Consider the following 54,794-nt stretch of genomic DNA (forward strand, 5'->3'; position numbering starts at 1 on the left):
AGGTCACGCAGGAAAGCCTGCGCCGCCAGATCGGCATGGTCACGCAGGAAACCGCGATGTTCAACCGCTCGGCCCGGGACAATATCCGCTACGGCTCTCCCGAGGCGTCGGAACGCGATATTGCCGAGGCGGCTGCGGCAGCAGAGGCGGATGAATTCATCACCGCCATGCAGGACCATGACGGGCAACAGGGCTATGACGCGCATCTGGGCGAACGGGGCGTGAAACTGTCGGGCGGGCAGCGTCAGCGCATCGCCCTTGCCCGCGCCTTCCTGAAGAACGCGCCGATCCTGATCCTGGACGAGGCGACGAGCGCACTGGACAGCGAAGTCGAGGCGGCGATCCAGTCCTCGCTCGACCGGGTGATGGAGGGCAAGACCGTGCTGGCCATCGCGCACCGCCTGTCGACCATCGCCGAGATGGACCGCATCGTCGTGCTGGAGGAGGGCCGCATCGTCGAGGAAGGCAGCCATGACGCGCTTCTGGCCCGTGGCGGCACCTATGCGCGTTACTGGAACCGGCAATCGGGCGGATTCCTCGGCACCGATGAGGTGGCCGGGCTTCCAGAGACCGCCGCAAAGGCCTAGATTGGCGGGCGACCCGAAAAGGAAGCCGCCATGACGCGCCTCGCAACCGTATTGCTATTCGCCATCACCGCCCTTGGCGGCTGCGCCGGCACGCCAGAGCGCCATGCGCTCGACAGTTTCAACGATACGGTCGGCACGGCGAACCGGACGGCATCGAACATCCGCACCATCGACCGGCTGATCAACTGACCCGCATGAGTGTTTTGCAGATCGAACGTCTTGGCCGGCGCGGCGACGGCATCGCCCGCGACGCCGAGGGCCGGCAGGTGCTGGCCGCGCTGACCCTGCCCGGAGAGGAAATCGAGGGCGACATCGTGGATGGCCGCATCGACCGGCCTCGCATCCTGACCCCCTCGCCCGACCGGGTGCGCCCGGCCTGCCCGCATTACGCGAGTTGCGGCGGCTGCGCGCTGATGCATGGCAGCGACGGTTTCGTCGCCCGCTGGAAGGCGCAAAGCGTCACCTCGGCCCTTGCCGCGCATGGGATTGCGGCAAGGATCGGCGGCGTCGCAACCTCACCCGAGCGCTCGCGCCGGCGGGCGGTGCTGTCGGGACGGCGGACGAAGAAGGGGGCGACGGTCGGGTTTCATGCCCGTGCCTCGGACCAGATCACCGATCTGCGGGAGTGCCTTGTGCTGCGGCCCGGCATCGTCGAGGCCCTGCCGGTGCTGCGCGATCTGGTGGCGGCAGGGGCCTCGCGCGGGGCGGAGCTGTCGCTGAGCGTGACCGAGACCGCCGCCGGGCTGGATATCGCCGTGACCGGCGGCAAGGCACTGGATGCGGGCCTGACCGAGCGGTTGGGCGACATCATGCGGCAAGGCGATTTCGCCCGGCTGGACTGGGACGGCACGCCGATGACGCGCCGTGCGCCGCTGCTTCGGATGGGCACGGCCCGGGTCACGCCCCCGCCCGGTGTCTTTCTGCAGGCCACGGCAGAGGGCGAGGCCGCGCTACTGGCCGTCACCCGCAAGGCGCTGGAGGGCGCGGGTCGTATCGTCGATCTTTTCGCCGGTTGCGGCACATTTGCCTTGCCGCTGGCGGCCTCGGCAGAGGTTCACGCGGTCGAAGGCCTTGCCGCGCCGCTGAAGGCGCTCGATGCCGCATGGCGCGCCACGCCCGGCCTGCACCGCGTCACCACCGAGACCCGCGACCTGTCCGCCCGTCCGCTGATGCCGGATGAACTGGCGCGTTTCGACGCCGCCGTCATCGACCCGCCGCGCACAGGTGCTGCGGCACAGGCGGAACAGCTTTCCGCATCCGCGCTGACGCGCGTGGTCTGGATCAGCTGCGATCCGGTCACATTCGCCCGCGACGCCGCGACCATGCTGGCCGGCGGCTGGCGCATGGGGTCGGTCTATGTGATCGACCAGTTCCGCTGGTCCCCGCATGTGGAAACCGCGACCGTCTTCACCCGGGACTGACCTGACCCTGTGTCATGTTTCAGACGAAGAGTTCGACCCGCTCCTGCTCGCCGACGCCGAAGACGCGCTTGTAACGCTCGATCTCGCCCTTCGGACCCATCGCCTTGGCCGGGTTGTCGGAGAGCTTCACCGTCGGGCGCCCCTCGGCTGCGACCGCCTTGCAGACGAGGCTGAGCGGGTTCAGCCCGTCGCCATCGACCAGCCCCCGGAAATCATTGGTCAGAAGCGTGCCCCAGCCGAAGCTGACCTTCACCCGACCGTGGAAGCGATTGTAAAGATCCTCGATCTCGGCCACGTCCAGCCCGTCCGAGAAGATGACAAGCTTCTTGCTCGGATCCTCGCCGCGATCCTTCCACCATTGAATCGCGATCTCGGTATTCTCGACCGGATCGCCGGAATCGACACGGATCCCGGTCCAGCCGGCCAGCCAGTCCGGCGCGCCCGCCAGAAAGCCCTTGGTGCCATAGGTATCGGGCAGGATCATGCGCAGATTGCCGTCATGTTCCTCGTGCCAGTCGGCGAGGACGCGGTAAGGGGCCTGTTTCAACTCCTCGTCGCTATTGGCGAGCGCGGCATAGACCATCGGCAACTCATGGGCATTCGTCCCGATGGCCTCCAGATCGCGGCGCATGGCGATCAGGCAGTTCGAAGTGCCGGTGAACTTGCCGCCCGGCGCATTGCCCAGGCCCTCGCCCATGGCCTGAACGCACCAGTCCTGCCACAGATAGGAATGCCGCCGTCTCGTGCCGAAATCGGCGATCTTGAGATCGGGCAACTGGTTCAGCCGGGTGATCTTTTCCCAGACCCGGGTCATGGCGCGGGCATAAAGAACCTGCAACTCGAACCGTCCCATATCCTTGGTCACCGCGCGCGAGCGCAGCTCCATGATGATCGCCAATGCCGGGATTTCCCACAGCATCACCTCGGGCCACTTGCCTTCGAAGCGCAGCTCGTACTGGCCGTCGCGGGTCGACAGCTCGTAGTCCGGCAGTTGCACGTTTTCCAGCCATTCCATGAAATCGGGCCGGAACATCTGCCGCTTGCCATAGAAGGTATTGCCGCGCAGCCAGGTTGATTCCCCCCGCGTCAGCCGCAGCGCGCGGACCTGATCGAGCTGCTCGCGCAACTCGACCTCGTCCACCACCTCGGCCAGGCGGACGGACTTGGTGCGGTTGATCAGCTGGAAGGTGACATTGGTGTCGCGCTTGTTGCGAAACACCGACTGGCACATCAGCAGCTTGTAGAAATCGGTGTCCAGCAGCGAGCGCACGATCGGGTCGATCTTCCAGCGGTGATTATAGACGCGCGCGGCGATATCGACATTGGGCATCATCATTTCAGCGTCACTCCTGCCGCGCGCATGTTTTCCTGCGCTGCCCGTTTCGAGCCGTTCAGGTCGATGGCGCGGGTCGCATCCTCGATCACGCCGGTGTTGAAGCCCAGCTTCGCCGCGTCGATGGCCGACCAGGCGACGCAGAAATCATGGGCGAGGCCGACGAAATCGAGCGTCATCAGCCCGCGTTCGCGCAGATAGCCTGCCAGCCCGGTGCGGGTCTGGTGGTCATTCTCGAAGAAGGCCGAATAGCTGTCGATCTCGGGGCGATAGCCCTTGCGGATGATCACATCGGCCACATCCACCGCCAGCGCCGGATGAAACCCCGCCCCGGGAGAGCTGATCACGCAATGGCGCGGCCAAAGGACCTGGGTTCCGTAAGCCATCTCGACCGTCGAAAAAGGCGCGGCACCGGGATGGTTATCGGCGAAGCTGGAATGGTTGTCGGGATGCCAGTCCTGGGTCAGCACCACGGCGTCGTAATCGGCCATCAAGTCGTTGATGGGGCCGATGATCTGGTCGCCACCCTCGACCGCGAGCCGGCCGCCGGGGCAGAAATCGACCTGCGCGTCGATGACAATCAGGGCCTTGGGCATCAGCAGATCCTCCGTTACCCTTTCGTAGCAGGTGCGTCCGGGGCGTCAATGCCGCCCCGTTTCGCCCTGCTTCGCCAGCCTTCACGGGTTGGGCTGTCACCCGCAGCGATGCCGCCGGCGCCGACCTGTCCTTTTGGATAGTCTTCGCTTGCGATCTGCCCGTAATCCGCGCAACCTGACCCGAGAGAGAACGAGGGGGAGGGACAAGACATGGCCGATAACGAGCTTCCGGAAGAGCTCCATCAACAGGGGCAATATGACGAATATGACGAGGGGCCAAGCCGGTCTGCCGGCATGGTCTGGGGGATGCGCGCCGCAGGGCTGATCGCCGCCGGGCTGGTCTGGCTGTTGCTTGGCGGCTCCGAAGGGCTGTCGCCCGATGCCCGCAACGTCGCCGCCATCGGCACGCTGATGGCGATCTGGTGGATGTCCGAGGCGATTCCGCTTTCGGCCACCTCGCTTCTGCCCATCGTGCTGATCCCGATGCTGACCGAGCGCACGGTGAACGAGGCCACCGCGCCCTATGCCAGTTCCATCGTCTTCCTGTTCCTCGGCGGTTTCCTGATCGCCATCGCCATGGAGAAATGGAACCTGCATCGCCGCATCGCGCTGCTGACCCTGCGCCAGGTGGGGGTGCAGCCGAAACGCATCATCCTCGGCATGATGCTGGCCACCGGATTCCTGTCCATGTGGGTGTCGAACACCGCCACCACGCTGATGATGCTGCCCATCGGGTTGTCGATCCTGACCCTGGTGATCGAGCGCAGCCACCATACCGATCAGGGTGCCGAGGCGGGCGAGGCGATTGCCGCCGGCAACACCATCTCGGATGTCGTGGACGACCCGAACATCCGGGCCTTCGGCATCTGCCTGGTGCTGTCCATCGCCTGGGCGGCGACCATCGGCGGGCTTGGCACGCTTCTGGGCAGCCCGCCCAATGCCATCGTCGCCGGCTATGTCGCCGACGAATTGGGGCGCAAGATCGGCTTCCTGCAATGGATGATGATCGGCCTGCCGCTGGCGCTTGTCTTCATCTTCATCGCCTGGGTGCTGATGACCAATGTGCTGTTCCGCTTCACCCTGTCCGAGGTTCCGGGCGGGCGCGCCATGATCGACGACGAAATCTCGCATCTCGGCCCGGTCGGGCAGGGAGAGCGTATGGTCATGATCGTCTTCGGGTCGGCAGCGTTTCTCTGGGTGGTGCCGGGGTTGATCGGCAGCCTGACCGGGCTCAGCCTCGGGCCGCTCGATGATCTGAACGATACCGCCGTGGCCATTGCCGCCGGGATCGCGCTGTTCATCCTGCCGGGCAAGGGGCGCACCACCATGGTGCTGAACTGGAAGGATGCCGAGGACGGATTGCCCTGGGGCGTGCTGCTGCTGTTCGGCGGCGGGCTGTCGCTGGCCGGTGCGGTCGCGGCCAGCGGTCTCGACCAGTGGTTCGGCCAGCAGGTGCAGGGCCTTGGTGCATTGACGCCGATCATGCTGATCGTGGCCGTTACCACGCTGATCCTGTTCCTGACCGAGGTGACATCGAACACCGCCACGGCGGCGACCTTCATCCCGATCCTCGGCGGGGTTGCCGTGGGCATCGGCGTCGATCCGATGGCGCTGCTGATCCCGGCGGCCTTCGCGGCCACCTGCGCCTTCATGCTGCCGGTCGGCACCCCGCCCAATGCCATCGTCTTCGGCACCGGCGCGGTGACCATCCGGCAGATGGCGCGGGGCGGCTTCGTGCTGAACATCGTCGGCATTATCCTGATCACCATGTTCATCTATCTGCTGGGCGGCTTCGCCCTGAACATCACCTTCGGATGATGAGTTGACGCCAGAGGTTTGACGACGGAGGTTTGACGACTCGGGGCGCGGCGGCTATGGCCAGCACATGCTGACCGTCGCCGCGCTTTACCATTTTACCCGCTTCCCCGACCCCAAGGCCCTGCAAGGCCCGCTGGCGAAGCTTGCCTGTGGCGAAGGCGTCAAGGGCACGCTGCTGCTCGCGCCCGAGGGGATCAACGGCACCATCGCCGGCCCTCGCGCTGGCATCGACGCGGTGCTGGCCCATATCCGCGCCCTGCCGGGCTGCGCAGGTCTGGTCTGGAAGGAAAGCACCGCAACCGAGATGCCCTTCGGCCGGATGAAAGTCCGCCTGAAACGCGAGATCGTGACCATGGGCCAGCCCGATGTCGACCCGCTGGCCGCCGTCGGCCATTACGTCGCCCCCGCCGATTGGAACGACCTGATCTCGGCCCCCGATGTCGCCGTGATCGACACCCGCAACGATTACGAGGTCGAGATCGGCACCTTCGACGGCGCCGTCGATCCGGGCACGAAATCCTTCCGCGACTTCCCTGCCTGGTGGCAAGACAATGCCCATCGCTTCCACAACAAGCGCATCGCCATGTTCTGCACCGGCGGTATCCGCTGCGAGAAATCGACCAATTACCTGATCTCGCAAGGCGTGGAGGAAGTTTTCCACCTTCAGGGCGGCATCCTGAAATATCTGGAAGAAATCCCCGAGGCCGACAGCAGATGGCAGGGCGAGTGCTTTGTCTTCGACAAGCGCGTCAGCCTCGGTCACGGGCTGAAACATGGCAGCTACGACCTCTGCCATGCCTGCCGCCGGCCACTCTCGGCCAGGGACAAGGCCCGCCCGGAATATGAGGAAGGCGTCAGTTGTCACCGCTGCCTGTCGGAATACTCCGATACCGACCGTGCCCGCTTCCGCGAGCGCCAGCATCAGGTCGAACTGGCCGAGGAACGGGGCGAGGCGCATATCGGCAGGGAGCCGGCCTCGCGGGCTTGAAACTCGCCGCCACGGATGATCTTGTCGGCGCGAGCGGGGCCAGACCCCAGAGCGGGACCGAGCAATGCTGGCGATTTTCCTGAAAACCCTGCCCTTCTTCGCCCTGATCGGGCTGGGCTGGTTCGCCGCGCGCAGTCGTATCTTCCCGCCCGAGGGTGCCGCCTGGCTGACCCGCTTCGTCTTCTATTTCGCGCTGTCGGCCATGCTGTTCCGCTTTGCCGCAACGCTCGACATCAACGAGATCTGGGACCCGGCCTTCGCCGCCGCCTATCTGACCGGCTCGCTCATCCTCTGGGCCATCGGCATGGCCATAGGTCGCGCCCGCAATCTTGGCCTTGCCGAAGCGGCGATGGAGGCGCATTGCTATGTCATCGGCAATACCGGCTTTCTCGGCGTGCCGATGCTGATCGTGCTGCTGGGAGAGGCCGCCGCCGGCCCGGTCCTGTTGATCCTGATCATCGACCTCGTGGTCTTCTCGACCCTCATCACCGTTATCGTCACGGGGACGCGGCAGGGCCGCATCCGGCTGGCGACGCTCTGGGTGCTGTTGCGCGGGCTGCTGGCGAACCCGATGATCGTCTCGATGCTGGCCGGTCTCGGCTGGTCGGCACTGAGCCTGCCGCTGCCCGGCCCGGCGATGGAGTTCCTGACCCTGCTTTCGGCTGCCGCCACGCCGGGCGCGCTTTTCGCCATCGGCGCCAGCCTTGTCGGTCGCCGCGCCGAGCGCCCGGTCATCGCGCTCTGGCTGTCCTTCGCCAAGCTGGTCCTGCACCCGGCCGCCGTCGCCGCTGCCTGCTATGTCTTCGGCGTCGCCCCTTTCGCCGCCGGCGTCATGATCGCCGCCGCCGCCCTGCCGGTCGCGGGCAATGTCTTCATGCTGGCCGAATATTTCGGCATCGCCGTGCAGCGCGTCTCCTCGGCCATCCTGATCTCGACCGCCGCCAGCGTCGCCACCATTCCCGTCGTCATCCATCTGATCGGCGGTTGAACGCGACGCAGTGTCCCGCTTCACAGCGGGCCTCGCGCCGCCTAAGCTGTCACCACATTCTGTTAGGGAGAGATCACCATGGCCGATTCCGATATCGTCATTCTGTCCGGCGCGCGCACCGCGATCGGCACTTTCGGCGGCAGCCTTGCCGCGATCCCGCCGATCCAGCTGGCCGCGACCGCGACCAAGGCCGCCATCGAGCGCGCCGGCATCTCGCCCGACCAGATCGGCACCGTGGTCTTCGGCCATGTCCTCAATACCGAGCCGCGCGACATGTACCTGTCCCGCGTCGCCATGCTGGATGCGGGCGTGCCGAACACCACCCCGGCGATGAACGTGAACCGGCTTTGCGGGTCGGGCGCGCAGGCCATCGTCTCGGCGGTGCAGATGCTGGCGCTCGGCGATGCCGATTTCGCCGTCGCGGGCGGTGCCGAATCGATGTCGCGCGCGCCCTATGCGGTGCCGGCGGCGCGTTTCGGCGCCAAGATGGGCGATGTGCAGATGCTCGACATGATGGTCGGCGCGCTGACCTGTCCGATGGGGACCGGCCATATGGGGGTGACCGCCGAAAACGTCGCCGCCGAGCATGACATCACCCGCGAGGCCCAGGACGCCTTCGCGCTGGAAAGCCAGAACCGCGCCGCCCGCGCCATCGCCGAGGGCCGCTTCAAGGACCAGATCGTCCCCATCGAGGTCAAGACCCGCAAGGGCGTCGTGGCCTTCGACACCGACGAGCATCCGAAGGAAACCTCGCTCGACAAGCTCGCGGGCCTCAAGACCGTGTTCAAGAAGGACGGCACGGTGACGGCGGGCAATGCCTCGGGCATCAATGACGGCGCTGCCGCCGTGGTGCTGGCCCGCGCCGATGCCGCCAAGGCCGCCGGCCTGACCCCGCGCTTCAAGGTGCTGGGCTATGCCATCGCCGGCGTCCGGCCCGAGGTGATGGGCATCGGCCCGATCCCCGCCGTGCAGAAGCTGCTGGAGAAAACCGGCCTGAAAGCCAGCGATTTCGACGTGATCGAATCGAACGAGGCCTTCGCGGCGCAGGCGCTGGCGGTGAACAAGGGGCTCGGCCTCGACCCGGCGAAGGTGAACCCGAATGGCGGCGCCATCGCGCTTGGCCACCCGGTCGGCGCGACCGGCGCGATCCTTACCGTGAAGTCGATGTACGAGCTGGACCGCATCGGCGGCAAGCGCGCGCTGATCACCATGTGCATCGGCGGCGGTCAGGGGATTGCCCTGGCGATCGAGCGGATCTGAAGAACCCTATCCGGGCCGGCTGTATAGCCTGCGCTTGATCGCGAATTGAGGGGCTGCATTCTGTCTTTCCTGAAAACGAGACCCAAGAAGCGACGGGTCTCGTTTTGGGGGACAGGAGGGCTCGGATCAGATAGCTGAAGCGGATTGGGGCTGCCTTTCGCCACGGCAGCCCCACGACCCGCTCTGAGTGCAAACGCTACAAAATATCAGACGCCCCGACTATTGCTCGAAACTGCTGGCGAGAATGGCCAGATTGTCCAGCGCGGCAGACCAGCCAGTGTTGTAATCCTTGAACATGTCCGGCCCGGCCAGGCTGGTGATCTGCAAGGTAACGCGCAAATGGCTGCCACCAGGGCTTTCGCTGATTTCGTGGCTGCACAGGCTGATCGAGATGGTTTGCCCACCGACCATCAGCGTTTCGGTGAAGCAAAGAAAATCCGGCGATACCACATGAAAATCGCCGATGGTGTTGAACTCGGGGGCCTCTTTCGGGCCGCAACGTATCACCTCTCGCCCGCCGGGGCGGCAATCGAACTGGTCGATGATGATCACGCTGTCATTGTCCGGCGCGCTCCATTTCTGGCGAAGGTCGCGGTCGGTCATGGTGTGGAACAACCGCGCGGGAGAACAGGCGATATCGCGGGTCAGGACCAGGGTTTCAAAATCAGCCATCGTGAGAATCCTTTTCGATGTTTTCGGCAAGTGCGGAGAGTCTGTCGAGGCGGCCTTCCCAGAGACGGCGTTGCCGCTTCAGCCATTCTTCGGCCTCGGCGATGGGAAGCGCCTCGATATGAACCATGCGGACCCGGCCAACCTTCTCCGAGCGGACCAGACCGGCAGCTTCGAGCTTGCCCAGATGCTTGAGGAAGGAGGGCAGCGCCATTTCATGGGGGGCGTATAGCTCCGAGACCGGAGCGGACCCGGTTGTCAGTCGCTCAATCACCGCCCGTCGGGTTGGGTCGGACAAGGCGGCAAAGAGAGCGTCAAGATGATTAGCCATATGGCTAAGTATTAAGGTCTATGTGTTTCGGCAAGAGAAACCTAGCCGAATGGCTATGTTTTTAAGATCAAGCTGAAAACGCGGTCAAATTTGTGACCCTCGTTGGCAAGTCAGAGCGTCCAGCGTCAGAAAAGCAAATGTAGAGGGTTCGTCGAAAAGGGCTGAAAGCCGCCATGCCGCCGAGAGATCCGGCGCATTGACCCGCTGGTTGCCCTAACTTCCCCGATACGTCGAATAGCCATAGGGCGAGAGCAGCAGCGGAACGTGATAATGGCTCGCCTCGGACGTGGTGAAGCGCAGCGGGATCACGTCCAGGAAATCGCGCTGACCCAGATAATCACCGGCATGGAAGACCAACTCATAGGTGCCCTTCACGAATTCGGTCTCTGGCAGGATCTGGGCGTCGGTGCGGCCGTCGGCATTGGTGGTCACGGTTTTCAGGTGCTTCCGCGCATCGCCCTCGATCCGGTAAAGCTCGATCCTCAGGCCCGCGGCCGGGATGCCCTTCGCGGTGTCCAGAACATGCGTCGTCAGATAGCCTGCCATATCCGTTCCCTTCCGTGTCGCGCCCTGATCGTTTCACGCATTTCACCCGAAGGAAAGCGGCGATAGACTGGCCCGAGACAGCGATGGAGACAGGCGATGACACGTTACCCTCGGGACATGCGCGGATATGGAGCGAACCCGCCGGATGCGAAATGGCCGGGTGGCGCGAAAGTCGCGGTGCAGTTCGTGCTGAACTATGAGGAGGGTGGCGAGAATTGCGTGCTGCATGGCGATGCGGCGTCCGAAGCCTTCCTGTCGGATATCGCGGGCGCGGCGATGTGGCCGGGGCAGCGGCATTGGAACATGGAATCCATCTATGAATATGGCGCGCGGGCCGGGTTCTGGCGGCTGCACCGCCTGTTCACGGGCGCAGGCATTCCGGTGACCATCTATGGCGTCGCCACGGCACTGGCGCGCAGCCCGGAACAGGTCGCGGCGATGAAGGCTGCCGATTGGGAAATCGCCAGCCACGGTCTGAAATGGGTCGAGCACAAGGACATGCCCGAGGATCAGGAACGCGCCGCCATCGCCGAGGCGATCCGGCTGCATACCGAGGTCGTCGGCACCCCGCCCGAGGGCTGGTATACTGGCCGCTGCAGCGCCAATACCGTGCGGCTGACGGCGGAAACCGGGCAATTCGCCTATGTCTCGGACACTTATGACGATGATCTTCCCTATTGGCTGCGGGTGGGCGACCGTGACCAGCTGGTCATCCCCTATACGCTGGAAGCCAATGACATGCGCTTCGCCACTGCGCCCGGCTATATCACCGGCGAGCAGTTCTATCAGTATCTGAAGGACGCATTCGACGTGCTCTATGCCGAAGGCCAGGCGGGGGCGCCGAAGATGATGAGCATCGGCCTGCATTGCCGGCTGATCGGAAGGCCGGGCAAGCTAGCCGGCTTGAAGCGTTTCATCGACTATATTCAGGGCTTCGAGGGCGTCTGGACCCCGCGCCGCATCGACATCGCCCGGCACTGGGCCGAAACCCATCCGCCGGTCCGTTTCGAGCGTCCCTCGGAAATGGACCGCGAGACATTCGTTGCCCGCTACGGCGGCATCTTCGAACATTCGCCCTGGATCGCGGAACGCGCCTTCGGGATGGAGCTTGGCCCCGCCCATGACAGCGCCGTGGGGCTGCATAATGCGCTTTGCCGCATGTTCCGCTCGGCCTCCGAAGCGGAACGGCTGGGCGTCTTGACCGCGCATCCGGATCTGGCCGGCAAGCTGGCGCAGGCGAAGTGGCTGACGGCGGAATCGACGCATGAGCAGGCAAGCGCCGGGCTGGACGCGCTGACCGATGCCGAACGCGCCGAGTTCACGGCGCTGAACGAGGCCTATGTTGCCAGGCACGGCTTTCCCTTCATCATCGCCGTGCGCGACCATGACAAGGCGGGCATCCTTGCCGCCTTCCGCCGTCGCATCGACAATGACCGACCGACGGAATTCGCCGAGGCCTGCGCCCAGGTCGAACGCATCGCGGCGCTGCGCCTGCAGGACATGCTGCCATGACCACGCTGCGCGCCGAGCCGCTGAGCGCCGAAGCCTTCGCCCCCTTCGGCGAGGTGCTGGAAGTGACCGGCACACCTGACAAGATCATCAATCAGGGCAAGTGCGGGCGGTATCACGACATCGCCGGGCTGGATTTCGGGTCCGATACAGGCGGGGGCCGGGCCGGGATCAGCCTGTTTCACGCCGAACTGCGCGAGATGCCCTACAGGCTCGACCTGCTGGAGCGCCATCCGCTGGGATCGCAGGCCTTCATCCCGATGTCGCAATCGCGCTTTCTGGTGACGGTGGCCGATGATGCGGGGGGCGTGCCCGCCGCGCCGCGTGCATTCATCGCCCGCGCCGGGCAGGGCGTGAACCTGCGCCGCAATACCTGGCATGGGGTCCTGTGCCCGCTGGACGGATCGGGGCTTTACGGCGTCATCGACCGGATCGGCGACGGCAACAATCTGGAAGAGCACTGGCTTGAGGTGCCGGTGATCGTGACAATCTGATAAGCGCCGTAGCTTTCCCCGTCCGGTTCTGTTTGCCGCGACCGGGCGCGATCCGTCGACACCCTGCGCCGACCGACCCGAACCAGCAGATCGAGGTTGCGAAACCGCGTGGCGTCAGGCGGCCTTGTCCTGCAAATCCATCGCGGCTGTCATCGTCATTGCGTGCCAAGGGCACCGAGATGCCGGCGCAACTCGCGTGCACTGCGCAGGATCTCGCGGGTGACGAGCGCGCTGACGAGGTCGAAACGGTGGCTCGGGACCGGGATCGAAATGGCGTAGATCTCGCCCAGATGGCTGCGCAGCGCGAAGCCCACGGCTGAAATCCCCTCGGTATGTTCGTCGCAATCGCGGGCGAAGCCGGACTTTCGGATTTCGGTCAGGGTCCGGCGCAGGTTGTCCCAGTCGGTCTTGATGCCGCTTCCGGACCATTCCACCTCGGCCATGCGGCGTGCCTCGTCATCGGGAAACAGTGCCAGGGCGGCGCGACCGTTCGCCGTGGTGGTCAGGGGAAAACGCTCTCCGACCGAGGAGACGGCGCGCAGGCGGTGGGTGCCGGGAACCTGATCAAGAAAGACCATGCGACCGTCGCGCAGGACCGAAAGGTCTGCGGTCTCGCCGGTCTTTTCCACGATGCGGGTCAGGTAGGGGTGGCAGACCGGGACCGGATCGAAGCGGGCCGCGGCGGCCAGAAGGGCCAGTTCCGGCCCCAGGCGGATCCCGGCATTGCCGATCGTGGTGACCAGCCGCTCTTCCTGCAAGGCGGAAACGATCCGCTGCACGGTTGATCGCGCCAGCCCGACGCGACTGGCGATCTGGCCAAGCGATAACCCTTCGGGATCGTCGCGCAATACCCGAAGGATCGCGGCCGCGCGCCCAATGACCTGTATCCCGTTTCGCGGCGGATGATTCGCGCCATCGTCATGTGCCATGCGTCACCCATCAGCCGTTTGGTTCACTTCTACATCTCACGATGCGGATATCCAATCCAAAAAGCCCACAATGCGATACAATTTGCCAATTCCGAAATTATTCCGTTGACCGCGATGCAGGTCATATGGCCCGCTATATGGGACGGATGGGAGGACATCCAGATCACTCGACCTACATCACGCACGGGCCTTTTGCGGCTCGCGGCGAACAGAGGAGGACTGCTTATGGTCAAGATTCGCGGCATTGAATTCGAGGGTAACACCGACAACAGCATGGGGCTGGAATTCTACAACCTCAGCCACCGCTTCGGTTTCCAGAACCCGAACTGGCCCTATTTCGAGGATACCAAGATCGAGCGTATCCACTATATGGCCAAGTCCGGCGTGCTGTCGCAGCGCATCACCACCACCATGCACGCGACCACCCATATCGACGCGCCGGCCCATGTCGTTCAGGGCACGCCCTTCATCGACGAGGTGCCGCTGCCGCATTTCTTCGGTTCCGGCATCGTGGTGTCGCTGCCCAAGAAGAAATGGGAATTCATCACCGGCGACGATCTGGAAAAGGCCTGCGGCAAGTCGATCCGCAAGGGCGACGTGCTGATCATCAATACCGGCTGGCACAAGCAATACGAGGATGGCGATTACTTCGCCTATTGCCCCGGCTTCGTGAAATCGGCAGGCGAATGGATGGTCGAGAAGGGCATCAAGGTCGTCGGCCACGACACCCAGGCCAATGACCACCCGCTGGCCACCGCGATCGGCCCGCAGCGCAATGGCCCGCTGCTGCCGCACCTGGCCGAGGAATACAAGGAATGGTCCGGCGGCAATGACTGGAAAGACGACTTCCCGGAATGGGAGCCGGTTCATAACATCCTGTTCAGGAACGGCATCATGGGGATCGAGAATGTCGGCGGCGATCTGGATGCGGTCACCGGCAAGCGCTGCACCTTTGCCTTCTTCCCCTGGAACTGGGATCGCGGCGACGGCTGCATCGTCCGCCTCGTGGCGATGATCGACAAGGATCAGAAGTTCCGCATCGAGGCGGGCGAGAGGATCTGAGCCAAGGCTTCGTCCCCGCCGGCGGAGGAGCCGGCGGGGGCGGTCAGACCAGACCACGACCGCAAGGGGAGCTGCGCAATGGGCTTTCGTATCTGCACGATTCTGGCCGGCCTCGGGCTGGCATGGACGCTGCCCGCTTCGGCGCAGGTCGCCGACATGCCCGAGATCGCCCAGAAGCTGCGCGACATGGGCACGACCCTGACCCGAGAGGTGGTCGGCGGAACGCATGCCCTTTACGCGCCGCTTTATCCGACGCTGCCCGTCGAAGGCGTCGAGTTTGAAACCGACCTGGTCTATGGCCCTGCCGAGCGCAACCGGCTGGATGTCTATAAGCCCGCTGCGGCAGATGGCACGGCGCCGATCCAGATCTTCGCCCATGGCGGCGGCTTCGTGCGCGGCGACAAGGCCGAGGTTGCCAATCTCGGCCCCTATTTCGCGCAGAACGGCGTCGTTTTCGTGGCGATGAACTATCGGCTGGCGCCGGATGCAAAATGGCCCTCGGGTGCCGAGGATATGGCTGCGGTGGTGCAATGGCTGCACGACAACCCGGCGGCGCATGGCGGCGATGTTTCGAAGATCGTCGTTGCCGGCAACTCGGCAGGATCGGCCCATGCGGCGGATTATGCCTTCCGCGAGGAATTTCAGCTTCCCGATGACGGTGTGATCGGCGCGATCTTGGTCTCGCCCCCGAGCGCGAATCTGACCGATCACCAGATCGACCCGGACCGCGATGCGCAATATTACGGCACCGACCCGGCCGAGTTGGCCGAGCGGTCCTATATCGACCAGCTCGACGGGCGGAAGCTGCCGGTCATGCTGGCGGCGGGCGAACTGGATATCCCGCTGGCGCAGGACCAGACCGGCCAATTGATCGCGGGTTTGCTGGCCCGTGACGGGCATCTGCCGGTGACCGCCATCGTGCCCGGCCACAACCACATCTCGATTGTCGCGCATATCGGAACGGCGGATGCCTCGCTCGGTCCCGACATGCTGGAATTCATCCGCGAGGCGGCGCTGTTTCCGCCGCAATAGGCGAGGGCGCCCAAAAGGGAGGAAAAAGATGCTTATCAAGCGTTTCGAGGACGCCCAGCCCTACGAGGCCCCCAATCACTGGGGCGTCTCGGGCCTGCGTCTGCAAGGGTTCGAGGAGGGCGGTCCGACGAACCAGTGGATCGGCTTCAGCCAGTTCCTGCCCGGCGGTGGCGCCGGGCCTGACGCGACGCCGGTCGAGAAGCTCTATGTCGTGCTGGAGGGTGAAATGACCCTCGAATGGGACGGCAGGACCGAGGTGCTGCGTGCCATGGACAGCTGCACCATCCCGCCCGGCCAGGTCCGGCGGATCGAGAACAGGTCCAACCATGTCTGCAAGATGCTCGTCGTCATCCCCTATCCGCCGGAGGCCAAGTGATGTCCGTGACCGATCCGCTGAAAATGTTCGATGTGAAGGGCAAGGTGGCACTGATCACCGGCGCCTCGGGGGCCTTCGGCGCGGTGGCCGCGCGGGTGCTGGCCGGGGCGGGCTGCAAGCTGGTGCTGGCAGCCGGGAATGCCAAGGCCTTGGCGGAAATCGCCGGTGAGTGCCGCGATGCCGGGGCCGACGTGACCGAGATCAACACCCGACCCGATAGCGAAGCTGCCTGTGCGGCGCTGGTGCAGGGCGCGGTGGATGCTTACGGGGCGCTGGATATCCTCGTCGTCGCCTCTGGCATGAACAAGGTCGCCAAGATCGACGAGATGGCGCCGGAAGCCTTCCTGTCGGTGATGGATGCCAATGTCACCCAAAGCTGGCTGCTGGCGCGCGCGGCGACCAGGCAGATGAAGGCGCAGGGCGGCGGGGGCAAGATCGTGCTGGTCAGTTCGGCCCGCGGCCTGCTGGGGCATCCGGCGGGCTATACCGCCTATTGCGCCTCGAAGGCGGCGGTGGACGGGATCACCAAGGCGCTTGGTTGCGAGCTTGGGCCGACCGGCATCACGGTCAACGCGATTGCGCCGACGGTCTTCCGCTCGCCCCTGACGGCCTGGATGTTCGAGGATACCGACGACGCCAAAACGGTGCGCAACGGCTTCCTGACCCGCGTTCCCAAGGGCCGGCTGGGCGAGCCCGAGGATCTGGCCGGGCCGCTGCTGTTCCTGTCCTCGAAGGCCAGCGACTTCTATACCGGCCATATCCTCTACGCCGATGGCGGCTATACGGCGGGCTGAGGCGATGCGGAAGAACCTCCAGATCGCCGTGATCGGGGCCGGGCTGATGGGCCACGGCATCGCGCTGACGCTGGCGCGGGCCGGGCAATATGTCGCCGTGACCGATCCCAGCCCCGAAGCCCGCGCCGCGCTTGCGGCCCGGGTCTCGGAAAGCCTTTCGCTGATGGGCGAAAGCGAGGCGCAGATCGCGAAGATCCTCAAGAAGATCGAGATCGTCGACACCATCGAATCCGCCGTGAAAGGCGCCTACGCTGTCTTCGAGGCGGCGCCCGAGAAGATGGCGCTGAAACAGTCCATCTTCGCCGAGATCGAGGCCCATGCGCCCGATGACTGCATCCTTGCCTCCAACACCTCGGTCATGCCGATCACCGAGATCATGTCGGGCCTCAGGCTGAAGAACCGCGCGCTTGGCACGCATTGGTGGAACCCGCCGCACATGATCCCGCTGGTCGAGGTGATCCGCACCGAATGGACCGAGGAGGGGGTCGTGCAGGCGATGATGGATCTGCTGGCTGATGCCGGAAAGACCCCGGTTCGGGTCGAGAAGGACGTGCCGGGCTTCATCGGCAACCGCCTGCAACATGCGCTCTGGCGCGAGGCGATCAGCCTGGTCGAGCGCGGCATCTGCGACGCGGAATCGGTCGATACGGTGGTGAAATCCTGCTTCGGGCGCCGGCTGTCGGTGCTAGGTCCGCTGGAAAACGCCGATCTGGTCGGCACCGACCTGACGCTGGACATCCACAATACCGTGCTGGCCGACCTGGAAGACCGCGCCGGCCCTTCGCCCTATCTGGAACGGCTGGTTGCCGAAGGAAAGCTTGGCATGAAGACCGGCGAGGGCTTCCGCAAATGGACGCCCGAAGATGCGGCGGCGACCCGCAACCGCGTCACCACCCATCTGCGCAAGCTGGAGGGGATCCTGAAGGACTGACGGCTGTTGCAATCACCCCGAACGGAGGAGGTCGGAGAGATGATCACAGGAACGAGACGACAACTTCTGGCAAGCGCCGCAGCCGCGCTTGCTGCACCTGCCCTCCTGCCCAGAATGGCGCGTGCTGCCGGCGATCCGATCCGCGTCGGGCTGGTGACCCCGGCGACAGGCCCGCTGGCCTTCTTCGCCGAGCCAGACGACTTCATCCTGTCCCAGTTCGCCGCCGCCCTGTCCGAAGGCGCGAACGGCCGCCCGATTGAGATTATTGTCAAGGACAGCCAGTCGAGCGCTTCGCGCGCGGCAGAGATCACCGCGGAACTGATCCTGAAGGACGAAGTGGCACTGGTCCTTTCGGCGGGTGGACCCGATACGGTCAACCCGGTCGCCGATCAATGCGAGTTGAACGGTGTGCCTAGCCTCTCGACCGCCTGCCCGTGGCAACCCTATGTCTTCGGACGCGGCTCCACGCCTGAGCAGGGTTTCGAAAATACGTTCCTGTTCGCCTTCGGGCTAGAGGACATCATCGCCGCCTATCTCAAGATGTGGGACGGGGCCGAGGTGAACCGCAAGGTCGGGCTGCTTCTGGCCAATGATGCCGATGGCAATGCCTGGGGCGACGCCGAGTTCGGCTTTCCCCCGGCCCTGGCGGCGGCGGGCTATGAGGTGACCGACCCGGGCCGCTATAGCCCGATGGCTGACGATTTCACTGCCCAGATCGCTGCCTTTCGGCAGGCCGGCGTCGATATCGTCATGGGAACAATGGTGCCGCCGGAATTCCTGACCTACTGGACGCAGGCTCAGCAGCAGGGGCTGCACAGCAAGATCGCCACCATCGGCAAATGCCTGCTGCTGCCGAGTGTGCTCGATTCTGTCGGCCCCTCGGGCGATGGCCTGTCCTGCGAACTTGGCTGGCACCCGGCCTATCCCTTCACCTCGACCGCGACCGGGCAGAATGCCGCCCAGATCGCCGAGGCCTGGACGGCGGCGACCGGGCGTCCATGGGTGCAGACAATCGGGCTGAAACATGCGCTGCTGGAACTTGCTGTCGATGTGCTGAAGCGCAGTGCCGATCCGGCCGACCCGGCCTCGGTGATCGAGGCCATTCGTGGCACTGATGTCGAAACCACCATAGGTCGCGCCAACTGGCAGACCTCGCCCATCGCCAATGTCGCCAAGGCGTCGATGCTGGGCGGGCAATGGCATCGGGGCGATGGCGGCTGGCAACTCGATCTCGTTTCCAATCCGACCGACCAGCCCATTCCCGTTTCCCATCCGCTTGACCTGATGTGAGGAGGATCGACCATGCGCTTCGAAGACCGCAACGAGATGCTGAAACCCGGCTACCTGCCGCTCGAATCCGGCGTGGTGCGTTACGATGACGGCCATGTCACCATCGCCGCGCTGACCCGGATGCCGCATTGCCGCGCGAAGATGGTCGACTGGTGGTTCGGCTGGCTGGGCGGGACCGACCAGTACAAGCTGTGGCATCCGGTCGATCACCTGTTCAGCGACTGGGAAGACCGCGGCAATGGCGGCAATTACTATGGCGCCAAGCACCTCGTCCACGAGACCCTCGGCGGCGACGGTCCTGTCCACAAGCTGCGCATCCATTTCCGCGACCCGCACGAGGTCTTCGACCCCGCCGGCTACGATGCCGTTGGTGGCGTTGCCGTCTGCGGTCGGCCCGGATCGCTGGAACAGCCGATCAACCTTGGCCACATGACCCATTTCGTGCGCGACACCGATTACGGCGCCGAGATGCGCACCCGCTTCTGGCTGGGTGGCGTCCATCACCAGGACCTGACCACCGAACTGCCCGGAGAGGTGAAGGCCAAGGTCCGGGCAGAGGTGCTGACCGACGATTTCTGCACCCGCCTGCATCGCCATGCCGTCGAGGAGATGGGCTATCTCTCGGACCTTCTGCCGGTGCTGTACCGGCAGGTGACCGGCGATGCGACATTCTGAAACACTCGAACCGGGGAGGACGAGATGCTGAAGACCTTGAAAAGGCGCCATTTCCTGACTGGCAGCGCGGCGCTTCTGGCTGCGCCCGCGATCCTGCGCGGCACCCGCGCCTATGCGCAGAGCCCGACCCTGAAGGTCGGTCATGTCAGCCCGCGCACCGGCCCGCTGGCCGGCTTCGCCGAGGCCGACGACTATATCCTGAAGGCGATCTCGGAACGCTTCGGGCAGGGGATCGAGAATAACGGCAAGGCCTGGCAGATCGAGGTGATCTCGAAGGACAGTCAGTCGAACCCGAACCGCGCCGCCGAGGTCGCCTCGGAACTGATCCTGAACGACGAGGTGGACATCATCGTCGCCGCCTCGACGCCGGACACGGTCAACCCGGTCTCCGATCAGGCGGAACTGAACGAGGTGCCCTGCATCACCACCGATTGCCCCTGGCAGCCCTATTTCTTCGGGCGCGGCGGCGATCCGGCGGCGGGCTTCGATTTCACCTATCACTTCTTCTGGGGGCTGGAGGACGTGATCGCGGCCTTCCTGGCGATGTGGGACGGTGCGGGCGTCGGCAAGACCGTCGGCGGGCTGTTTCCGAACGACGCCGATGGCAATGCCTGGGGCGATGCGGAACTCGGTCTGCCGAAGCCGCTGGCCGCAGCCGGCTATGCGCTGACCGATCCCGGCCGCTACCAGCCGATGAGCGACGATTTCTCGAACCAGATCAGCGCCTTCAAGGCGGCGGGTTGCGAGATCGTGACCGGCAACATGATCCCGCCCGATTTCGCCACCTTCTGGGCACAGGCCGCACAGCAGGGCTTCAACCCGAAGATCGTCACCATCGGCAAGGCGCTGCTTTTCCCCAGCGTGGTCGAAGGCCTGGGCGCGCGCGGTATCGGATTGTCCTCGGAGGTCTGGTGGTCGCCCTCGCATCCGTTCTCGTCCTCGCTGACCGGTGTGTCCTCGGCCGATCTGGCGGCGGGCTATACGGAAGCGACGGGGCGGCCCTGGACCCAGCCCATCGGCTTCAAGCATGCGCTGTTCGAGGTCGTGGCCGATGTCGTCGCCCGCGCCGAGGATCTGGAAGATCCAGGCGCCATCCTTGCCGCCATTGCCGCGACCGACATGGGGACCATCGTCGGGCCGGTGAACTGGGCCACGGGGCCGGTGAAGAACGTCACCAAGACGCCGCTGGTTGCCGGGCAATGGCAGCAGGAGGGCGAGGGGATCGACCTCAAGATCGTCGAGAACGCCACCGCGCCGGAAATCCCGGTGACCGGCGATCTGCAGCTTCTGGGCTAGGGCGATGGCGATCCTGGAACTGTCCGGCGTCCGGAAGGCCTTCGGCGCGATCACCGTCGCCGACGATCAAAGCTGGTCGCTGGAGGAGGGCGAGGCCCTTGGCGTCATCGGTCCGAACGGGGCCGGCAAGACGACGATGTTCAACCTCGTCACCGGGACGCTGCCGGTCGATGGCGGCACCATCCGGCTCTCGGGCGAGGATATCACCCAATGGCCCGCCGCGCGGCGCTGCCGCGCGGGTCTTGCCCGCAGCTTCCAGGTGCCGCAGCCCTTCGGCGGCATGACCATCTTCGAAAATGCCTTCGTCGCGGCGACGCAGGGTGCCGGTCTGGGCGTCGATGAGGCCGAGGCGCTGTGCCTCGACGTGCTGGACCGCACCGGCCTTCTGCGCAAGGCCAATACCATGGCCGGCGGGCTGACCCTGCTGGAGCGCAAGCGGCTGGAACTGGCGCGCGCCATGTGCGCCAGGCCCCGCGTGTTGCTGCTGGACGAGATCGCCGGCGGCTTGACCGAGCATGAATGCAAGTCGCTGATCGAGACCATCAACAGGCTGCGCGCCACTGGTATTTCCATCGTCTGGATCGAGCATGTCGTCCACGCCCTGCTGGCCGTGGTCGACCGGCTGATCGTGATCGATTTCGGCCGGAAGATCGCCGAGGGCGAGCCGCGCGCGATCATGGACAGCCGCGAGGTCCGGGAAATCTATCTGGGGATTGAAGCCGATGCCTGATCCGATCCTGTCCATCCACGGTCTCGACGCGCATTACGGCGATTTCCAGGCGCTTTACGGCGTCGATCTGGCGGTCGAACGCGGTCAGGTGCTGGCGGTGATCGGCGCCAACGGGGCCGGCAAGACAACGCTGATGCGCTCGATCTCGGGCCTTTTGCGCAATGCGCCGGATGCCGTGCGCTGGCAGGGACGGCCCATCGGCGCGCTGCGCGCCGACCAGATCGCCGCCCTCGGCATCGCCCTGGTGCCCGAAGGCCGGCTGCTTTTCCCCTCGCTCAGCGTCGAGGAAAACCTGATCATCGGCGGCCAGCTGGGCCGCAAGGGGCCGTGGAGCCTGACCCGCATCTACGATCTTTTCCCGATCCTTAAGGAACGCCGCAACGTGCCGGCAACCGCGCTTTCGGGCGGTCAGCAGCAGATGGTCGCCATCGGCCGGGCGCTGATGTCGAACCCGGAACTGCTGATGATGGACGAGATCAGCCTCGGCCTCGCCCCGGTCATCATCAAGTCGATCTACGAGGCGCTGCCCGGCATCGTCGGCGAAGGCCTCTCGGCCATCGTGGTCGAGCAGGACATCGCCAAGGCGCTGTCGGTCTCGTCCCATGTCACCTGCCTGCAGGAGGGCCGAGTCTCGTTGACCGGCGGCTCGGGCGAGCTGTCCCGCGACGCCATCAGCAAGGCCTATTTCGGAGTATAGCGATGGACTGGATCAATGCGATCATACAAGGGGCCTTGCTGGGCGGGCTTTACGCGCTGTTCGCGGCGGGGTTGAGCCTGATCTTCGGGGTCATGCGGCTGGTCAATATCGCCCATGGCGACCTGATCGTGCTGTCGGCCTATGTGGCGCTGACCACCTCTGTCGGGCTGGGGCTGAACCCGCTGCTGGCGCTGGTGATCGTGGTGCCGGTGATGGCCGCTTTCGGTTACGCGCTGCAACGGCTGATCCTGAACCGCACCATGGGCGATGACCTGCTGCCGCCGCTGCTGGTCACCTTCGGGCTGTCGGTCATCATCCAGAACGCGCTTCTGATGGGTTACAGCGCCGATCCGCAGAAGCTGCAGGCCGGCCCGATCGAGACGGCCTCGGTCAGCCTCGGGCCGATCACGCTCGGGGTCATGCCGGTGCTGGTCTTTGCCGTCGCCGTGGCGGTGATCGCCGGGCTGCAATGGATGTTCTACCGCACCGCGCTTGGCCGGGCCTTCCGCGCCACCTCGGACCGGCAGGACATCGCGCAGCTGATGGGGCTGAACCGGGCGCATGTCTTCGGCCTTGCCATGGCGCTGTCCCTGGCGGTCACGGCGCTGGCGGGGGTGTTTCTGGGCATCCGCACCTCCTTCGATCCGGCGGCGGGGGCGTCGCGGCTGATCTTCGGCTTCGAGGCGGTCATCATCGGCGGGCTCGGCAACCTGTGGGGGACGCTGGGGGGCGGGGTGATCCTTGGCATCGCGCAGACGCTGGGGGCGAAGATCAATCCCGGCTACCAGATCCTCGCCGGTCATCTGGTCTTCCTGCTGATCCTTGCCATTCGCCCGCGCGGCCTGTTCCCGAGGATGGACGGATGAGAGATCTCAGCGTATCGCGCAGCACGCCTGCATCCACCCTCGCCATGGCCGCCCTGGGCGCGGCGCTGCTGGTCATGTTCGCCGCGCCCTGGTGGGCGGGCCGGGCCGAGTTGCGGCTGTTCGGCGAGATCTTCCTTTACATGTCGCTGGCGACCTTGTGGAACTTCCTTGCCGGATATGCCGGCCTCGTCTCGGTCGGGCAGCAGGCCTATGTGGGCCTTGGCGGCTACATGTTCTTCGCCGCGACCATGTTCTGGGGGCTGAACCCGCTTCTGGCGCTGCCGGTCGCGGCGTTGATCGGGGCGGCGATCTCGGCCCCTGTCGCGGCGCTGATCTTCCGGCTGCGCGGCGCCTATTTCGCCATCGGCACCTGGGTCGTGGCCGAGGTGTTCCTGCTGACCTTCGCGCAGGTCACATCGCTTGGCGGCGGCTCGGGCACCTCGCTGCCGGTCGGCGTGGTCAAGGGCCTGTCCGAGAGCCGCGACGGGCGCGAGGCGCTGATCTACTGGCTGGCGCTTGGCATCGCGGTGCTGGTCGTCGGCGCGGTCTTCGCCTTCCTGCGTTCGCGCCGGGGCGTGGCGCTGACCGCGATCCGCGACAACGAGCTGGCGGCGAAATCGCTGGGGATCGACATCTGGTGGACCAAGTTCACCGTCTATGTCGTCACCGCCGGGCTGACCACGCTGGTCGGCGGGCTGATCTTCCTGCAGAAGCTGCGGATTTCGCCCGATGCGGCGTTTTCAGTCAATGACTGGACCGCCGTTGTCATCTTCATCGTGGTGATCGGCGGCATCGGCACGCTGGAAGGCCCGATCCTTGGCACGCTGGTCTATTTCGCCCTGCGCGAGACGCTGGCGGATTATGGCACCATCTATCTCATCGCGCTCGGCGTGGTGGCGATTGCGGTCATGCTCTTTGCCCCGAAAGGGCTATGGGGGCTGATCCGCGGCCATCGCGGGACCGAGCTTTTCCCCCTCAGCCGCCGCGTGCGCGGCCTTACCGAAAAGGGACAATGACCATGGCGAGGAAGCCCAAGACCGTCATCACCTGCGCCATCACCGGCGCCATCCACACCCCGACCATGTCGGACGCCCTGCCGTGGAGCTATGACGACATCGCCAGCCAGGCGGTCGAGGCCGCCGAGGCCGGCGCCTCGATCCTGCATCTTCATGCGCGGAACCCGGAAAACGGTGCGCCTTCGGTAGACCCCGAGGATTTCCGTCCCTTCCTGGGCCGGATCAAGCAGGCGACGGATGCGGTGGTGAATATCTCGACCGGCGGCTCGCTGACGCTGTCGATCCAGGACCGCATCAGGCCGACCATGACCTTCAGCCCGGAAATGTGCTCGATGAACATGGGTTCGATGAACTTCTCGTTCCATCCGCTGGCCAAGCGCTATACCGACTGGAAGTTCGACTGGGAGCGGGATTACGTCGCGAATTCCGACGGCAATATTTTCCGCAACACCTTCCGCGATATCGAGGAGGCGGCGACCACGCTCGCCCCCCATCAGGTCAAGTTCGAGCATGAATGCTACGATGTCGGCCACCTGTATAACCTGAAATTCTGCATGGATATCGGGCTGTTCAAGGCGCCGATCTTCATCCAGTTCGTGATGGGGATCCTGGGCGGGATCGGGGCCGATATCGACAATCTCGTCTTCATGAAGAAGACCGCCGACAAGCTGTTCGGCGACGATTACCGCTGGTCGATCCTGGCCGCCGGGGCGTCCCAGATCCCGATGGCCCTGACCGCGAGCCAGATGGGCGGCAATGTCCGCGTGGGCCTTGAAGACAGCCTGTTCATCAGCCGTGGCGAGTTGGCGGAGTCGAATGCCCAGCAGGTCCGCAAGATCCGCAGGCTGGTCGAGGACCTGGGCCACGAAGTCGCCAGCCCCGACGAAGCGCGCGAGATACTGGGCCTGAAAGGCGGCGACAAGGTCGCTTTCTGAAGCGTGATAACCAGGCCCGAAACCGGGCAAAACCAAGGGAGGATAAGATGAATATCAGAGCAATCGCAGCCGCCTCGGCGCTGGCACTACTGGCCGGAACGGCAGGGGCGGAAACTACCTTGCGGGTGTCCAGCTTTCTGCCGCCGAACCACACCTGGAACCATGCGGTCGAGGAATGGGGGCAGGAACTGACCGAAAAGAGCGGCGGCGAATTGAAGGTCGAGATCTTCCCCGCCGGCCAGCTTGGCCCGCCGCCGCGCCAGTTCGATCTGGTCACCTCGGGTGCGGCCGAGATCGCGGTGATCCTGCATGGCGCGACGCCGGGCCGCTTTGTGCTGACCGAACTGGCCGGCCTGCCGCTGGTCACGCCCTCGGAAGGCAATACCAGCCAGATCATGTCGCGGCGGCTGACCGAACTCGCGCCCGAATATCTGGCCGAGGAGCATCCCGGCACGAAGGTCCTGTGGATGGCGGTGACGCCGCCCCTGAAATTCCATCTGGCAAACACCGACCCGACCGATCCGGCGGCGCTGAAGGGCAAACGCATCCGCTATGCCGGCACGATCTGGCAGCAGATCATCGAGGCGATGGGGGCATCCCCGGTGCCGGTGCCGCCGGCTGAATCGGCCGATGCGATGGGCAAGGGCGTCGTCGATGGCGCGACCTTCCCCTATGAGGCGACGCAGAGCTTCGATCTGGCACCGGTGACGAAATTCTCGATGGAGCCTGGCATCGCCTCGGCCACCTTCGCGCTGGTGATGTCGCAAAAGGCCTATGACGGGCTGACGCCGGAACTGCAGGCGCTGATCGACGACACCACCGGCCCGAACCGCGCCGAATGGTATGGCGCGAAATGGGACGAGGGCGAGGCCGCAGGCCGACAATACATGGTCGATGGCGGTGTGAACATCGTCACGCTTGAGCCAGCGCAGATCGAGACGCTGAAGGCCGAATATGCCCCCATTGTCGAGGGCGCCGTCAAGGCCGTGGCCGACAGCGGCAAGCCCGCGCAGGCTTTCGTGGACGCCTATACGAAGTAAGGCGGTGCCGGCCCGTCTTGTGCGGGCCGGCCCTTTCGCAAAGGGGGAAGATCATGGCCGATGGCCCGAGTGATAACGAATTGAAGGGCGTGCCGCGCGTCATGCTGTGGATCGCCTCTGTCGCGCTCGTGGGGATGATGCTGGTCGTTGTCGCCGATGTGCTGCTGCGCCTTGCCGTCAACAGGCCGGTGCGCGGATCCTATGACCTGGTCAGCATCGGGCTTCTGGTCATGGTGGTCTTCGGCATGGCCCCGGTGATCGCCCGCAAGGGCGAGATCCTGATCGACCTGATCGATCCGCTGCTGTCGCGCCGGGTGCTGCATGTCCTTGGCCTTTGCACCATCTTCGGGACGCTGGCGCTGTTCCTGTTCCTTGGCTGGGCGATGATCGGCCCGGCCATGGATGCGTGGAAATGGGGCGGCTATTCGCTGGAACTCGGCCTGCCGAACTGGATGCTCTGGGTGGTGGCCTTCATCGGCCTTGCGGGCATTCTCTGGACGGTGGTCCTGCGCCTGCGCCGTACCCTGCGTGGCGAGGGCGACGATGATCCCCACCCGAGCGAGGAGGGCGCCCTATGACCCCCTTCGCGCTCGGTCTGCTTTGTATCGCGGTGATGTTCGTGCTGCTCTTCGTCCGTCAGCCGGTCTGGCTGGCGCTTGGTGCGGTCGGCATCGCCGGCAATATCGCGCTGAACAATCTGCAGGTCGCCAAGCTGATCTCGGGGACGGCCTTCTTCGATACGGCATCGTCCTATAACCTCTCGGTCATTCCGCTTTTCGTGCTGATGGGAGAGGTCGCCAGCGGCTCTCGGATGTCGGCGGAACTGTTCAACGCCGCGCGCGTCCTGATGTCGGGGCTGCGGGGCGGGCTTTCGGTGGCCTCGATCGCGGCCTCCGGGGCCTTCGGGGCGATCTGCGGATCCTCGGTCGCGACCGCGGCCAGCATGACCCGCATCGCCATGCCCGAGATGAAGCGCGCCGGCTATGAACAGGGCTATGCGGCGGCCTCGGTCGCGGCGGGCGGCTCGCTCGGGATCCTGATCCCGCCCTCGATCATCCTCGTCATCTACGGCTCCATCGCCGAGCAGTCGGTGGCGCGGCTGTTCGCGGCCTCGATGGTGCCGGGGATCGTGCTGCTGCTGCTTTACGTCGTGGTGGCGCTCTGGGTCGCCAGCCGTTCGGATGCGGTCCCGGTCGAGGGCCGGGCCACCGCCCGCGAAAGGCTGGCGGCGCTGCGCGGGCCGTGGCAGTTCATCCTGCTTTTCGTGCTGACCATCGGCGGCATCTATGCCGGCATCTTCAGCCCGAACGAGGCCGCTTCCATCGGTGCCTTCGGGGCGATCCTGCTGGGCTTTCTGAAGCGCTCGCTGTCGCTGCACGGGCTGGTCCATGCGGTGCAGGCCTCGGTCCTGGTTTCCTGCGCGCTGTTCATGATCATTGTCGCGGCGACGATCTTCGCCAATTTCATCGTCCAGACCCGGCTGCCCGACACGCTTCTGGGCATGGCACAGGCGGCGGCGCTGCCGGCCTGGCTGGTGATGGCGATGATCGTGATCCTTTACATCGTCATGGGCTGCTTCCTTGAAGGCATCGGCATGGTGCTGATCACGGTGCCGGTCTTCCTGCCGGTTGTGACGGGTTACGGCTTCGATCCGGTCTGGTTCGGTGTGCTGGTGGCGGTGCTGGTGGAACTGGGCCTGATTACCCCGCCGGTCGGCATGAACCTGTTCATCATCCGCGCGCAGGTGCCCGACCTGTCGATGGCACGGCTTTATCGCGGGATAGGGCCCTTCCTGCTGGCGCCGGTGGTGCTGGTGGTGCTGCTTTTCCTGCTGCCGGGCCTCGCGCTCTGGCTGCCGAAGCTGCTTTATTGAGGGCCGCCATGAGTTCGACAAATGTCCTGATCCTCGACGAGCATGCAGATTGGTATGCCGAGGCGCTGGCGCGGCCCGGATACCGCTTCACCGCAGCCCGTACGGCAGAGGAGGCGATGCCCCTTGCCGCCGATGCACAGGTGCTGATCGGCCTTGCGCCGCGTATCCCGGCGGATCTGGTCGCGGCAATGCCGCGCCTTGACTGGGTGCAGGCGCTGACCACCGGGGTCGATAACCTGCTGGCCATGGAGGCCTTGCCTCCGCAGGTCGCGCTGACCAGTTGCGGCGGTTTTCACGGCCCGCAGATGTCGGAGCTTGCGGTGATGCTGATGCTGGCCTGCGCGCGCCGCCTGCCTGCGATGATCGCAGATCAGCAGGCCGGCAACTGGAACAGGTGGGAACAGCCTTTGTTGCGCGACAAGACCGTTTGCATCATCGGCCTGGGCAGCATCGCCGAATATCTGGCCGGGCTGTGCCGGGCCTTCGGGATGCGGGTGACGGGTGTCTCGGACGGTCGTCGCGAGGCGCCCGGCATAGACCGCATTTATCCGCGTGCGAATATCAAGGATGCCGCTGCCGAGGCCGATTTTCTGGTCGTGCTGGTCCCCTATTCGGCCCGGACCCATCATATCGTCGATGCCGATGTGCTGGCGGCGATGAAGCCTTCGGGCATTCTGGTCAATATCGCCCGTGGCGGCTGCGTCGATGAAGAGGCGCTGCTTGCGGCTCTGCGCGAAGGCCGCATCGCCGGTGCCGGTCTCGACGTTTTCGCGACCGAGCCGCTGCCGCCGGACAGTCCCTTCCGCCGCCTGCCCAATGTCATCGTGACGCCGCATATCGGCGGCTATGCCGATGTCTATCGCCAGCAGGCCCTGCCCATCGTGGCGGCGAACCTGGACGCCTATGCCAAGGGCGGTGCCGCCGCCCTGCCGCTGATCGAGAGAGGAGCCAAGCCATGACCAATTCCCCGATTTCGCGCGCCGAGATGGAACGCCGCTGGTCCCTTGCACGCGGGGTCATGGCCGATCTCGGCCTCGACGCGATGGTGACTCAGGCGCGCGAGGACTGGTGCGGCGGCTATGTGCGCTGGCTGACCGATGTGCCGGCGAATAACGGCTATCCGCGCACGGTGGTCGTCTTCCCCGACCGGCCGATGGAGGTGGTCGAGATGGGCGCCTTCGGCACCGATCTGGCGACCGACCCGCAGGCGCAGGCGACGGCAGGGGTAGGGCGCGTTCTGGGCACGCCCAGCTTCGTCTCGGTCAATTACACCATTGATTACGACACCGAATTGCTGGTGCAGCTGCTGCGCGAGGCGGGCGCGAAGCGCGTCGGTTTGCTGGCCCCCGGCGCGCTGCCCTATTCCATGGTCGCGGGCCTGCGGGCGGCGGGGTTCGAGACGGTGGACGCGACAGATGCGCTCGACCGGGTGAAGGCCCCGAAAAGCCCCGAGGAGCAGGCGCTGATCCGCGATACCGCGCTGTTGCAGGATCGGGTCTTCGCCGAGGTCTGCGATTTCATCCGCCCCGGCCTCACCGACCGTGACATCGCCGCCCATGCCGAGGCCGTGGGCCGCAGGCTCGGCAGCGATCAGGGCATCCAGCTTGGCGTTTCCGCGCCGGTGGGGCAGGCCTCCCGGTTCAGGAACCGGCCCTTCCAGACCCGCGAACTGGCGCCGGGCGATCATCTGTCGCTGCTGATCGAGATCAACGGGCCGGGCGGGATCTATCTGGAAATTGCCCGGACGATGGTGCTGGGCCGGGCCGACGATCATCTGTTGCAGGCCTTCGAGAACGTGCGCGCCGCGCAGGATCACACCCTGTCGCTGATGGTCCCCGGCGCCCATCCCGCCGAAATCGCCGCCGCCCATGACGCCTGGATGCAGGCGCGCGGCCTGCCACCCGAGACCCGGCTTTATGCGCACGGGCAGGGCTGTGAGATGGTCGAGCGTCCGCTGATCCGCCGCGACGAGACCCTGCCGCTGGCCGAGAACATGCTGTTTGCCGTTCATCCCGGCTATGACGACGCCCGCGTCTTTGCGGTGATCTGTGACAATTACCTGATCGGCTCAGGCGGCCCCGGCCCCTGCCTGCACCGGACCGAAAAGAAGATATTCGAACTCTGAAAGGACGCACAAATGACCCCCAAGATCGCTTTGGAAGAACATTTCATGGCCCCCGGCTTCGAGGATTACTGGGCACTGACCGCCCCCAATATCTCGCCCGAGCTTTTCGGCAAGGCGAATGACGCGCTGATGGATTTCGGCGAGCGCAGGCTGGCCGGAATGGACGAGATCGGGGTGGATAAGGCCATCCTCTCGCTCTCTGGTCCCGGCGTGCAGGCCGAGCCGGATACCAGAACGGCGATACGCAAGGCGCAGGAGGTGAACGATTTCCTCGCCAGGGAAATCCAGGCACGGCCCGACCGCTATGGCGGCTTCGCGCATCTCGCGGTGCAGGACCCTGCGGCGGCTGCAGATGAACTGGAACGCTGCGTCCGCGACCTTGGGATGCAGGGGGCGATGATCAACGGCCAGACCAATGGCACCTATCTGGACGACGACCGTATCTCGCCGCTCTGGGAACGGGCCGAGGCGCTTGGCGCGCCGATCTATATCCACCCGAACAACCCGCCCGATGTCCCCTATATGTATCAAGCCCATTCCGAGCTTTGGGGCCCGGTCTGGTCCTGGACGGTGGAAACCGGCAACCACGCGCTGCGGCTGATCTTCGGCGGCGTTTTCGACCGTTTCCCGAAGGCGAAGCTGATGCTGGGCCATATGGGCGAAACGCTGCCCTATCAGCTCTGGCGCTTCGACAGCCGGTGGGAGATTTCCAACCGCAAGGAAAAGCGGCTGGCGATGAAGCCGTCGGAGTATTTCCGCCGCAATTTCTGGTGCACGACCGCCGGCGTCTGCTCGGACGAGCCGCTGCGCTGCGCGCTGGATGCGCTTGGCGATGACCGGGTGCTGTTCGCGGTGGACTACCCCTATGAACGCCCCGCCGAGGCCGGCGAATGGATCGAGGCCGCCGCCATCACCGATGCGCAGCGCCGTGCGGTCTGCCGCGATAACGCGGTGCAATTGCTCGGGCTGTGAGGCCGTCGGCGCGTGGTTGGGAAGGTTCTGCCTGTGGCACAGAACCTTGATCGCCCGCCCAAGGAACTGCGACGGGGCGTGATGGCGGTTCTGCCGCGCTCAATGTCTGTGGTCCGGTGGCGGCGGGACTCAGCGGCCTGACATACCGTCCCGCGCGGCGGCAAGCGCCTCGGGCAGAACGGCGGCGAAAGCGTCAAGCTCGGCCTCGGGGCCGCAGGAGACGCGGATGCAGCGATCCATGGGCGCCACGCCGGGCATGCGCGCGAAGATCCCGGCGCGGTCCAGCCCGGCCAGCACCCGGCGGGCGAAATCGCCATCTGCGCCGCAGTCGATGGCAACGAAATTGGTGGCCGAAGGCAGCGCCACCAGCCCCGCATCCGCCGCGATCCGGCCGATACGGTCGCGGGCGGCGGCGACTTTCGCGCGGGTCCCATCCAGCCATTCGGTATCCCCTAGCGCCGCCAGCGCCCCGGCCTGGGCGATCCGGTTGACGCCGAAATGGTTGCGGATGCGGTCGAAGCCCGCGATCAGGTCGGGCGCACCGATGGCATAGCCGATCCTTGCCCCGGCAAGGCCGTAAGCCTTGGAGAATGTGCGCATCCGGATCACCCGGGGATCCTCCGCGCCGATCCGCGGCAGGGCCGAGGCCGGGGCGAATTCGGCATAGGCCTCGTCCAGGATCAGCAGGCTGTCTTTGGGGATGCGATCCAGCAGCGCCTCGATCAGCGCGCCCTCGTGCCAGCTTCCCATCGGGTTGTCGGGATTGGCGAAATAGATCAGCCGGGCCTGAACCTCTGCCGCGCGCGACAGAAGTGCTTCCAGATCCTCGCGGTCGTCGCGATAGGGGACCTTATGGAGCACGCCGCCGAAACCCGCGACATGGTAATTGAAGGTCGGATAGGCCCCGTCCGAGGTCACCACCGCCTCGCCCGGCGCCACGATCAGCCGCACCAGCAGGCCCAGAAGGCTGTCGATCCCCTCGCCCGGCATGACATTATCCGGGGCAATGCCGTGGATGCGGGCCAGCGCCTGACGCAGGTCGTGATTGTCGGGGTCGCCGTATTTCCACGCTTCGGCACCGGCGCGGGCCATCGCCTCGACCGCGCGGGGCGAGGGGCCGAAGCCGTTCTCATTGGCACCCAGACGCGCGACATAGGGCGCCCCCCGGCGCCGTTCCAGCGTTTCGGGTCCGGTGAAAGGCACCGTGGCGGGCAGCGATTCGGGGATCGGGGCGAAGCGCATCAGTGGCCCCCACGTCCGATGACCGTATCGACCGCGCCCTGAAGACCCGCGCGCAAACCGTCGACGCCGGCCACCATCGAGGCCACCGCCCCCGGTGCTGTTCCGGTGCCGACCCAGGCCGTGCCACCGACATAGGCAAATGCGAGGGCCGCCGCGACCGATAGCGCCCGGATCAGGCCGGTGCGATAGCCGTCATCCGCCACATTCTCTGGCGTGGTCACCAGCGTTGTCACGGCCTCCTCTTCGGCTTCAGGAACCTGTCCGGCGGTCTGGATCGTCGCCGCCAGTTGCTCGACATCTGGCAGACCACGCGGCACCCGGCGGCGCGGCACGGGCGGGCGCTCATCCTTAGCCGCTGCCGGTTCGGACCAGGTGACCTGCATCGGCTCAGGGGTCGGATGGGCGGTTTCCTGCGACGGCTGCGCGACCGCAGCGGGCAGGTCTGTAAAGGCCAGCGAATCGGGCTCGGCATCTTCCGCTAGCGCCTCGATCGCAAATTCAGGCGACTCCATGCTCATCGCAGGTGCGGTGACCGGGGATTCGGGCACATCCCCGCGCACGGCGCGGCGGGCGCCCAGTTCGCGCGCGGTTTCCTCGCGAAGGATCGACAGCACATCATCGGGCAAGGGACGTTGCAGAACCGGCGCCTCGCCAAGCTCGGGCAGGCTGTCGGTATGGGACCGCGCCGCCTCACGCAGATCTTTCGTGAGCCCCCGCAGCGAGCTATCGCCCGCATAAGTACCGCTGTCAGGTTCCGCCCAGGCGAGCCTGGCTGCCCTGCGGGGCTTCCCGGTCGCGGGCAGGGTTTCGGGGTCCTGCATCCAGACATGGCCACAAGCCGAACATTCGACCTCGCGCCCCTCGGGCGGGATCATCGCGCTGTCGATGTCATACAGCGCGTTGCATTCCGGGCAAATCAGCCGCATGGGTCATCCTGTCAAAAGCTGCGCCGTTTCTGGCATTCCTTGCCAGCCTGTTCTATCAACGCAACGCCGGGCTTCCAAGCGCCGCGCAGCATCGAATGCCATGGAGGCCGCTTTGATCGAAATGCAGGACGTGACCTTCGGCTACCGCGAGGGCGGGGCGCTTCTGTCGGGCATGACGCTCAGCCTGCCGGCGGGGTCGTTCCATTTCCTGACCGGGCCGTCGGGATCGGGCAAGACCAGCTTCCTCAGGCTGTGCTATGCCGATCTTCTGCCCAGTTCCGGCCAGCTTTCGGCCTTCGGTCACGATGTCGGCGGATTGTCGCGCGACGGCATCGCCATGCTGCGCCGCAAGATCGGGGTGCTGCATCAGGACGCGCAATTCCTCGACCACCTGCCGGTGGCCGAAAATGTCGCCCTGCCACTGACGGTTGCCGGCCAGCCCATCGACATGCAGGCCCTGAAAGAACTTCTGGGCTGGGTCGGTATGACCGGCCATGCCCGGGCCATGCCGCCTTCGCTGTCGGGGGGCGAAAGACAGCGCGCCGCACTGGCCCGCGCCGTCATCATGTCGCCCGATTTCGTCATGGCGGACGAGCCGACCGGTAATCTCGACTGGGAAATGTCGATGCGCCTGCTGCAATTGCTGGTCGAGCTGAACCGTTCGGGCAAGACCATCCTGATCGCCACCCATGACATGGACCTGATCCGCGCCGCACGGCAACTTGAGGTGCAGGCGCGGGTGCTGCGGATTTCGGGCAAGCGGGTGCAACTGGCGGGGGCAGATCTATGAAACCCGAGTTTCGCAATGTCGACTGGCGCAGCCTCTGGCAGGGGCTGGTCGGGCGTGACGGCGGCGTGGCCGGCCGGATCGTGCCTTCGACCGGCTTTACCGCACAACTGACCCTGCTCAGCGCCGGGGCCATGGCCTTTCTGGCGGTTTTCGCGCTCGCGCTCAGCCTCGCCACCGGGCGGCTGGCGGATCGCTGGTCCTCCTCGCTGGCGCAGACCGTGACCATCCGCGTCTCGGCCCCGCTCGACGAGATCGAGGGCGAGACCGGCAAGGTCATGGCGATCCTCGACCAGACGCCCGGCGTGGCCGAGGCCCGGATGATCCCCGAGGACGAGGTCGAGGCCCTGCTGGCCCCATGGTTCGGCCCCGATGTCCCGGTCGAGGCCCTGCCGGTTCCGCGCCTGATCGAGATCCGCGAGGATGGCGAAGGCTTCGATGCCGCCGGCCTTGGCCTGCGGCTGGAGGCCGAGGTTCCGGGCGCGGTGCTGGACGACCACACCCGCTGGCGTCAACCGCTGGTATCGGCGGCGCGGCGGCTGAAATTCCTCGGCGTCGTCTCGCTGGGGCTGATCGCGGCTGCGGGCACGGCGATGATGATCCTGGCGGCGCAATCCTCGCTGGCGGCGAACGGGCAGGTGATCCGGGTGCTGCGCCTGATCGGGGCGCGCGACGTGACCATCGCCCAGGCCTTCGTGCGCCGCTTCACCCGTCGCGCGGCAACCGGCGCTGCTGCCGGGACGGCCCTGGGCATGTTGGCCATCGCGCTTCTGCCCGACATGGACGAGGCCGGCGGCTTCCTGACCGGGCTGGGATTTCAGGGCTGGGGCTGGCTTTTGCCCCTGCTGATCCCGTTGATCGCAGCCGGGGTGGGCTTTTTCGCCACCCGTTGGGCCGCCCTGCGCATGTTGAAGGCCGTGCCATGAGCGGGCCGCTTCTGAGCGCGACCGAGGCCGCGCGCCTTTCGCCCCGTCCCGGCGGCACCGGCCTTTTCGCCTGGCTGCGCACGCTGACCTATTACATCCATGTCGGGCTGGCGACGGTGGTGCTGGGCCTCTGGGGCGTGCTGACCCAGATGCGCCATGGCCGGCGCGGCGCCAATCGCGTCGCCTCGATCTGGATCGCCTATATGCTGCGCGCCGCGCGCTGGCATATGGGCGTCGCGGTCGAATTGCGCGGCACCCCCCCTGCCCCGGGCGTGGACGCGCTGATCGGTGCCAAGCATCAAAGCTTTCTCGACATCCTCGCCATTGCCAGTGCGGCTGAACGTCGCGCCTTCGTGATGAAACGGGAAGTCCTGCGGGTGCCGATCATGGGCTGGTATGCGCGCGAGGTCGGATCCATCCCCATCGACCGCAGCAAGGGCCGCGACGCCATGGGCCAGATCGTCAGCGCCGCGCGGGCACGGATCGGCACCGAGGAGGGGCTGGGCCACCTGATCGTCTATCCCGAGGGCACCCGGACCCGGCCTGGAGAGCAGCGCCCCTACAAGCACGGCATCGCGACCATCCATCTGGAAACCGGCCTGCCGGTCTATCCGGTGGCGGTCAATTGCGGCCTGTTCTGGCCCAAGCGCGGGCTGCCGGTCGCCTCGGGCCGGGCGGTGATCGAGTTCCTGCCGCCGATGCAGGCCGAACCGGGAGAGGACCGCGACAGTTTCGTGCGCCGCCTCCGAGAGGTGATCGAAAGCCGCAGCGATGCGCTCATGGCCGAGGCCGGCTTCGTCCACGCGCGTTAAGCATACGAATCCGTATCATATTGACTCAAGACTGTCTCTTTTGTCATATCGCTTTACGCGCAATAATGTGATCGTAATGGATTGTCTGATAGTGCGCGAATGCCTATCGCCAGAAGGAATAGTTGTATGTTTAAGAAAATGGCCCTTGTCGTTGCCGCTGTTGCGACGCTTTCAGCCTGTGCGATCACGCCCAAGGATTACGAGACCACCCCGGTCATCGCGCAGTCGCCGCTAGGCCCGGTGATTTGTCAGATCTACACCCATGAGCAGGTCACATGGGATCGCTCGATCCGTCGTCCCGAAAAGATGGACACCGAAACCGCCGACAACCTGTGCCGTCAGGAAGGCCAGCGGATTCTGGACGGTGGCGAGCCGAACTATGTCCCGACGGTTGACACGACGTCTGCTGAAGTTGTGGACATCTCCACGACCAACGGCGGTCTCTGACAGAGATCTGAACGGAATAGAAATGGGCTGCAGCTTTGGGCTGCGGCCCATTTCGGCATGAGAATATGCAGGCTGGCTTACTGCGCTAAGCCGGTCGCTGCGGATAAGATATGGTTGTCGATTACGCTTCGCCCTCGGCAGGTAGGCTTCCTCGCGGCACTTGCCTCATCGGGACCGGGACAAACATGACGTCCAGCAGAAGCAGAAGATAAACCCGGCCCCGAAACCCTGCATCAAGCCACTGTCGGTAAGCAGCCAGGCACGTCTCTCGCGAGATCCTATCTGCTCAACCCGCCCGCCACGCTCGGCACATCGCCCGCCGCGAAACCGTAATGGCGCAGCCAGCGCAGGTCGCTTTCGAAGAAGGCGCGCAGGTCGGGGATGCCGTATTTCAGCATCGCCAGCCGGTCGATGCCCATGCCGAAGGCGAAGCCCTGCCATTCGGTCGGATCGACGCCGGCGGCTTCCAGCACCTTGGGATGGACCATGCCCGAGCCAAGGATTTCCATCCAGCTTTCGCCCTGACCGATCTGCAGCTTGCCGCCTTCCCAGGAACAGCGGATATCGACCTCTGCGGAGGGCTCGGTAAAGGGGAAATGGCTGGCGCGGAAGCGCAGTTCGACCGCTTCGACCTCGAAGAAGGCGCGGCAGAATTCCTCCAGCGTCCATTTCAGATTGGCCATGGAGATGTCGCGACCGATGGCCAGCCCCTCGACCTGATGGAACATCGGCGTATGGGTCTGGTCCATGTCCATCCGGTAAACGCGGCCCGGCGCGATCACGCGGATCGGGGCGCCCTGTTCCTGCATGGCCCGGATCTGCACCGGGCTGGTATGGGTGCGGAGCACATGCGGCGGGCGGTTGTCGCCTTCCGCGCGGTGCATGAAGAAGGTGTCGTGTTCCTGCCGCGCCGGATGCTCGGGCGGGATGTTCAGCGCGTCGAAATTGAACCAGTCGCTTTCGACCTGCGGGCCTTCGGCGACGGCAAAGCCCATATCGGCGAAGATCGCGGTGACCTCCTCGGTCACCTGGCTGACCGGGTGGATGCTGCCCTTCGGACGCGGACGGCCCGGCAGGGTCACATCCAGCCATTCCTCGCGCAGGCGGGCATCGAGCGCTGCATCCTCCAGCCCGGTCTTGCGGGCGCGCAAAGCCGCGTCGATCTCGTCGCGCAGCCGGTTCAGGGCGGCGCCGGTGGTCTGACGCTCTTCCGGGGTCATCCGGCCCAACTCGCGCATCATCAGGCTGATCTCGCCCTTCTTGCCAAGCGCGGCAAGGCGAACCTCTTCCAGCGTGGCAGCGTCGGAGGCATCGGCCACACGGGCCAGATAGGTCGTGCGAAGCGTGTCGAGATCGGTCATCGGCGTCATCCTGCGTTACCCGCGCGGGCTTATCACGGGACCGGCAGCGGGAAAAGATGCCGATCAGGCAGAGATGTGATGACCCGTGCAAGAATGCGCACCCGCACCCATCCCCATGTGCAGGTTTTCATAGATTTCAGAAATTCGCGCTTCCGTAACGAAATGTTGCGAAACTGCGTCAAATCGATGCAAGATCACTTCTTGGAAAGTCAATAAGGCTGACTTAAACAGAGGTGACAACCTGCACTCGACGGGAGGGGAGATGAAGGAAGGGTCGATCAAGCCAGTGACCGGGCAGGGGCCCGAGAACCTGCTTTTCCTGACTGATGAGCAGATTCGCGGCGGGATCGAGGCATTCTTCTTCGCCTATCGCGCTTTCACCGCCGATCCCGACGAAATTCTGGAGCGGATGGATTATGGCCGCGCCCATCACCGCGCGCTGCATTTCATCGCCCGCAAACCGGGGCTGAACGTGTCGGCGCTGCTCGATATTCTCGGCGTGACCAAGCAATCCCTGAACCGCGTTCTGCGCGCGCTTCTGGCCGACGGGCTGGTCGAGGCCCGTATCGGCAAGCGCGACCGGCGCGAGCGGCGGCTGCACCTGACCGAATCCGGGGCCGAGCTGGAACGCCGCCTGTCCGAAGCACAGCGCGCCCGCGTCCGTGCCGCCTATCGCGCGGCGGGGCCGCAGGCCGTGGCCGGGTTTCGCACCGTCCTCGAAGCGATGATGGACGATGCCGGCAGCCGCCAGTTCCGCGACATGCGCGGCGCCGAGGCGGCCGAATGACGGAACCGGCCCATATCCTCGTCGTCGACGATGATGAGCGCATCCGCACTTTGCTGCGCAAGTTTCTGGTCAAGAACGGTTATCTGGTCTCCATGGCCACCGATGCCGCCCATGCCCGCAAGATCCTGCGCGGGCTGGAATTCGACCTGATCGTGCTCGATGTGATGATGCCGGGCGATGACGGGATCACCCTGACCCGAGAGTTGCGCAAGCGCATTGCCACCCCGATCCTGCTGCTGACCGCGCGCGGCGAGACCGAGGACCGCATCGCCGGTCTGGAAGCCGGGGCCGACGATTATCTGCCGAAACCCTTCGAGCCGCGAGAGCTTCTGCTGCGCATTTCGGCGATCCTGCGCCGGGTGCCGCAGGCGCAGCCGGCGGGGCCGAAATTCATGACGCTCGGGCCGTTGCGCTATGACACCGAACGCGGGCAATTGTTCGAGGGCGAAAGCCATATCCACCTGACCGGCACCGAGGCGGCGCTGCTGCGTCGCCTTGCCGAAACCCCGGGACAGGCGGTCAGCCGGATCGACCTGACACAGGACCTGGGCCGAACGCCCTCTGAGGAACCCGATGGCTCGGACCGCGCCATAGACGTGCAGATCACCCGGCTGCGCCGCAAGATCGAACCCGACCCGAAAGAGCCGCGCTATCTTCAGACCGTGCGCGGCGCGGGTTACATGTTGATGCCGGATTGATGCCATAGCGCGCGCGCTGCCCGCTGACCCCCAAGGCATAAGGACACCACAGGAATCAGTTGCGCGCACTGGCGCGGCGGGCGTCGGTGGCGATATTGGCGCGAAGTTCCAGCAGCGCGATATGGCGTTGCAGGGCGTGGCGCTCGGCCTCGTCCTCGATCTGGGCAAGAACGGCGCGCTTGGCCTCGACCTCCTTGCGCAGGCGGAACTCCTCGGGGATGAAGCCGGTATCGGCCATCATCCGGTGCAGTACATCCTCGGCCCGCTCACGCAGGCGTTCGGGATCGAGCGGTTTGCCCTCGCCTGAAAGGCCGCGCAATTCGCCCTTGGCTTCCGCCTCGTCGATGCGCTTCAGGGCAATCCGCTCGAACCAGTGCATCACATGGCCTTGAGCTGGGCCAGCGCCGCCTCGATCCGGGCCAGGTCCTCGTCCAGATCGGCAAGCTTCTGGCGGGTTTCCTCGATCACCTCGAAATCGGCATTCTCGACGAATTTCGGATTACCGAGGCGCTTGCGCAGCCCCTCCGCATCCTTGCCGGTCTTCGCCGCGTTCTTTTTAAGCCGGGCGGTTTCAGCCGCCACGTCGATCACATCGCCAATCGGCAGCGCGAAACTGGCACCGGGGGCAGCGACCGCGATCATGCCGCGGCCGGCGCTGCCGTCCTGCGGCGCATTCACCCGGGCGAGGCGTTCGATCAGCGGCGCATTGGCCGTGATCGCCTCGCGCGCATTGGCATCGGCCTCGGTTACGATCAGGTCCAGTTTCGCGCCAGCCGGCACCCCCATCTGGGCGCGGGCCGAGCGGACGTTCTCGATCAGCTGGATCACCCAGTTCATCTGCCGGTCGGCGGCTTCGTCGATCAGGTCGGGGCCGAGTTCCGGCCAGTCGCCATGGACCAGCATTTTCTGCCGGTCGCCGGTCAGCGCCCAAAGCTCCTCGGTCACGAAGGGCATGATCGGGTGCAGCAGCGCATAGCACTGGTCCAGCACCCAACCCATCGTGGCGCGGGTTTCATTCGCATATTCGCCGTCGAACAGGGGCTTGGCGAATTCGACATACCAGTCGCAGACCTTGCCCCAGACGAAGGCGTAAAGCCCGGTCGCGGCATCGTTGAAGCGCCAGGTTTCCAGCGCCGCATCCATGGCCTGCGCGGCGCGCGCGGTTTCGCCGATGATCCAGCGGTTAACGACATGGCCTGGGTTCGGACGCTCGCCGCCACCCCGCACCCCGTTCATCTCGGCAAAGCGGGTGGCGTTCCAGATCTTGGTGACGAAATTGCGGTTCGCCTCGACATGTTTCGGCCCCAGCTTCGGGTCGCGGCCCATCGCCGCCATCGAGGTCAGGGTGAAGCGCAGCGGGTCGGCGCCGAATTCGTCGATCAGCACCAGCGGGTCGATGACATTGCCCTTCGACTTCGACATCTTCGCGCCCTTCTCGTCGCGGACGAGGCCGTGGACATAGACGGTGTGGAAGGGGATGTCGCCGACGACCTCCAGCTGCATCATCATCATCCGGGCGACCCAGAAGAAGATGATGTCGAAGCCAGTGACCAGCACGTCGGTCGGGAAATACTTGCGCATCTCGGGCGTGTCTTCCGGCCAGCCGAGCGTGCCGATGGGCCAGAGGCCCGAGGAAAACCAGGTGTCCAGCACATCCGGGTCGCGCCAGACCGGATAGACCAGTTTCGTCGGGTCCTGCGTCAGGTTGTATTCTGCAAGCCCCTGCGCGAAGGCATCGACCGCCGCCTCGCGATCCGCGACCTCGATCACACGAGAGATTTCCAAGGGCTGCGGCAAGCCGGCGATATCGTCGCGGAATTTCTCGACCACGCCGTCGAAATTCGCCGCCGCATGGTGGAAATCGCCCTTCTGGACGAGGCCCGCGACCAGCAATTCGAACAGCTCGACCTCATCCAGCGCACCGTCGCCCTCGTCATCGGCGAAGGGCGGCGGTTCCAGATCGAGACCGTACCAGACCGGGATCTGATGCCCCCACCAGAGCTGGCGCGAGATCGTCCATGGCTCGATATTTTCCAGCCAGTTGAAATAGACCTTCTTGTGCTGCTCGGGCAGGATCTGCGTGCGGCCATCGCGCACCGCTTCCAGCGCCGGGCCGACGATGCGGGCGGTATCAACGAACCACTGATCGGTCAGCATCGGCTCGATCACCACGCCCGAGCGGTCGCCGAAGGGCTGCATGATCGGCTTCGCATCGACCAGCGGGCGGCGTTCGAGATGCTCGGCCCCGGTTTCCTTGTCGATTTCCTTGTGCAGATAGGTGACGGCAAGACCCTCGGCATTGATCTGCTCGATCACCAGCTTGCGGGCCTCGTAGCGGTCGAGGCCGCGCAGGTCTTCCGGCACCAGATTGACGGTCGAGACATCGCCGACATCCTCGCCCCGCGCGGCGCGGGTAGCGATCTCCGCGCTTTCGGCATAGGACAGCCCGTCCTCGCGCATGGCGCCCCTGGTGTCCATCAGCGCGTAAAGCGGGATATCGTTGCGGGTGGCAACGCCATAGTCGTTGAAGTCATGCGCCCCGGTGATCTTCACCGCGCCCGATCCGAAATCGGGGTCCGGGTAGTCGTCGGTGATGATCGGGATCAGGCGGCGATGTTCCTTCGGGCCGACCGGGATTTCGACCAGCTTGCCGACGATGGGGGCGTAACGCCGATCGTCCGGGTGGACGGCCACCGCGCCGTCGCCCAGCATGGTCTCGGGGCGCGTCGTGGCGATCGAGATATAATCGCGGGTCTCGCGCAGGGTGACGTTGCCGTCGGCGTCGCGTTCGACATATTCATAGGTCTCGCCGCCAGCCAGCGGGTATTTGAAATGCCACATATGGCCGGGAACTTCGCGGTTCTCGACCTCCAGGTCGCTGATCGCGGTCTCGAAATGGGGATCCCAGTTCACCAGCCGCTTGCCGCGATAGACGATGCCCTTGTTATAAAGATCGACAAAGACCTTCAGAACGGCATCGTGGAAATTGCCTTCCTGCCCCTTGGGCGCGCCGGGGGCGCCGGACATGGTGAAGGCATTGCGCGACCAGTCGCAGCTGGCGCCGAGACGCTTGAGCTGATTGATGATCGTGTCGCCGGATTCCTGTTTCCAGGCCCAGACCTTCTCGATGAAGGCCTCGCGCCCGATCTCGCGCCGGCCGGGTTCGCCCGCCTCGGCCATGCGGCGCTCAACCACCATTTGCGTGGCGATGCCGGCATGGTCCTGACCGGGCTGCCAGAGCGTGTCGAAGCCGCGCATCCGGTGCCAGCGGACCAGAATGTCCTGCAAGGTGTTGTTCAGCGCGTGGCCGATATGCAGGCTGCCGGTGACATTGGGCGGCGGGATCACGACCGAAAAGGACTCGGCCCCCGGCTTGGCATTGGCGCCGGCGGCGAAGGCACCTTTCGCCTTCCATTCCGCGCTGATGCGGGCCTCGGCACTGGCGGCGTCGAATGTCTTGTCCATGCTCATCGGTGATCCCCTGAATTCCTGCCGCTTTCCTAGTCCTTTCGCCCGGCAAGGCCAAGCCTTGCGGCGGGGCTTAATCCAGTCTCAGCACGTCCATCATGTCATATTCGCCCGGCCCCTTGTCCTGCCCCCAGAGCGCCGCCTGAAGCGCGCCGCGCGCGAAGATCGCCCGGTCGGTCGCCAGATGGCGCAGGACCAGCCGCTCGCCCGGCGCGGCGAAGATCACATCATGTTCGCCGACCACGTCGCCGCCGCGAATGGCCGCAAAGCCGATGCTGCCCTCCTTCCGGGCCCCGGTGATGCCCTCGCGCGCAGGCACCCGCAGCGCCTCCAGCGTCTTGCCGCGCCCTTCGGCGGCGGCCTCGCCCAGCATCAGCGCGGTGCCCGAGGGCGCATCGACCTTGTGGCGGTGATGGGCCTCGACCACCTCGATATCCCAATCGGTGCCGAGGGCGGCGGCGACCTTGCGGGTCAGCCCGACCAGCAGGTTCACGCCAAGGCTCATGTTCCCGGCGCGGATGATCGGGGCGTGACGGGCGGCGCGGGCGATGGCGGCCAGATCGTCAGGCTCCAGCCCGGTCGTGCCGATCACATGGACGGCGCGGGCCTGCGCGGCAAGTTCCGCGAAGGCCACCGTGGCCTTGGGCGAGGTGAAGTCGATTACCGCCTGCGCCTTCGCAATCGCGCCGACCGCATCGTCGGTCACGATGATCCCGCTGGCCGCCCCGCCCATCGCCTGCCCGAGATCGCGCCCGATCCAGTCGCTGCCCGGGCGTTCCACCGCCCCGACCAGCCGCATCCTGTCCGACGCCTCGACCAGACGCACCAGCATCTGCCCCATGCGTCCCGACACACCCGTGATGACGATCCCCGGCTTTTCCATGTCCAACTCTCCTGCTTTCCCTCTTCGCTTAGTCCATTGCGGGGCGCGGCCCAAGCCCCTACATCTGCGGACATGGCACAGAACCGCTTTCATACCGGCCCCGGCCCCTCGCAGCGTCAGCTTCGCGTCGGCGAGTTGATCCGTCACCGCCTGTCCGAGCTGCTGCTTCGGGCCGAGGTCCACGATCCCGACCTGAACCGGCATTCGATCACCGTGGGCGAGGTCAGCGCCTCGCCCGACCTCAAGGTCGCGACCGCCTATGTCATGCCGCTTGGCGGCAATGACGCCGAGGAGGCGTTGAAGGCGCTGCGCCGCAATGCGCGGGAGCTGCGCCATTTGGTCGCCAAGGGGCTGAACCTGAAATACGCGCCCGAGCTGCGCTTCCAGCTGGACGAGACCTTCGACCGCATGGACGACACCCGCCGCATGTTCGCCGACGAACGCGTGCGCCGCGATATCGAGGCGGATGCCGAAGATGACGATCTGGAATGACCTGCGCCGCCGTCTCGGCGTCGCCGCCGGTGCGCTGATCGCGCTGAGCCTGCCCTCCGCCGCCGCCGATTGCGCCCGGACGGAGTATGACGGACAGGGATACACGATATGTACGGTAAGCGCCGCTGAAGAACCCCGCCTCGGTCTCTGGCTTTACGACGATCAGGGCAAGGCGCTGAACGGGTTCGGTAAGCTGCGCAGCTATCTGGGCCGCAACCTTGCCTTCGCCATGAATGCCGGGATGTTCCACGCCGATTACAGCCCGGTGGGCCTGTTCAGATCCGGCGATGAAACCCATGGAAAGCTGGTGACGGCGGGCGGCGGCGGCAATTTCGGGCTGTTGCCGAATGGCGTCTTCTGCACCGGCGGCAAGGCCCCTTTCGCGGTGATCGAATCGCGCGCCTTTGCGCAGACCCAACCGCAATGCCGGCTGGCCACGCAATCCGGCCCGATGCTGGTGATCGAGGGCGAATTGCACCCCCGTTTCCTAGTCGATTCCGACAGCCGCTATGTCAGGAACGGCGTCGGTGTCTCGGCGGACGGCCAGACCGCCTGGTTCGCGATTTCCGACCGTCCGGTGACCTTCCACCAGTTCGGGCGGCTCTATCGCGACGGGCTGAAGGCGCGCAATGCGCTGTATTTCGACGGCTCGATCTCGCGGCTTTATGCGCCGCAGGTCCGGCGTAACGATTTCGGCTGGTCGATGGGTCCGATCATCGGGCTGGTTGACGAAGGCTAAGCCCGGCGTTATCCGCAGCGCCTTCTGGATCATGGGGGCCACATGGCACGCAAGAAGGGCCGCGATATCTCGGGCTGGCTGATCGTCGACAAACCGGCGGGCGTGGGATCGACCGATGTGGTCGGAAAGGTGCGTTGGGCGCTGGATGCGAAGAAGGCGGGCCATGCCGGCACGCTCGATCCCGATGCGACCGGGGTGCTGGCCGTGGCCCTGGGCGAGGCGACGAAGACCGTGCCGCTGCTGACCGAGGCGCTGAAAGCCTATGATTTCACCGTGACCTGGGGGGCGGAAACCGCGACCGACGATGCTTCGGGTCAGGTGCTGAACCAGTCCGACGCGCGGCCGACGGCTGAACAGATCACCGCCGCCCTGCCCGCTTTCACCGGCGATATCATGCAGGTGCCGCCGGCCTTTTCAGCCGTGAAGGTCGATGGCGAGCGCGCCTATGACCTCGCGCGAGAGGGCGAGGCGCTGGAACTGGCGGCGCGTCCGCTTTATGTCGATGAGCTTTCCCTGATCGAGGCCCGCGCGGATCAGGCCGATCTGCACATGGTCTGCGGCAAGGGCGGTTATGTGCGCTCCATTGCCCGCGATCTCGGTCGGGCGCTCGGCTGTCTCGGCCATGTCGCCAGCCTGCGCCGGATCTGGTCAGGCCCGTTCGAGGTCGATGACGCGGTGCCTTTCGATCTGATCGACCGCGCCAATCAGGCCGAAATCGAAACCCGCCTGCTGCCGCTGCAATCCGCCCTGACCGAACTGCCGGAAATGCGCGCTACCGATCAGGGCGCGGTGCGCATCATGAACGGTAATCCCGGGCAGGTGCTGGGCACGGCGCAATATGGCGAAACCGTCTGGGTCAGCCACGAAGGCCGCGCCATCTGCATCGGCCGTTACCTCGGCGGAGAGGTCCAGCCCGACCGGGTGTTCAACCCGTGATCCGGCTCCGCCCCGAACAACCCGGCGAGGAAGCCGCCATCGCCGCCCTGACCAGTGCAGCCTTCGCCAATGCCGAGCACAGCGACGGCACCGAGGCTGCGATCATCGAGCGACTGCGCGCGGGCGGCGCATTGACGCTTTCACTGGTTGCGGTCGAGGATGGCAGGATCGCCGGCCATGTCGCCTTCTCGCCGGTGACCATCGGCGGGCATGAAGGCTGGGTCGGCCTCGGCCCGGTCTCGGTCGCGCTGGTTCGGCAGGGCAAGGGCATCGGTGCGGCCCTGATCCGCGAGGGGCTGTCGCGGATGCGCGCAGCAGGTCACGGCGGTTGCGTGGTGCTGGGCGAGCCGGGCTATTATGGCCGCTTCGGCTTCGCCGTAGACCCCGCCATCACCTATCCCGGTGTGCCGCCCGAATATTTCATGGCGCTGCATTTCGCCGGCCACACCCCGAAGGGAGAGACCGCCTACCACCCCGCCTTCACAGGCTGATCGCCACCTTGGGCGGGCGGCGCGCGCCGCGGAACAGGCCGTCGCCGGCGGCGTCGATGCGGGCGATGGCATGGGCGATGTCTTCATGGATCACCCGCATCTGCCAGGCGGTCGCATGGACCATGCGCCCATCGCCGCAGGCCATGGCGACATGGCCGGGCCAGAACAGCAGATCGCCGCGCCGGATGTCCTCGACCGGCTCGAAGGCGCGTTCCTGCAGGTCGGCATCCCCCGGACAGGCGATCCCGCAGCCATGCAGCGCCACCTGCACCAGCCCGGAACAGTCGATCCCGTCGCGGCTGTTTCCGCCCCAAAGGTAAGCCGTCCCGAGCAGCGATTCGGCCAGATCCACCGGGTCAGTTGCGAAACGGTCGGAAATCGCCTGCACCGGCACCCAGCCGCCCTGGGCAAGCCGGGCGAAACTGCCCTCGACCCCGGTCACCGTCAGCCGGGCATTCACCGAGAGCCGGGCGAGTTCGCGGATCTTCATGTCCGGCTCGGGGTAAAGATGCGTGGCCGGGGCGCTGACGCGATGGGTGATGGCGGGCATCCGGTCGCTCAGCAGGCCTTCCGCCAGCCAGCCGACATAGCCGTCGCGCGCCGCCTGCACGAAGGCCCAGCCCTCGTGCCACTCGATTACGGTTACATCGGCACCGAAATTCAGCTGCCGGTCGCGGCTGCCATTGGGGGCGGTCAGCAACTCGGCCAGCGGGGCCGAGACCCGCGCCGGCGTGCCCTCGGTATAGGCGGGCCGGTTCAGGACCTCCCGCAGCGAGGCAAGCGCCACGCGATCCGTGGCCGGGGTCAGGCGGCGGTCCATCATGTCCTCAGCAATTGCGGAAGCGCGCCCAGAAGCGCCCGCGCGCCCTGCTGGACGCCGCCTTTCGTGCGGCCCGGCGCGGGCTTCGGCTGCCAGCCATAGATGTCGAAATGCGCGTATCGCCCGGCCCCTTCGGCGAAGCGGCGCAGGAACAGCGCGGCGGTGATCGAGCCTGCCATCCCGCCCGAGGGCGCGTTGTCCAGATCGGCGATCCCCGGCTCGATCATCTCCTCATAGGGCGACCAGAAGGGCATCCGCCAGAGCGGGTCCCAATTTGCCATGCCGGCCGCCTGTATCGCCGCCGCCGCCCCATCGTCGTCGCAATAGAAAGGCGGAAGATCGGGGCCGAGCGCCACCCGCGCCGCCCCGGTCAGCGTCGCCATCGAGATCAGCCAGTCGGGCTTGTCCTCGGCCGCATAGGCCATGGCATCGGCCAGCACCAGCCGGCCCTCGGCATCGGTATTGTTGATCTCGACCGTCAGGCCCTTGCGGCTGGTCAGGATATCGCCGGGCCGAAAGGCATTGCCGGCAATGGCGTTCTCGACCGCCGGGATCAGCACCCGGAGGCGGATCCCCTCGGCCGCGCCGGTCTCGACCAGCATCTGCGCGAGCCCCAGCACCGTCGCCGCCCCGCCCATATCCTTCTTCATCAGCGCCATGCTGGAGGGCGGCTTGATGTCGAGCCCGCCAGTGTCGAAACAGACCCCCTTGCCGACCAGCGTCAGCGCCGGGCCGGTCTCGCCCCGCGTCAACTCGATCAGGCGCGGGGCCTGAGCGCCGGCGCGGCCGACGGCATGGATCAGCGGGAAATTCTGCACCAGCAGGTCATCGCCGACGATGACCTTCGCCGCGAATCCATGCCGCGCGGCGAGGTCGCGGGCGGCGTCTTCCAGCGCGTCGGGGCCCATGTCGTTGGCCGGCGTGTTGATCAGGTCGCGGGTCAGGAATTCGGCCTCGGCCATGGCCAGCAGGCGGGCCGCATCGACGCCCTCGGGCGCAACCAGCCGGGCCTTCGCCCCCTCGGCCTTGCGGTAGCGGTCGAAGGCATATTGCGCCAGCAGCCAGCCAAGCGCGGTTTCGGCCGGGTCGATCCCCGCCGGCCAGTCCTGCACCCGCCAATCCCCCGCCGGCAGTGCCGAGGCCGCCTTCGCCAGCGAAAACCGCCCCCGCACAGAGGAATCCGATGCCGCCCCGACACCCAGAAGCGCCCCGGCCATGCCGCCCTTGCCATCCGGCAACAGGCACAACTGGCCGTGCTTTCCGGTGAAGCCGCAGGCCCCGGCCCAGTCCCGCGCCGGCTGATCCAGCGCCGCCGGCAGATCGCCGGGCGCAACCAGCCAGAGAGGCCGGGCGCTCTGGTGATCTCGGGCGAATTCGGGTGTCACTTTGCCGGTCATGGAAGGGCCTCGCACTTACGTTGCGCCGCAGCATCGCACCATGATCCTTGCGTCGCAAGCGCCGCCCCGATCAACGCGGTGTCACATTCTCCCATATCTCGGTCAGGGAACGTTTGGCCACGCGCTCCATCCGCGCCAGCGTTGCCTGAAGCGCGACCGGATCGCCGGCCTGCGCGCAATCGGCGATATCGACGGCGACCCCGGCCAAAGTCACCAGACCGACCTGCCAGGCCAGCCGCGACAGGCGTTGGGCCTGAACCGCCACCGCCTCGGGGCCGCCTGTCTCGACCCGCAGGGCCTGAACGGCAAGTGCCATCTGTTCCAGCGTCAGCCGTATCAGCCCCCCGGCTGCGGCATCGCCCAACTGGTTCACGATGCCCTGCAGCCGTGTTTCGTCAATACTCACCGGCTCGGCCACGGCAAGGGCCGCCACGTTCCTCATCATCCACTCCACATGCTCTGGTCGCCACAGGTCCGCAGAAGATCGCAGCATGAGGTTATGATTTTGTTTCCAGCCAGCCCAAAAATCGCTCGAATTCAAGGAAAACACGTCCTATCTCTGGCCCGGGACGAACAAGGGACGCCGATGCATAACGCCAAGCCTCTGCCGCATTACCTGGTCAGCCGCTACAAGGGCTGGCGCGCCACCACCTTTGCCGAGAATCAGGCCTGGTATGGCCGTCTGGCCGAAGAAGGGCAGCGGCCACGCGCGATGATCATCTCGTGCTGCGATTCGCGGGTCCATGTCAGCGCGCTGTTCGGGGCCGATACGGGAGAGTTCTTCATCCACCGCAATATTGCCAATCTGGTGCCGCCCTATACGCCGGACGGCCAGCAGCACGGCACTTCGGCAGCGGTGGAATATGCGGTGCAGGCGCTGAACGTCACCCATCTGATCGTCATGGGCCACACCAATTGCGGCGGCGTTGCCGGCTGTCATGCCATGTGTTCCGGCCATGCCCCCGAGCTGGAGGAGGATTCCAGCTTCGTCGGCCGCTGGATGGATATCCTGCGCCCCGGTTACGACCGCATCGCCGGCCTGCCCGAGGCCGAGCAGATCCCGGCGCTGGAGCGCGAGGCGGTGATGATCTCGCTGGAAAACCTGATGGGCTTCCCCTTCATCCGCGAGGCGGTCGAGGCCGGGCGGATGACGCTGCACGGGGTCATCCACGATATCGGCGACGGAACCCTGTTCCAGTATGACGGCGGGGCCGGGCAGTTCGTGCGCGTCTGATGCGCAGCTTCACGCCCGGAATCTGGATGCTGGTGCTGGGCTATATGCTCAGTCAGTTCTACCGCGCCTTCCTGACGGTGCTGAGTTCCGACCTGCGGGGCGAATTGGGGGCGACGCCGGGGGATCTCGCCATTTCCTCGGGCGTCTGGTTCGCCGCCTTCGCGGTGATGCAGTTGCCGGTCGGGCGCTGGCTGGACCAGATCGGGCCGCGTCGGACGGCCTCGGTCATGATGGTGGCCGCCGCCCTGGGCGCGGGGGTCTTCGCCATGGCCACCCAGCCCTGGCATCTGCATGTCGCCATGGCGCTGATCGGCATCGGCTGCGCGCCGGCCCTGATGGCCGCCTATTACATCTTCGCCCGCAACTTCCCGGCGCGGGATTTCGGCACATTGGCCGGAACCTTCGTCGCCGCCGGCGCGCTTGGCAACCTGCTCAGCGCCTCGCCTCTGGTCGCGGTCTCCGACGCCATCGGCTGGCGGGCGACGCTCTGGGCCATGTGCGCCATCACCCTTGCCATCGCGCTGATCGAATGGCGCGTGGTCGAGGACCCGGCGCGGCTGGACAGCGCCCATCCCCAGGGCCGGCTGTCCGATATCCTGCGCCTGCGCGCGCTCTGGTTCATCCTGCCGCTCTTCATGGTGAATTACGGTGTTTCTGCGGCGATCCGGGGGCTGTGGGCCGGCCCCTATCTGGAGGATGTCTTCGCCGCCTCATCGGCCACGGTCGGCAATGCGGCGCTGATGATGGGCGTGACCATGATCCTCGGGAATTACTTCGCCGGGCCGGTGACGCGGGTCGTGGGCTCGGTCCGGCGGACGATCCTGATCGGCACCGCCGGTACTGTCGCGGTGACCGGGGCGCTGTGGCTTTTCAGCGCAGAAAGCCTTGCCCTGTCGGTCGCGCTGCTGGCACTGGTCGGGCTTTCCGGGGCCTCCTATGTGCTGCTGATCGCCCATGGCCGCGCCTTTCTTCCACCGCATCTTGTGGGGCGGGGGATCACCTTCCTCAACATGATGTCAATCGGCGGAACGGGGATGCTGCAATTCGGCTCTCGTCCCGTGTTCCAATGGGCCTCGGCGCAGGGTGGGCCTGCTTCGGCCTATGCGACGGTCTTCCTGTTCTTTACCCTGCCACTTGCGATAGGCTTGGCCCTGTACTTCCTGACCCCAGAGGCCCCGGATGACTGATGCCAAGGATATCGAGGTCGTCGCCCCGAACCTGAAACGCCGCCTTTCCGGCGTCACCGCGACCGTGGTGCGGCTGATCCCGGTGCAGGCACGCATGATCGGGATCGTGACCACCGGCCCCGGCCTGCCCGGGGATCTGCCGCATATCCCGCTGTCGCGCGCCGCCAGCCTGCCCCGCGACCGCTGGCGCGTCTGGCATGCGCGGCGCAATACCGAGATGGCGCTCGGCCTGATCTGCCGGCGCCTGCTGGGGCGGCGCTATCGGCTGCTGTTCACCTCGGCCGCGCAGCGCCACCATACCGGCTTCACCAAATGGCTGATCCGCCAGCAGGACGCGCTGATCGCCACCTCGCCCAAGGCGGCGTCCTATCTGGAGCGTCCGGCGACGGTCATCCTGCACGGCGTCGATACGCAGGTTTTCCATCCGGCCAGCGACAGGCGGGCGCTGCGCGAAAGCCTCGGGCTGGACCCGGATGCGGTGCTGATCGGCTGTTTCGGTCGGGTCCGGGCGCAGAAGGGCGTCGATCTGATGGTCGAGGCGGCCTTGGCGCTGTTTCCCGCCCATCCCAAGGCGCAGATGATCTTCACCGGCCGGATCACCCGCGACAACCAGACATTCGTCGATGAGTTGAAGGCCAGGCTTCATGCTGCCGGACTGGCCGACCGCGTCCGTTTCCTTGGCGAACTGCCGTGGGAGGATGTCGTGCGCCATTATCAGGCCCTCGATCTGTTCGCCGCCCCGGCCCGGTGGGAGGGGTTCGGCCTGACCCCGCTGGAAGCCATGGCCTGCGCTGTCCCGGTCGTCGCCAGCCGCGTCGGTGCCTTCGAGACCCTGATCCGCGATGGCGAGACCGGCTCTCTGATTCCGCCAGACGATCAGGCGGCGCTGACTGCGGCCCTCGGTCATTGGCTGGACGATCCCGCCGCCCGCGAGGCCGCCGGCCGCGCTGCCCTGAGCCATGTCCGCGAGAGTCACGATATCGAGGGCGAGGCCCGCGCCATCACCGCCGTCTATCGAAAGCTTCTGGCATGACCCCGCTGCGCTTCTTCGCCGCCCGGCTGATGCGCGACGAGGGGCTGCTTTCCTCGCTCTCGGTCCCGCAGGAGGGGCTTCTGGCGGCGGCGAAGGGCAAGACCGTGGCGCTTGTGGGCAATGCCCGCGCCCTGGCCAGCAGCACTATGGGGCCGGAGATCGACGGCCACGACATCGTCATCCGCATCAACCGCGCGCCGATGCCCTATGCCGAGACCCATGGCAGCCGCACCGACTGGCTGGGGCTGGCCACGCGGCTTGGTAAGGCGGACCGGGCGCGGATCCAGCCGGGCCGGATCCTGTGGATGTCGCACAAGCGCAAGCGGCTGGATTACCAGAGCGCGACCTCGCCCGGTTTCTACCTGCACCCGCTGGCAGATTTCGAGGCGCTGAAGACGCGCCTTGGCGCGGCGCCCACCACCGGCGCCATGCTGATCGAGCTTCTTCTGCGCTCGGATCTGGCGCGGCTGGACCTTTACGGCTTCGATTTCTTCGCCTCGAAATCGCTGTCGGGCAGCCGCTCGGCCGAGCAGGTGCCGCATGATTTCGACGCCGAAGCCGCCTGGGTCGAGGGGTTGCTGCAAAGCGACCCCCGCCTGCATCTGCACCGCCCCGGCTGAAACCCGTCGCGGGACGCAACCCGCAGCGGGAGCGCTAGCTGCGCAGGACGCCGCCGGTCGCCTTGGCCACCTTCTCGACGATCTTGGCGGCAACCGCCTCGATCTCGGCATCGGTCAGGGTCTTGTCGCGGGGCTGAAGCCGTGCGGTGATGGCGACGGATTTCTTGCCCTCGCCCATCTGCGCCTCGGCCTTCTCGCCGGTGAACTGATCGAAGACCCGCACGCTGTCGATCAGCGCCTTGTCGGCCCCGGCGGCGGCATTCACCAGCGTGATCGCCTCGACCCCCTTGTCGACGACGAAGGCGAAATCGCGTTCGACCGGCTGCAGGCTCGACGCATCCAGCGCGCTGCGCGTCGGCACCTTGGCCTTGGGCAGCGGCACATTCGGGACATGGACGGTGAAGGCGACCGCCGGCCCCTTCACACCCATTTCGCGCAGCACCTTGGGATGAACCTCGCCGAATGTCGCCAGCCGGTTCGGGCCAAGCTGGATATTGCCGGCCCGGCCCGGATGCCACCAGCCGTCCAGTTTGCGGTCGATCTGGAATTTCGCCGGCGCACCGACCGCCTCCAGCACCGCCTCGGCATCGGCCTTGGCATCATAAAGATCGACCGGACGCCGAGAGCCGTAAGGATCGCGCGGCGCAACCGAGCCGACCAGCAACCCGGTCAGGCGCAGCGCCTGTTCGCCCGGCTCGCCGCCCGCGAAGACCGGGCCACATTCGAACAGCGCCAGATCGGCGAAGCCGCGCGCCTGATTGCGCGCCGCCGCCGCCAGAAGCCCCGGCAGCAGGTCGGGCCGCAGATGCGTCATTTCGGAGCTGATCGGGTTTTCCACCCGCACCGCATCCGTGCCACCGCCGAACAGCGCCGCCGCAGCCTGATCGATGAAGCTGTAGGTCACGCATTCGTTGTAGCCGAGCGAGGCCGCCACGCGCCGCGCGGCACTTTCCCGGCGTTGCAGCGGCGTCAGCACCGGCAGCGGCACCCCGGCCTGCGGTCGCGCCATCGGCTGACCGACCAGCCGGGTCAGGCTGGCGATGCGGGCGATCTCCTCGATCAGGTCGGCCTCGCCCTGAATATCGGGGCGCCAGCTCGGCACATGGGCCAGATCGCCCTCCATGCGGAACCCGAGGGCTTCCAGCGTCTGGCGCTGCACGGTGTCCTCGATCTCCATGCCGACAAGGCTGACGACACGGTTCGTATCCAGCCGATAGGCGCGGGCATGATCGGGCACCTCGCCCGCCGTCACCAGCCCCGAAGGCGTGCCGCCGCAGAGATCCATCACCATCTGCGTCGCAAGGTCCAACCCCTCAAGGGTGAATTCCGGGTCGATGCCACGCTCGAACCGGTAACGCGCGTCCGAGTTGATCTTCAGCGCCCGACCGGTCGTGGCGGTGCTGATCGGGTCGAAATAGGCGGCCTCGACGAAGACATCGGTGGTTTCCGCCTGCGCGCCCGACGCTGCGCCGCCCATCACCCCGGCGATGGATTCGACACCGTTCTGGTCGCAGATCACCACCGCACCCTCGGGCAGGGTGTATTCCTTGTCATCCAGCGCCACGATCTTCTCGCCGGCCCTGGCCGCGCGCAGGTGCAGATCGCCCTTCACCTTGGCCACGTCGAAGACGTGCAGCGGGCGGTTCAGGTCATAGGTGAAGAAATTGGTGATATCGACAAGCGCACTGATCGGCCGCAGCCCGATGGCGCGCAGCCGCTTCTGCAGCCATTCGGGCGACGGACCATTCGTCACGCCGCGCACCACCCGGCCCGAGAAGAACGGCGCCTTCCCGGCAATCTCCGGGTCGATGGTGACATTGATCGGGCTGGCGAAGCTGCCTTCGATCCCGGCCTGTTTCAGCGGTTTCAGCGTGCCGAGGCCCCGCGCCGCCAGATCGCGCGCGACGCCGCGCACGCCAAGCGCATCGGGACGGTTGGGCGTAATGGCAATGTCGAAGACCGGGTCGATCTTCTCGGGCGCATTCGCGGCCAGCCAGTCGGTGAATTTCTGCCCGACCTCGCCCGAGGGCAGCTCGATGATGCCGTCATGTTCGTCCGACAGTTCCAGCTCGCGCTCGGAGGCCATCATGCCATGGCTCTCGACGCCGCGGATCTTGCCGACGCTCAGCGTCACGTCGATGCCGGGCACGTAATCGCCAGGCTTGGCCAGCACGCCGATCAGCCCGGCGCGGGCATTGGGGGCGCCGCAGACGATCTGCTTCTCGCCTTCGTCGGTCTCGACCCGCAGCACCCGCAGCCGGTCGGCATCGGGATGCTGCTCGGCCGAGGCGATCTTCGCGATGGTAAAGCCGGCGAGGCGGGCGGCCGG

Annotated in this window: 58 protein-coding genes (1 of these 58 running past the window's edge); 42 read left to right on the top strand and 16 right to left on the bottom strand. The window is 65.9% G+C overall.

Annotation, left to right across the window (positions count from 1 at the left end):
- From Q0330_RS03500 to Q0330_RS03510, 3 genes are all read left to right on the top strand, one after another.
- A partial coding sequence (locus Q0330_RS03500; protein WP_299474529.1) for an ATP-binding cassette domain-containing protein occupies window positions 1-587 on the top strand: 587 nt, incomplete at its 5' end.
- A 30-nt stretch (window positions 588-617) separates the two neighbouring features.
- A complete protein-coding gene (locus Q0330_RS03505; protein WP_299474532.1) occupies window positions 618-776 on the top strand; it encodes a hypothetical protein in 159 nt (52 codons plus the stop codon).
- A gap of 5 nt (window positions 777-781) precedes the next feature.
- Window positions 782-2,008, top strand: a complete 1,227-nt coding sequence (locus Q0330_RS03510) for a class I SAM-dependent RNA methyltransferase (protein ID WP_299474535.1) — start codon at window positions 782-784, stop codon at window positions 2,006-2,008.
- A gap of 19 nt (window positions 2,009-2,027) precedes the next feature.
- Here the strand turns inward: Q0330_RS03510 and pncB are convergent, their stop codons facing one another.
- Together pncB and pncA are read right to left on the bottom strand one after the other, a co-directional pair.
- The gene (pncB, locus tag Q0330_RS03515) at window positions 2,028-3,344 is read right to left on the bottom strand and encodes a nicotinate phosphoribosyltransferase (protein WP_299474538.1); all 1,317 of its coding nucleotides are present in this window, start codon (window positions 3,342-3,344) and stop codon (window positions 2,028-2,030) included.
- Window positions 3,341-3,937: a bifunctional nicotinamidase/pyrazinamidase gene (pncA, locus tag Q0330_RS03520; RefSeq protein WP_299474541.1), complete on the bottom strand. Its 597-nt coding sequence runs from the start codon at window positions 3,935-3,937 to the stop codon at window positions 3,341-3,343. The genes pncB and pncA overlap by 4 nt, the downstream gene beginning before the upstream one ends.
- 210 nt (window positions 3,938-4,147) lie before the next feature.
- On the opposite strand from pncA, the gene Q0330_RS03525 reads away from it, so the two are divergent.
- The 4 genes from Q0330_RS03525 to Q0330_RS03540 all read left to right on the top strand — a co-directional run bounded on the left by Q0330_RS03525 (window position 4,148) and on the right by Q0330_RS03540 (window position 8,991).
- On the top strand, window positions 4,148-5,755 hold the full coding sequence (locus tag Q0330_RS03525) for a DASS family sodium-coupled anion symporter (RefSeq protein ID WP_299474544.1): 1,608 nt from the start codon (window positions 4,148-4,150) through the stop codon (window positions 5,753-5,755).
- Between the two features lie 67 nt (window positions 5,756-5,822).
- On the top strand, window positions 5,823-6,743 hold the full coding sequence (locus tag Q0330_RS03530; protein ID WP_299474547.1) for a rhodanese-related sulfurtransferase: 921 nt from the start codon (window positions 5,823-5,825) through the stop codon (window positions 6,741-6,743).
- Window positions 6,744-6,807: 64 nt separating this feature from the next.
- Window positions 6,808-7,731, top strand: a complete 924-nt coding sequence (locus Q0330_RS03535; RefSeq protein ID WP_299474550.1) for an AEC family transporter — start codon at window positions 6,808-6,810, stop codon at window positions 7,729-7,731.
- A gap of 78 nt (window positions 7,732-7,809) precedes the next feature.
- Complete coding sequence (locus tag Q0330_RS03540) at window positions 7,810-8,991, top strand: acetyl-CoA C-acyltransferase family protein (RefSeq protein ID WP_299474553.1); 1,182 nt, start codon at window positions 7,810-7,812, stop codon at window positions 8,989-8,991.
- A gap of 219 nt (window positions 8,992-9,210) precedes the next feature.
- On the opposite strand, the gene Q0330_RS03545 is transcribed toward Q0330_RS03540, so the two are convergent.
- The 3 genes from Q0330_RS03545 to uraH form a co-directional block, all read right to left on the bottom strand.
- Window positions 9,211-9,663 (bottom strand): SRPBCC domain-containing protein, encoded by a 453-nt coding sequence (locus Q0330_RS03545; RefSeq protein ID WP_299474556.1) that lies wholly within the window; start codon window positions 9,661-9,663, stop codon window positions 9,211-9,213.
- Entirely contained in the window at window positions 9,656-9,991 is a 336-nt protein-coding gene (locus tag Q0330_RS03550; RefSeq protein WP_299474559.1) for a metalloregulator ArsR/SmtB family transcription factor, read from the bottom strand. Before Q0330_RS03550 ends, Q0330_RS03545 begins: the two co-directional genes overlap by 8 nt.
- Window positions 9,992-10,204: 213 nt before the next feature.
- Entirely contained in the window at window positions 10,205-10,537 is a 333-nt protein-coding gene (gene uraH, locus Q0330_RS03555; RefSeq protein ID WP_299474562.1) for a hydroxyisourate hydrolase, read from the bottom strand.
- 96 nt (window positions 10,538-10,633) lie between these two features.
- Between uraH and puuE the strand changes: the two genes are divergently transcribed.
- Both puuE and Q0330_RS03565 read left to right on the top strand, forming a co-directional pair.
- Entirely contained in the window at window positions 10,634-12,049 is a 1,416-nt protein-coding gene (gene puuE, locus Q0330_RS03560; protein ID WP_299474566.1) for an allantoinase PuuE, read from the top strand.
- Window positions 12,046-12,540 (top strand): ureidoglycolate lyase, encoded by a 495-nt coding sequence (locus Q0330_RS03565; RefSeq protein ID WP_299474569.1) that lies wholly within the window; start codon window positions 12,046-12,048, stop codon window positions 12,538-12,540. The genes puuE and Q0330_RS03565 overlap by 4 nt, the downstream gene beginning before the upstream one ends.
- A 155-nt stretch (window positions 12,541-12,695) precedes the next feature.
- Here the strand turns inward: Q0330_RS03565 and Q0330_RS03570 are convergent, their stop codons facing one another.
- Window positions 12,696-13,469 carry an IclR family transcriptional regulator gene (locus tag Q0330_RS03570; protein WP_299474572.1) on the bottom strand — a complete coding sequence of 258 codons (774 nt, stop codon included), beginning with the start codon at window positions 13,467-13,469 and terminating at the stop codon, window positions 12,696-12,698.
- Window positions 13,470-13,694: 225 nt separating this feature from the next.
- Between Q0330_RS03570 and Q0330_RS03575 the strand changes: the two genes are divergently transcribed.
- The 19 genes from Q0330_RS03575 (at window position 13,695) to Q0330_RS03665 (ending at window position 31,179) form a co-directional block, all read left to right on the top strand.
- Window positions 13,695-14,531: a cyclase family protein gene (locus Q0330_RS03575; protein ID WP_299474575.1), complete on the top strand. Its 837-nt coding sequence runs from the start codon at window positions 13,695-13,697 to the stop codon at window positions 14,529-14,531.
- 78 nt (window positions 14,532-14,609) lie between these two features.
- Window positions 14,610-15,563, top strand: a complete 954-nt coding sequence (locus tag Q0330_RS03580) for an alpha/beta hydrolase (protein ID WP_299474578.1) — start codon at window positions 14,610-14,612, stop codon at window positions 15,561-15,563.
- Between the two features lie 28 nt (window positions 15,564-15,591).
- The gene (locus Q0330_RS03585) at window positions 15,592-15,939 is read left to right on the top strand and encodes a cupin domain-containing protein (protein ID WP_299474581.1); all 348 of its coding nucleotides are present in this window, start codon (window positions 15,592-15,594) and stop codon (window positions 15,937-15,939) included.
- On the top strand, window positions 15,939-16,733 hold the full coding sequence (locus Q0330_RS03590; protein ID WP_299474584.1) for an SDR family NAD(P)-dependent oxidoreductase: 795 nt from the start codon (window positions 15,939-15,941) through the stop codon (window positions 16,731-16,733). The genes Q0330_RS03585 and Q0330_RS03590 overlap by 1 nt, the downstream gene beginning before the upstream one ends.
- 4 nt (window positions 16,734-16,737) lie before the next feature.
- A complete protein-coding gene (locus tag Q0330_RS03595; protein WP_299474587.1) occupies window positions 16,738-17,664 on the top strand; it encodes a 3-hydroxyacyl-CoA dehydrogenase family protein in 927 nt (308 codons plus the stop codon).
- Between the two features lie 114 nt (window positions 17,665-17,778).
- Complete coding sequence (locus tag Q0330_RS03600; RefSeq protein ID WP_299474590.1) at window positions 17,779-18,954, top strand: ABC transporter substrate-binding protein; 1,176 nt, start codon at window positions 17,779-17,781, stop codon at window positions 18,952-18,954.
- A gap of 12 nt (window positions 18,955-18,966) precedes the next feature.
- Window positions 18,967-19,629: a hypothetical protein gene (locus Q0330_RS03605; RefSeq protein ID WP_299474593.1), complete on the top strand. Its 663-nt coding sequence runs from the start codon at window positions 18,967-18,969 to the stop codon at window positions 19,627-19,629.
- A 24-nt stretch (window positions 19,630-19,653) separates the two neighbouring features.
- Window positions 19,654-20,925, top strand: a complete 1,272-nt coding sequence (locus Q0330_RS03610) for an ABC transporter substrate-binding protein (protein WP_299474596.1) — start codon at window positions 19,654-19,656, stop codon at window positions 20,923-20,925.
- Window positions 20,926-20,929: 4 nt separating this feature from the next.
- Complete coding sequence (locus Q0330_RS03615; protein ID WP_299474599.1) at window positions 20,930-21,655, top strand: ABC transporter ATP-binding protein; 726 nt, start codon at window positions 20,930-20,932, stop codon at window positions 21,653-21,655.
- Entirely contained in the window at window positions 21,648-22,352 is a 705-nt protein-coding gene (locus Q0330_RS03620; protein ID WP_299474601.1) for an ABC transporter ATP-binding protein, read from the top strand. Before Q0330_RS03615 ends, Q0330_RS03620 begins: the two co-directional genes overlap by 8 nt.
- 2 nt (window positions 22,353-22,354) lie before the next feature.
- Window positions 22,355-23,218 (top strand): branched-chain amino acid ABC transporter permease, encoded by an 864-nt coding sequence (locus tag Q0330_RS03625; protein ID WP_299474604.1) that lies wholly within the window; start codon window positions 22,355-22,357, stop codon window positions 23,216-23,218.
- On the top strand, window positions 23,215-24,234 hold the full coding sequence (locus tag Q0330_RS03630; RefSeq protein WP_299474607.1) for a branched-chain amino acid ABC transporter permease: 1,020 nt from the start codon (window positions 23,215-23,217) through the stop codon (window positions 24,232-24,234). The genes Q0330_RS03625 and Q0330_RS03630 overlap by 4 nt, the downstream gene beginning before the upstream one ends.
- Before the next feature lie 2 nt (window positions 24,235-24,236).
- Complete coding sequence (locus Q0330_RS03635) at window positions 24,237-25,169, top strand: 3-keto-5-aminohexanoate cleavage protein (RefSeq protein WP_299474610.1); 933 nt, start codon at window positions 24,237-24,239, stop codon at window positions 25,167-25,169.
- 47 nt (window positions 25,170-25,216) lie between these two features.
- Window positions 25,217-26,209 (top strand): TRAP transporter substrate-binding protein, encoded by a 993-nt coding sequence (locus Q0330_RS03640; RefSeq protein WP_299474613.1) that lies wholly within the window; start codon window positions 25,217-25,219, stop codon window positions 26,207-26,209.
- 53 nt (window positions 26,210-26,262) lie between these two features.
- Window positions 26,263-26,787, top strand: coding sequence for a TRAP transporter small permease (locus tag Q0330_RS03645; protein WP_299474617.1), 525 nt, complete (start codon window positions 26,263-26,265; stop codon window positions 26,785-26,787).
- Entirely contained in the window at window positions 26,784-28,082 is a 1,299-nt protein-coding gene (locus tag Q0330_RS03650; RefSeq protein WP_299474619.1) for a TRAP transporter large permease, read from the top strand. Before Q0330_RS03645 ends, Q0330_RS03650 begins: the two co-directional genes overlap by 4 nt.
- Before the next feature lie 8 nt (window positions 28,083-28,090).
- A complete protein-coding gene (locus Q0330_RS03655) occupies window positions 28,091-29,041 on the top strand; it encodes a D-2-hydroxyacid dehydrogenase (protein WP_299474622.1) in 951 nt (316 codons plus the stop codon).
- The gene (locus Q0330_RS03660; protein ID WP_299474625.1) at window positions 29,038-30,207 is read left to right on the top strand and encodes a M24 family metallopeptidase; all 1,170 of its coding nucleotides are present in this window, start codon (window positions 29,038-29,040) and stop codon (window positions 30,205-30,207) included. The genes Q0330_RS03655 and Q0330_RS03660 overlap by 4 nt, the downstream gene beginning before the upstream one ends.
- Window positions 30,208-30,219: 12 nt before the next feature.
- Window positions 30,220-31,179 carry an amidohydrolase family protein gene (locus Q0330_RS03665; RefSeq protein WP_299474628.1) on the top strand — a complete coding sequence of 320 codons (960 nt, stop codon included), beginning with the start codon at window positions 30,220-30,222 and terminating at the stop codon, window positions 31,177-31,179.
- A gap of 129 nt (window positions 31,180-31,308) precedes the next feature.
- Here Q0330_RS03665 and Q0330_RS03670 read toward each other — a convergent pair whose 3' ends face one another.
- Window positions 31,309-32,421 (bottom strand): pyridoxal phosphate-dependent aminotransferase, encoded by a 1,113-nt coding sequence (locus Q0330_RS03670; protein ID WP_299474631.1) that lies wholly within the window; start codon window positions 32,419-32,421, stop codon window positions 31,309-31,311.
- Window positions 32,421-33,347, bottom strand: a complete 927-nt coding sequence (locus Q0330_RS03675; protein ID WP_299474634.1) for a zinc-ribbon domain-containing protein — start codon at window positions 33,345-33,347, stop codon at window positions 32,421-32,423. Before Q0330_RS03675 ends, Q0330_RS03670 begins: the two co-directional genes overlap by 1 nt.
- A 112-nt stretch (window positions 33,348-33,459) precedes the next feature.
- Here Q0330_RS03675 and Q0330_RS03680 point away from each other — a divergent pair, with 112 nt between their 5' ends.
- The 4 genes from Q0330_RS03680 to Q0330_RS03695 all read left to right on the top strand — a co-directional run bounded on the left by Q0330_RS03680 (window position 33,460) and on the right by Q0330_RS03695 (window position 36,319).
- Window positions 33,460-34,137 carry an ATP-binding cassette domain-containing protein gene (locus Q0330_RS03680; protein WP_299474637.1) on the top strand — a complete coding sequence of 226 codons (678 nt, stop codon included), beginning with the start codon at window positions 33,460-33,462 and terminating at the stop codon, window positions 34,135-34,137.
- Complete coding sequence (locus Q0330_RS03685; RefSeq protein WP_299474640.1) at window positions 34,134-35,060, top strand: FtsX-like permease family protein; 927 nt, start codon at window positions 34,134-34,136, stop codon at window positions 35,058-35,060. The genes Q0330_RS03680 and Q0330_RS03685 overlap by 4 nt, the downstream gene beginning before the upstream one ends.
- Window positions 35,057-35,872: a lysophospholipid acyltransferase family protein gene (locus Q0330_RS03690; RefSeq protein ID WP_299474643.1), complete on the top strand. Its 816-nt coding sequence runs from the start codon at window positions 35,057-35,059 to the stop codon at window positions 35,870-35,872. The genes Q0330_RS03685 and Q0330_RS03690 overlap by 4 nt, the downstream gene beginning before the upstream one ends.
- Window positions 35,873-35,998: 126 nt before the next feature.
- Window positions 35,999-36,319, top strand: coding sequence for a hypothetical protein (locus Q0330_RS03695; protein ID WP_299474646.1), 321 nt, complete (start codon window positions 35,999-36,001; stop codon window positions 36,317-36,319).
- Window positions 36,320-36,597: 278 nt separating this feature from the next.
- Here the strand turns inward: Q0330_RS03695 and pheS are convergent, their stop codons facing one another.
- The gene (gene pheS / locus Q0330_RS03700) at window positions 36,598-37,680 is read right to left on the bottom strand and encodes a phenylalanine--tRNA ligase subunit alpha (protein WP_299474649.1); all 1,083 of its coding nucleotides are present in this window, start codon (window positions 37,678-37,680) and stop codon (window positions 36,598-36,600) included.
- A gap of 262 nt (window positions 37,681-37,942) precedes the next feature.
- On the opposite strand from pheS, the gene Q0330_RS03705 reads away from it, so the two are divergent.
- Together Q0330_RS03705 and Q0330_RS03710 are read left to right on the top strand one after the other, a co-directional pair.
- The gene (locus Q0330_RS03705) at window positions 37,943-38,467 is read left to right on the top strand and encodes a MarR family transcriptional regulator (protein WP_299474652.1); all 525 of its coding nucleotides are present in this window, start codon (window positions 37,943-37,945) and stop codon (window positions 38,465-38,467) included.
- Complete coding sequence (locus Q0330_RS03710) at window positions 38,464-39,165, top strand: response regulator (protein ID WP_299474655.1); 702 nt, start codon at window positions 38,464-38,466, stop codon at window positions 39,163-39,165. The genes Q0330_RS03705 and Q0330_RS03710 overlap by 4 nt, the downstream gene beginning before the upstream one ends.
- Window positions 39,166-39,220: 55 nt before the next feature.
- Here the strand turns inward: Q0330_RS03710 and Q0330_RS03715 are convergent, their stop codons facing one another.
- From Q0330_RS03715 to dapB, 3 genes are all read right to left on the bottom strand, one after another.
- Window positions 39,221-39,544, bottom strand: coding sequence for a DnaJ family domain-containing protein (locus Q0330_RS03715; protein ID WP_299474658.1), 324 nt, complete (start codon window positions 39,542-39,544; stop codon window positions 39,221-39,223).
- Window positions 39,544-42,636, bottom strand: coding sequence for a valine--tRNA ligase (locus Q0330_RS03720; RefSeq protein ID WP_299474661.1), 3,093 nt, complete (start codon window positions 42,634-42,636; stop codon window positions 39,544-39,546). The genes Q0330_RS03715 and Q0330_RS03720 overlap by 1 nt, the downstream gene beginning before the upstream one ends.
- 70 nt (window positions 42,637-42,706) lie before the next feature.
- The gene (gene dapB / locus Q0330_RS03725) at window positions 42,707-43,516 is read right to left on the bottom strand and encodes a 4-hydroxy-tetrahydrodipicolinate reductase (RefSeq protein WP_299474664.1); all 810 of its coding nucleotides are present in this window, start codon (window positions 43,514-43,516) and stop codon (window positions 42,707-42,709) included.
- Window positions 43,517-43,588: 72 nt separating this feature from the next.
- Here dapB and rbfA point away from each other — a divergent pair, with 72 nt between their 5' ends.
- Genes rbfA through Q0330_RS03745 form a run of 4 tightly spaced genes read left to right on the top strand, consistent with a single transcriptional unit; the run spans window position 43,589 to window position 46,174 of the window.
- The gene (gene rbfA / locus Q0330_RS03730) at window positions 43,589-44,008 is read left to right on the top strand and encodes a 30S ribosome-binding factor RbfA (RefSeq protein WP_299474667.1); all 420 of its coding nucleotides are present in this window, start codon (window positions 43,589-43,591) and stop codon (window positions 44,006-44,008) included.
- Window positions 43,992-44,747, top strand: coding sequence for a phosphodiester glycosidase family protein (locus Q0330_RS03735; RefSeq protein WP_299474670.1), 756 nt, complete (start codon window positions 43,992-43,994; stop codon window positions 44,745-44,747). The genes rbfA and Q0330_RS03735 overlap by 17 nt, the downstream gene beginning before the upstream one ends.
- A gap of 42 nt (window positions 44,748-44,789) precedes the next feature.
- Window positions 44,790-45,683 carry a tRNA pseudouridine(55) synthase TruB gene (truB, locus tag Q0330_RS03740; RefSeq protein ID WP_299474673.1) on the top strand — a complete coding sequence of 298 codons (894 nt, stop codon included), beginning with the start codon at window positions 44,790-44,792 and terminating at the stop codon, window positions 45,681-45,683.
- Window positions 45,680-46,174, top strand: coding sequence for an N-acetyltransferase (locus Q0330_RS03745; RefSeq protein ID WP_366518296.1), 495 nt, complete (start codon window positions 45,680-45,682; stop codon window positions 46,172-46,174). Before truB ends, Q0330_RS03745 begins: the two co-directional genes overlap by 4 nt.
- On the opposite strand, the gene Q0330_RS03750 is transcribed toward Q0330_RS03745, so the two are convergent.
- From Q0330_RS03750 to Q0330_RS03760, 3 genes are all read right to left on the bottom strand, one after another.
- Window positions 46,164-46,994 carry a C40 family peptidase gene (locus Q0330_RS03750; protein WP_299475262.1) on the bottom strand — a complete coding sequence of 277 codons (831 nt, stop codon included), beginning with the start codon at window positions 46,992-46,994 and terminating at the stop codon, window positions 46,164-46,166. The two genes, Q0330_RS03745 and Q0330_RS03750, sit on opposite strands and share 11 nt — an antisense overlap.
- Window positions 46,994-48,391 (bottom strand): M17 family metallopeptidase, encoded by a 1,398-nt coding sequence (locus Q0330_RS03755; protein WP_299474676.1) that lies wholly within the window; start codon window positions 48,389-48,391, stop codon window positions 46,994-46,996. The genes Q0330_RS03750 and Q0330_RS03755 overlap by 1 nt, the downstream gene beginning before the upstream one ends.
- A gap of 70 nt (window positions 48,392-48,461) precedes the next feature.
- A complete protein-coding gene (locus Q0330_RS03760; protein ID WP_299474679.1) occupies window positions 48,462-48,833 on the bottom strand; it encodes a hypothetical protein in 372 nt (123 codons plus the stop codon).
- Between the two features lie 144 nt (window positions 48,834-48,977).
- Here Q0330_RS03760 and Q0330_RS03765 point away from each other — a divergent pair, with 144 nt between their 5' ends.
- The 4 genes from Q0330_RS03765 to Q0330_RS03780 are packed head-to-tail and all read left to right on the top strand — an operon-like array spanning window position 48,978 to window position 52,465.
- Window positions 48,978-49,625, top strand: coding sequence for a carbonic anhydrase (locus Q0330_RS03765; protein WP_299474682.1), 648 nt, complete (start codon window positions 48,978-48,980; stop codon window positions 49,623-49,625).
- The gene (locus Q0330_RS03770; RefSeq protein ID WP_299474684.1) at window positions 49,625-50,812 is read left to right on the top strand and encodes an MFS transporter; all 1,188 of its coding nucleotides are present in this window, start codon (window positions 49,625-49,627) and stop codon (window positions 50,810-50,812) included. Before Q0330_RS03765 ends, Q0330_RS03770 begins: the two co-directional genes overlap by 1 nt.
- Window positions 50,805-51,845, top strand: a complete 1,041-nt coding sequence (locus Q0330_RS03775; RefSeq protein ID WP_299474687.1) for a glycosyltransferase family 4 protein — start codon at window positions 50,805-50,807, stop codon at window positions 51,843-51,845. The genes Q0330_RS03770 and Q0330_RS03775 overlap by 8 nt, the downstream gene beginning before the upstream one ends.
- Entirely contained in the window at window positions 51,842-52,465 is a 624-nt protein-coding gene (locus tag Q0330_RS03780) for a glycosyltransferase family 29 protein (RefSeq protein ID WP_299474690.1), read from the top strand. Before Q0330_RS03775 ends, Q0330_RS03780 begins: the two co-directional genes overlap by 4 nt.
- A 34-nt stretch (window positions 52,466-52,499) precedes the next feature.
- On the opposite strand, the gene pheT is transcribed toward Q0330_RS03780, so the two are convergent.
- A protein-coding gene (pheT, locus tag Q0330_RS03785) for a phenylalanine--tRNA ligase subunit beta (protein ID WP_299474693.1) crosses the window boundary here: on the bottom strand, window positions 52,500-54,794 show its 3' portion. Its footprint extends 111 nt past the window's final position; the window shows 2,295 of its 2,406 coding nt (coding positions 112-2,406); the start codon falls outside the window, past its right edge; the stop codon is at window positions 52,500-52,502.

Origin of the sequence: uncultured Paracoccus sp., from assembly GCF_937873615.1 — a bacterium.
Lineage (GTDB): Bacteria > Pseudomonadota > Alphaproteobacteria > Rhodobacterales > Rhodobacteraceae > Paracoccus.

Coding starts and splice junctions, on each gene's coding strand:
- pncA (WP_299474541.1), bottom strand. CDS start 3,937: ATGCCCAAGGCCCTGATTGTCATCGACGCGCAGGTCGATTTCTGCCCC.
- Q0330_RS03640 (WP_299474613.1), top strand. CDS start 25,217: ATGAATATCAGAGCAATCGCAGCCGCCTCGGCGCTGGCACTACTGGCC.
- Q0330_RS03765 (WP_299474682.1), top strand. CDS start 48,978: ATGCATAACGCCAAGCCTCTGCCGCATTACCTGGTCAGCCGCTACAAG.
- Q0330_RS03720 (WP_299474661.1), bottom strand. CDS start 42,636: ATGAGCATGGACAAGACATTCGACGCCGCCAGTGCCGAGGCCCGCATC.
- Q0330_RS03585 (WP_299474581.1), top strand. CDS start 15,592: ATGCTTATCAAGCGTTTCGAGGACGCCCAGCCCTACGAGGCCCCCAAT.
- Q0330_RS03645 (WP_299474617.1), top strand. CDS start 26,263: ATGGCCGATGGCCCGAGTGATAACGAATTGAAGGGCGTGCCGCGCGTC.
- truB (WP_299474673.1), top strand. CDS start 44,790: ATGGCACGCAAGAAGGGCCGCGATATCTCGGGCTGGCTGATCGTCGAC.
- Q0330_RS03655 (WP_299474622.1), top strand. CDS start 28,091: ATGAGTTCGACAAATGTCCTGATCCTCGACGAGCATGCAGATTGGTAT.
- Q0330_RS03590 (WP_299474584.1), top strand. CDS start 15,939: ATGTCCGTGACCGATCCGCTGAAAATGTTCGATGTGAAGGGCAAGGTG.
- rbfA (WP_299474667.1), top strand. CDS start 43,589: ATGGCACAGAACCGCTTTCATACCGGCCCCGGCCCCTCGCAGCGTCAG.
- Q0330_RS03525 (WP_299474544.1), top strand. CDS start 4,148: ATGGCCGATAACGAGCTTCCGGAAGAGCTCCATCAACAGGGGCAATAT.
- puuE (WP_299474566.1), top strand. CDS start 10,634: ATGACACGTTACCCTCGGGACATGCGCGGATATGGAGCGAACCCGCCG.
- Q0330_RS03670 (WP_299474631.1), bottom strand. CDS start 32,421: ATGCGCTTCGCCCCGATCCCCGAATCGCTGCCCGCCACGGTGCCTTTC.
- Q0330_RS03780 (WP_299474690.1), top strand. CDS start 51,842: ATGACCCCGCTGCGCTTCTTCGCCGCCCGGCTGATGCGCGACGAGGGG.
- Q0330_RS03715 (WP_299474658.1), bottom strand. CDS start 39,544: ATGCACTGGTTCGAGCGGATTGCCCTGAAGCGCATCGACGAGGCGGAA.
- Q0330_RS03635 (WP_299474610.1), top strand. CDS start 24,237: ATGGCGAGGAAGCCCAAGACCGTCATCACCTGCGCCATCACCGGCGCC.
- Q0330_RS03775 (WP_299474687.1), top strand. CDS start 50,805: ATGACTGATGCCAAGGATATCGAGGTCGTCGCCCCGAACCTGAAACGC.
- Q0330_RS03665 (WP_299474628.1), top strand. CDS start 30,220: ATGACCCCCAAGATCGCTTTGGAAGAACATTTCATGGCCCCCGGCTTC.
- Q0330_RS03575 (WP_299474575.1), top strand. CDS start 13,695: ATGGTCAAGATTCGCGGCATTGAATTCGAGGGTAACACCGACAACAGC.
- Q0330_RS03505 (WP_299474532.1), top strand. CDS start 618: ATGACGCGCCTCGCAACCGTATTGCTATTCGCCATCACCGCCCTTGGC.
- Q0330_RS03690 (WP_299474643.1), top strand. CDS start 35,057: ATGAGCGGGCCGCTTCTGAGCGCGACCGAGGCCGCGCGCCTTTCGCCC.
- Q0330_RS03550 (WP_299474559.1), bottom strand. CDS start 9,991: ATGGCTAATCATCTTGACGCTCTCTTTGCCGCCTTGTCCGACCCAACC.
- Q0330_RS03755 (WP_299474676.1), bottom strand. CDS start 48,391: ATGACCGGCAAAGTGACACCCGAATTCGCCCGAGATCACCAGAGCGCC.
- pheS (WP_299474649.1), bottom strand. CDS start 37,680: ATGACCGATCTCGACACGCTTCGCACGACCTATCTGGCCCGTGTGGCC.
- Q0330_RS03605 (WP_299474593.1), top strand. CDS start 18,967: ATGCGCTTCGAAGACCGCAACGAGATGCTGAAACCCGGCTACCTGCCG.
- Q0330_RS03615 (WP_299474599.1), top strand. CDS start 20,930: ATGGCGATCCTGGAACTGTCCGGCGTCCGGAAGGCCTTCGGCGCGATC.
- Q0330_RS03535 (WP_299474550.1), top strand. CDS start 6,808: ATGCTGGCGATTTTCCTGAAAACCCTGCCCTTCTTCGCCCTGATCGGG.
- Q0330_RS03570 (WP_299474572.1), bottom strand. CDS start 13,469: ATGGCACATGACGATGGCGCGAATCATCCGCCGCGAAACGGGATACAG.
- Q0330_RS03650 (WP_299474619.1), top strand. CDS start 26,784: ATGACCCCCTTCGCGCTCGGTCTGCTTTGTATCGCGGTGATGTTCGTG.
- Q0330_RS03710 (WP_299474655.1), top strand. CDS start 38,464: ATGACGGAACCGGCCCATATCCTCGTCGTCGACGATGATGAGCGCATC.
- Q0330_RS03580 (WP_299474578.1), top strand. CDS start 14,610: ATGGGCTTTCGTATCTGCACGATTCTGGCCGGCCTCGGGCTGGCATGG.
- Q0330_RS03510 (WP_299474535.1), top strand. CDS start 782: ATGAGTGTTTTGCAGATCGAACGTCTTGGCCGGCGCGGCGACGGCATC.
- Q0330_RS03735 (WP_299474670.1), top strand. CDS start 43,992: ATGACGATCTGGAATGACCTGCGCCGCCGTCTCGGCGTCGCCGCCGGT.
- Q0330_RS03760 (WP_299474679.1), bottom strand. CDS start 48,833: ATGAGGAACGTGGCGGCCCTTGCCGTGGCCGAGCCGGTGAGTATTGAC.
- Q0330_RS03545 (WP_299474556.1), bottom strand. CDS start 9,663: ATGGCTGATTTTGAAACCCTGGTCCTGACCCGCGATATCGCCTGTTCT.
- Q0330_RS03685 (WP_299474640.1), top strand. CDS start 34,134: ATGAAACCCGAGTTTCGCAATGTCGACTGGCGCAGCCTCTGGCAGGGG.
- Q0330_RS03705 (WP_299474652.1), top strand. CDS start 37,943: ATGAAGGAAGGGTCGATCAAGCCAGTGACCGGGCAGGGGCCCGAGAAC.
- Q0330_RS03610 (WP_299474596.1), top strand. CDS start 19,654: ATGCTGAAGACCTTGAAAAGGCGCCATTTCCTGACTGGCAGCGCGGCG.
- Q0330_RS03595 (WP_299474587.1), top strand. CDS start 16,738: ATGCGGAAGAACCTCCAGATCGCCGTGATCGGGGCCGGGCTGATGGGC.
- Q0330_RS03625 (WP_299474604.1), top strand. CDS start 22,355: ATGGACTGGATCAATGCGATCATACAAGGGGCCTTGCTGGGCGGGCTT.
- pncB (WP_299474538.1), bottom strand. CDS start 3,344: ATGATGATGCCCAATGTCGATATCGCCGCGCGCGTCTATAATCACCGC.
- Q0330_RS03620 (WP_299474601.1), top strand. CDS start 21,648: ATGCCTGATCCGATCCTGTCCATCCACGGTCTCGACGCGCATTACGGC.
- Q0330_RS03600 (WP_299474590.1), top strand. CDS start 17,779: ATGGCGCGTGCTGCCGGCGATCCGATCCGCGTCGGGCTGGTGACCCCG.
- Q0330_RS03565 (WP_299474569.1), top strand. CDS start 12,046: ATGACCACGCTGCGCGCCGAGCCGCTGAGCGCCGAAGCCTTCGCCCCC.
- uraH (WP_299474562.1), bottom strand. CDS start 10,537: ATGGCAGGCTATCTGACGACGCATGTTCTGGACACCGCGAAGGGCATC.
- Q0330_RS03750 (WP_299475262.1), bottom strand. CDS start 46,994: ATGGACCGCCGCCTGACCCCGGCCACGGATCGCGTGGCGCTTGCCTCG.
- Q0330_RS03770 (WP_299474684.1), top strand. CDS start 49,625: ATGCGCAGCTTCACGCCCGGAATCTGGATGCTGGTGCTGGGCTATATG.
- dapB (WP_299474664.1), bottom strand. CDS start 43,516: ATGGAAAAGCCGGGGATCGTCATCACGGGTGTGTCGGGACGCATGGGG.
- Q0330_RS03675 (WP_299474634.1), bottom strand. CDS start 33,347: ATGCGGCTGATTTGCCCGGAATGCAACGCGCTGTATGACATCGACAGC.
- Q0330_RS03660 (WP_299474625.1), top strand. CDS start 29,038: ATGACCAATTCCCCGATTTCGCGCGCCGAGATGGAACGCCGCTGGTCC.
- Q0330_RS03530 (WP_299474547.1), top strand. CDS start 5,823: ATGCTGACCGTCGCCGCGCTTTACCATTTTACCCGCTTCCCCGACCCC.
- Q0330_RS03540 (WP_299474553.1), top strand. CDS start 7,810: ATGGCCGATTCCGATATCGTCATTCTGTCCGGCGCGCGCACCGCGATC.
- Q0330_RS03630 (WP_299474607.1), top strand. CDS start 23,215: ATGAGAGATCTCAGCGTATCGCGCAGCACGCCTGCATCCACCCTCGCC.
- Q0330_RS03695 (WP_299474646.1), top strand. CDS start 35,999: ATGTTTAAGAAAATGGCCCTTGTCGTTGCCGCTGTTGCGACGCTTTCA.